This is a genomic window from Methylobacterium sp. WSM2598, from assembly GCF_000379105.1.
Taxonomy (GTDB): Bacteria; Pseudomonadota; Alphaproteobacteria; order Rhizobiales; family Beijerinckiaceae; genus Methylobacterium.
In genome coordinates this window covers 2,752,075-2,802,673 of sequence record NZ_KB900609.1, presented here as the reverse complement: position 1 = coordinate 2,802,673, position 50,599 = coordinate 2,752,075, and the positions used below count along the sequence as shown (strand labels likewise).

At 71.8% G+C, this 50,599-nt stretch carries 61 protein-coding genes and 2 pseudogenes (1 of these 63 cut by a window edge); 32 read left to right on the top strand and 31 right to left on the bottom strand.

All coding sequences use genetic code 11. The annotated features are described in order from the left end of the window. Position 1: 1 nt before the first annotated feature. On the top strand, positions 2–208 hold the full coding sequence (locus MET2598_RS39110) for a DUF3606 domain-containing protein (RefSeq protein WP_084673836.1): 207 nt from the start codon (positions 2–4) through the stop codon (positions 206–208). Positions 209–219: 11 nt separating this feature from the next. Here the strand turns inward: MET2598_RS39110 and MET2598_RS0113100 are convergent. From MET2598_RS0113100 to MET2598_RS0113070, 10 genes and pseudogenes are all read right to left on the bottom strand, one after another. Next, a pseudogene (locus MET2598_RS0113100) lies at positions 220–744 on the bottom strand (IS630 family transposase); the annotation flags it as partial. 29 nt (positions 745–773) lie between these two features. Then, positions 774–950 (bottom strand): helix-turn-helix domain-containing protein, encoded by a 177-nt coding sequence (locus MET2598_RS43740; protein ID WP_442919008.1) that lies wholly within the window; start codon positions 948–950, stop codon positions 774–776. 3 nt (positions 951–953) lie between these two features. Next, positions 954–1,292, bottom strand: a complete 339-nt coding sequence (locus MET2598_RS36420; protein WP_018261126.1) for a helix-turn-helix domain-containing protein — start codon at positions 1,290–1,292, stop codon at positions 954–956. 107 nt (positions 1,293–1,399) lie between these two features. Next, positions 1,400–1,579: pseudogene (locus tag MET2598_RS0113090) on the bottom strand (IS3-like element ISMtsp5 family transposase); the annotation flags it as partial. 2,288 nt (positions 1,580–3,867) lie between these two features. Then, entirely contained in the window at positions 3,868–4,452 is a 585-nt protein-coding gene (locus MET2598_RS36415; protein WP_157182140.1) for a hypothetical protein, read from the bottom strand. Then, positions 4,449–4,703 carry a DUF6074 family protein gene (locus MET2598_RS0113080; protein ID WP_157182139.1) on the bottom strand — a complete coding sequence of 85 codons (255 nt, stop codon included), beginning with the start codon at positions 4,701–4,703 and terminating at the stop codon, positions 4,449–4,451. Before MET2598_RS0113080 ends, MET2598_RS36415 begins: the two co-directional genes overlap by 4 nt. A gap of 176 nt (positions 4,704–4,879) precedes the next feature. Next, positions 4,880–5,674 carry a KilA-N domain-containing protein gene (locus MET2598_RS38110; RefSeq protein ID WP_084673834.1) on the bottom strand — a complete coding sequence of 265 codons (795 nt, stop codon included), beginning with the start codon at positions 5,672–5,674 and terminating at the stop codon, positions 4,880–4,882. Positions 5,675–5,841: 167 nt separating this feature from the next. Further along, positions 5,842–6,189 carry a hypothetical protein gene (locus MET2598_RS41030; protein ID WP_157182138.1) on the bottom strand — a complete coding sequence of 116 codons (348 nt, stop codon included), beginning with the start codon at positions 6,187–6,189 and terminating at the stop codon, positions 5,842–5,844. Positions 6,190–6,238: 49 nt separating this feature from the next. After that, positions 6,239–6,472, bottom strand: a complete 234-nt coding sequence (locus MET2598_RS43555; RefSeq protein ID WP_084673833.1) for a helix-turn-helix transcriptional regulator — start codon at positions 6,470–6,472, stop codon at positions 6,239–6,241. A gap of 243 nt (positions 6,473–6,715) precedes the next feature. Then, positions 6,716–8,011 carry a tyrosine-type recombinase/integrase gene (locus MET2598_RS0113070; RefSeq protein WP_157182137.1) on the bottom strand — a complete coding sequence of 432 codons (1,296 nt, stop codon included), beginning with the start codon at positions 8,009–8,011 and terminating at the stop codon, positions 6,716–6,718. A gap of 287 nt (positions 8,012–8,298) precedes the next feature. Here MET2598_RS0113070 and MET2598_RS42745 point away from each other — a divergent pair, with 287 nt between their 5' ends. From MET2598_RS42745 to MET2598_RS0113055, 3 genes are all read left to right on the top strand, one after another. Then, positions 8,299–9,015 carry a hypothetical protein gene (locus tag MET2598_RS42745; RefSeq protein ID WP_018261120.1) on the top strand — a complete coding sequence of 239 codons (717 nt, stop codon included), beginning with the start codon at positions 8,299–8,301 and terminating at the stop codon, positions 9,013–9,015. 116 nt (positions 9,016–9,131) lie between these two features. Next, positions 9,132–9,317 carry a hypothetical protein gene (locus tag MET2598_RS0113060; RefSeq protein ID WP_012334953.1) on the top strand — a complete coding sequence of 62 codons (186 nt, stop codon included), beginning with the start codon at positions 9,132–9,134 and terminating at the stop codon, positions 9,315–9,317. Further along, positions 9,314–9,667 carry a hypothetical protein gene (locus MET2598_RS0113055; protein WP_012334952.1) on the top strand — a complete coding sequence of 118 codons (354 nt, stop codon included), beginning with the start codon at positions 9,314–9,316 and terminating at the stop codon, positions 9,665–9,667. The genes MET2598_RS0113060 and MET2598_RS0113055 overlap by 4 nt, the downstream gene beginning before the upstream one ends. Before the next feature lie 22 nt (positions 9,668–9,689). On the opposite strand, the gene MET2598_RS0113050 is transcribed toward MET2598_RS0113055, so the two are convergent. Both MET2598_RS0113050 and MET2598_RS0113045 read right to left on the bottom strand, forming a co-directional pair. Then, on the bottom strand, positions 9,690–9,881 hold the full coding sequence (locus tag MET2598_RS0113050) for a hypothetical protein (protein WP_012334951.1): 192 nt from the start codon (positions 9,879–9,881) through the stop codon (positions 9,690–9,692). Positions 9,882–10,012: 131 nt separating this feature from the next. Further along, the gene (locus MET2598_RS0113045) at positions 10,013–10,312 is read right to left on the bottom strand and encodes a hypothetical protein (RefSeq protein WP_012334950.1); all 300 of its coding nucleotides are present in this window, start codon (positions 10,310–10,312) and stop codon (positions 10,013–10,015) included. A gap of 177 nt (positions 10,313–10,489) precedes the next feature. Here MET2598_RS0113045 and MET2598_RS0113040 point away from each other — a divergent pair, with 177 nt between their 5' ends. The 4 genes from MET2598_RS0113040 (at position 10,490) to MET2598_RS0113025 (ending at position 12,924) form a co-directional block, all read left to right on the top strand. Then, positions 10,490–11,149 carry a hypothetical protein gene (locus MET2598_RS0113040; RefSeq protein WP_012334949.1) on the top strand — a complete coding sequence of 220 codons (660 nt, stop codon included), beginning with the start codon at positions 10,490–10,492 and terminating at the stop codon, positions 11,147–11,149. 200 nt (positions 11,150–11,349) lie between these two features. Further along, the gene (locus MET2598_RS0113035; protein ID WP_012334948.1) at positions 11,350–11,721 is read left to right on the top strand and encodes a phasin family protein; all 372 of its coding nucleotides are present in this window, start codon (positions 11,350–11,352) and stop codon (positions 11,719–11,721) included. 304 nt (positions 11,722–12,025) lie between these two features. Next, a complete protein-coding gene (locus MET2598_RS0113030; protein ID WP_026190698.1) occupies positions 12,026–12,652 on the top strand; it encodes a phasin family protein in 627 nt (208 codons plus the stop codon). 11 nt (positions 12,653–12,663) lie between these two features. Continuing rightward, positions 12,664–12,924, top strand: coding sequence for a hypothetical protein (locus tag MET2598_RS0113025; RefSeq protein WP_012334946.1), 261 nt, complete (start codon positions 12,664–12,666; stop codon positions 12,922–12,924). Positions 12,925–13,169: 245 nt separating this feature from the next. Here MET2598_RS0113025 and MET2598_RS0113020 read toward each other — a convergent pair whose 3' ends face one another. Continuing rightward, positions 13,170–13,484: a hypothetical protein gene (locus tag MET2598_RS0113020; protein ID WP_236728715.1), complete on the bottom strand. Its 315-nt coding sequence runs from the start codon at positions 13,482–13,484 to the stop codon at positions 13,170–13,172. 115 nt (positions 13,485–13,599) lie between these two features. Continuing rightward, the gene (locus MET2598_RS0113015) at positions 13,600–15,636 is read right to left on the bottom strand and encodes an elongation factor G (protein ID WP_018261119.1); all 2,037 of its coding nucleotides are present in this window, start codon (positions 15,634–15,636) and stop codon (positions 13,600–13,602) included. A gap of 427 nt (positions 15,637–16,063) precedes the next feature. Between MET2598_RS0113015 and MET2598_RS0113010 the strand changes: the two genes are divergently transcribed. From MET2598_RS0113010 to MET2598_RS0112965, 10 genes are all read left to right on the top strand, one after another. Then, on the top strand, positions 16,064–16,243 hold the full coding sequence (locus MET2598_RS0113010; protein ID WP_018261118.1) for a hypothetical protein: 180 nt from the start codon (positions 16,064–16,066) through the stop codon (positions 16,241–16,243). A 25-nt stretch (positions 16,244–16,268) separates the two neighbouring features. Then, a complete protein-coding gene (locus MET2598_RS0113005) occupies positions 16,269–16,466 on the top strand; it encodes a hypothetical protein (protein WP_012334942.1) in 198 nt (65 codons plus the stop codon). Positions 16,467–16,527: 61 nt separating this feature from the next. Beyond that, the gene (locus MET2598_RS0113000; RefSeq protein WP_036270765.1) at positions 16,528–17,730 is read left to right on the top strand and encodes a CaiB/BaiF CoA transferase family protein; all 1,203 of its coding nucleotides are present in this window, start codon (positions 16,528–16,530) and stop codon (positions 17,728–17,730) included. A gap of 40 nt (positions 17,731–17,770) precedes the next feature. Next, positions 17,771–18,925: an acyl-CoA dehydrogenase family protein gene (locus tag MET2598_RS0112995; RefSeq protein ID WP_012334940.1), complete on the top strand. Its 1,155-nt coding sequence runs from the start codon at positions 17,771–17,773 to the stop codon at positions 18,923–18,925. Further along, on the top strand, positions 18,925–19,764 hold the full coding sequence (locus MET2598_RS0112990; protein WP_018261116.1) for an FAS1-like dehydratase domain-containing protein: 840 nt from the start codon (positions 18,925–18,927) through the stop codon (positions 19,762–19,764). The genes MET2598_RS0112995 and MET2598_RS0112990 overlap by 1 nt, the downstream gene beginning before the upstream one ends. A 102-nt stretch (positions 19,765–19,866) precedes the next feature. After that, on the top strand, positions 19,867–20,907 hold the full coding sequence (locus tag MET2598_RS0112985) for a TRAP transporter substrate-binding protein (protein WP_018261115.1): 1,041 nt from the start codon (positions 19,867–19,869) through the stop codon (positions 20,905–20,907). A gap of 290 nt (positions 20,908–21,197) precedes the next feature. Next, positions 21,198–21,785 carry a TRAP transporter small permease gene (locus tag MET2598_RS0112980; protein ID WP_012334937.1) on the top strand — a complete coding sequence of 196 codons (588 nt, stop codon included), beginning with the start codon at positions 21,198–21,200 and terminating at the stop codon, positions 21,783–21,785. Beyond that, positions 21,782–23,107, top strand: a complete 1,326-nt coding sequence (locus tag MET2598_RS0112975) for a TRAP transporter large permease (RefSeq protein ID WP_012334936.1) — start codon at positions 21,782–21,784, stop codon at positions 23,105–23,107. The genes MET2598_RS0112980 and MET2598_RS0112975 overlap by 4 nt, the downstream gene beginning before the upstream one ends. A 229-nt stretch (positions 23,108–23,336) precedes the next feature. Then, positions 23,337–24,005: a TadE/TadG family type IV pilus assembly protein gene (locus tag MET2598_RS36405; protein WP_236728714.1), complete on the top strand. Its 669-nt coding sequence runs from the start codon at positions 23,337–23,339 to the stop codon at positions 24,003–24,005. 37 nt (positions 24,006–24,042) lie between these two features. Next, complete coding sequence (locus MET2598_RS0112965; protein ID WP_018261114.1) at positions 24,043–25,479, top strand: pilus assembly protein TadG-related protein; 1,437 nt, start codon at positions 24,043–24,045, stop codon at positions 25,477–25,479. A gap of 232 nt (positions 25,480–25,711) precedes the next feature. Here the strand turns inward: MET2598_RS0112965 and MET2598_RS0112960 are convergent, their stop codons facing one another. Continuing rightward, on the bottom strand, positions 25,712–26,260 hold the full coding sequence (locus MET2598_RS0112960) for a VWA domain-containing protein (RefSeq protein ID WP_018261113.1): 549 nt from the start codon (positions 26,258–26,260) through the stop codon (positions 25,712–25,714). Positions 26,261–26,572: 312 nt separating this feature from the next. Between MET2598_RS0112960 and MET2598_RS0112955 the strand changes: the two genes are divergently transcribed. Next, positions 26,573–26,974, top strand: coding sequence for a hypothetical protein (locus MET2598_RS0112955; protein WP_018261112.1), 402 nt, complete (start codon positions 26,573–26,575; stop codon positions 26,972–26,974). Between the two features lie 52 nt (positions 26,975–27,026). Here the strand turns inward: MET2598_RS0112955 and MET2598_RS0112950 are convergent, their stop codons facing one another. From MET2598_RS0112950 to MET2598_RS0112935, 4 genes are all read right to left on the bottom strand, one after another. Further along, positions 27,027–27,374: a hypothetical protein gene (locus tag MET2598_RS0112950; protein WP_012334932.1), complete on the bottom strand. Its 348-nt coding sequence runs from the start codon at positions 27,372–27,374 to the stop codon at positions 27,027–27,029. Positions 27,375–27,501: 127 nt separating this feature from the next. Next, complete coding sequence (locus MET2598_RS0112945; RefSeq protein ID WP_012334931.1) at positions 27,502–28,386, bottom strand: HpcH/HpaI aldolase/citrate lyase family protein; 885 nt, start codon at positions 28,384–28,386, stop codon at positions 27,502–27,504. 129 nt (positions 28,387–28,515) lie between these two features. Next, positions 28,516–29,406, bottom strand: a complete 891-nt coding sequence (locus tag MET2598_RS0112940) for an N-formylglutamate amidohydrolase (RefSeq protein WP_018261111.1) — start codon at positions 29,404–29,406, stop codon at positions 28,516–28,518. A 120-nt stretch (positions 29,407–29,526) separates the two neighbouring features. Continuing rightward, positions 29,527–30,444 carry a rhamnosyltransferase gene (locus MET2598_RS0112935; protein ID WP_018261110.1) on the bottom strand — a complete coding sequence of 306 codons (918 nt, stop codon included), beginning with the start codon at positions 30,442–30,444 and terminating at the stop codon, positions 29,527–29,529. 182 nt (positions 30,445–30,626) lie between these two features. On the opposite strand from MET2598_RS0112935, the gene cpdR reads away from it, so the two are divergent. From cpdR to MET2598_RS0112915, 4 genes are all read left to right on the top strand, one after another. Continuing rightward, positions 30,627–30,983 (top strand): cell cycle two-component system response regulator CpdR, encoded by a 357-nt coding sequence (gene cpdR, locus MET2598_RS0112930; protein WP_012334928.1) that lies wholly within the window; start codon positions 30,627–30,629, stop codon positions 30,981–30,983. Between the two features lie 70 nt (positions 30,984–31,053). Further along, the gene (gene grxC, locus MET2598_RS0112925; RefSeq protein ID WP_012334927.1) at positions 31,054–31,311 is read left to right on the top strand and encodes a glutaredoxin 3; all 258 of its coding nucleotides are present in this window, start codon (positions 31,054–31,056) and stop codon (positions 31,309–31,311) included. Between the two features lie 69 nt (positions 31,312–31,380). Then, entirely contained in the window at positions 31,381–32,229 is an 849-nt protein-coding gene (locus MET2598_RS0112920) for a carbon-nitrogen hydrolase family protein (protein ID WP_018261109.1), read from the top strand. Between the two features lie 94 nt (positions 32,230–32,323). Then, positions 32,324–32,800, top strand: a complete 477-nt coding sequence (locus MET2598_RS0112915; RefSeq protein ID WP_012334925.1) for a DUF1178 family protein — start codon at positions 32,324–32,326, stop codon at positions 32,798–32,800. A 107-nt stretch (positions 32,801–32,907) separates the two neighbouring features. Here MET2598_RS0112915 and MET2598_RS0112910 read toward each other — a convergent pair whose 3' ends face one another. Together MET2598_RS0112910 and MET2598_RS0112905 are read right to left on the bottom strand one after the other, a co-directional pair. Beyond that, positions 32,908–33,444 carry a disulfide bond formation protein B gene (locus MET2598_RS0112910; RefSeq protein ID WP_012334924.1) on the bottom strand — a complete coding sequence of 179 codons (537 nt, stop codon included), beginning with the start codon at positions 33,442–33,444 and terminating at the stop codon, positions 32,908–32,910. Positions 33,445–33,472: 28 nt separating this feature from the next. Next, on the bottom strand, positions 33,473–34,054 hold the full coding sequence (locus tag MET2598_RS0112905) for a YqaA family protein (RefSeq protein WP_012334923.1): 582 nt from the start codon (positions 34,052–34,054) through the stop codon (positions 33,473–33,475). 408 nt (positions 34,055–34,462) lie between these two features. Between MET2598_RS0112905 and MET2598_RS0112900 the strand changes: the two genes are divergently transcribed. From MET2598_RS0112900 to MET2598_RS0112880, 4 genes are all read left to right on the top strand, one after another. Beyond that, complete coding sequence (locus MET2598_RS0112900) at positions 34,463–35,782, top strand: globin-coupled sensor protein (protein WP_018261107.1); 1,320 nt, start codon at positions 34,463–34,465, stop codon at positions 35,780–35,782. Positions 35,783–35,986: 204 nt separating this feature from the next. After that, positions 35,987–36,112 carry a type B 50S ribosomal protein L36 gene (gene ykgO / locus MET2598_RS0112895; protein ID WP_012334921.1) on the top strand — a complete coding sequence of 42 codons (126 nt, stop codon included), beginning with the start codon at positions 35,987–35,989 and terminating at the stop codon, positions 36,110–36,112. A 191-nt stretch (positions 36,113–36,303) separates the two neighbouring features. Further along, complete coding sequence (locus tag MET2598_RS0112885; protein ID WP_012334920.1) at positions 36,304–36,906, top strand: tetratricopeptide repeat protein; 603 nt, start codon at positions 36,304–36,306, stop codon at positions 36,904–36,906. Between the two features lie 78 nt (positions 36,907–36,984). Then, entirely contained in the window at positions 36,985–38,025 is a 1,041-nt protein-coding gene (locus MET2598_RS0112880) for an alpha/beta fold hydrolase (protein WP_018261105.1), read from the top strand. Positions 38,026–38,072: 47 nt separating this feature from the next. Here the strand turns inward: MET2598_RS0112880 and pyk are convergent, their stop codons facing one another. The 5 genes from pyk to MET2598_RS0112855 all read right to left on the bottom strand — a co-directional run bounded on the left by pyk (position 38,073) and on the right by MET2598_RS0112855 (position 43,318). Continuing rightward, positions 38,073–39,509, bottom strand: a complete 1,437-nt coding sequence (gene pyk, locus MET2598_RS0112875) for a pyruvate kinase (protein ID WP_012334918.1) — start codon at positions 39,507–39,509, stop codon at positions 38,073–38,075. A 140-nt stretch (positions 39,510–39,649) separates the two neighbouring features. Continuing rightward, on the bottom strand, positions 39,650–40,102 hold the full coding sequence (locus MET2598_RS0112870) for a DUF1036 domain-containing protein (protein WP_083784733.1): 453 nt from the start codon (positions 40,100–40,102) through the stop codon (positions 39,650–39,652). Continuing rightward, positions 40,074–41,378 (bottom strand): glycerate kinase type-2 family protein, encoded by a 1,305-nt coding sequence (locus MET2598_RS0112865; protein WP_018261104.1) that lies wholly within the window; start codon positions 41,376–41,378, stop codon positions 40,074–40,076. Before MET2598_RS0112865 ends, MET2598_RS0112870 begins: the two co-directional genes overlap by 29 nt. A 25-nt stretch (positions 41,379–41,403) precedes the next feature. Further along, positions 41,404–42,381, bottom strand: coding sequence for a DMT family transporter (locus MET2598_RS0112860; protein ID WP_018261103.1), 978 nt, complete (start codon positions 42,379–42,381; stop codon positions 41,404–41,406). 142 nt (positions 42,382–42,523) lie between these two features. Then, positions 42,524–43,318, bottom strand: a complete 795-nt coding sequence (locus MET2598_RS0112855; protein ID WP_012334914.1) for a fumarylacetoacetate hydrolase family protein — start codon at positions 43,316–43,318, stop codon at positions 42,524–42,526. 219 nt (positions 43,319–43,537) lie between these two features. On the opposite strand from MET2598_RS0112855, the gene MET2598_RS0112850 reads away from it, so the two are divergent. From MET2598_RS0112850 to MET2598_RS0112840, 3 genes are all read left to right on the top strand, one after another. Further along, the gene (locus MET2598_RS0112850; RefSeq protein ID WP_012334913.1) at positions 43,538–44,290 is read left to right on the top strand and encodes an N-formylglutamate amidohydrolase; all 753 of its coding nucleotides are present in this window, start codon (positions 43,538–43,540) and stop codon (positions 44,288–44,290) included. Between the two features lie 206 nt (positions 44,291–44,496). Next, the gene (locus tag MET2598_RS0112845; protein WP_018261102.1) at positions 44,497–44,802 is read left to right on the top strand and encodes a DUF1244 domain-containing protein; all 306 of its coding nucleotides are present in this window, start codon (positions 44,497–44,499) and stop codon (positions 44,800–44,802) included. Between the two features lie 120 nt (positions 44,803–44,922). After that, the gene (locus tag MET2598_RS0112840; protein WP_012334911.1) at positions 44,923–45,189 is read left to right on the top strand and encodes a DUF2312 domain-containing protein; all 267 of its coding nucleotides are present in this window, start codon (positions 44,923–44,925) and stop codon (positions 45,187–45,189) included. A 114-nt stretch (positions 45,190–45,303) separates the two neighbouring features. Here MET2598_RS0112840 and MET2598_RS0112835 read toward each other — a convergent pair whose 3' ends face one another. The 3 genes from MET2598_RS0112835 to crtI all read right to left on the bottom strand — a co-directional run bounded on the left by MET2598_RS0112835 (position 45,304) and on the right by crtI (position 48,100). Next, positions 45,304–46,008: a Uma2 family endonuclease gene (locus MET2598_RS0112835; RefSeq protein WP_018261100.1), complete on the bottom strand. Its 705-nt coding sequence runs from the start codon at positions 46,006–46,008 to the stop codon at positions 45,304–45,306. A 71-nt stretch (positions 46,009–46,079) separates the two neighbouring features. Next, complete coding sequence (locus MET2598_RS0112830) at positions 46,080–46,526, bottom strand: DUF2141 domain-containing protein (protein WP_018261099.1); 447 nt, start codon at positions 46,524–46,526, stop codon at positions 46,080–46,082. Beyond that, positions 46,523–48,100, bottom strand: a complete 1,578-nt coding sequence (gene crtI / locus MET2598_RS0112825; RefSeq protein ID WP_018261098.1) for a phytoene desaturase family protein — start codon at positions 48,098–48,100, stop codon at positions 46,523–46,525. The genes MET2598_RS0112830 and crtI overlap by 4 nt, the downstream gene beginning before the upstream one ends. A 175-nt stretch (positions 48,101–48,275) precedes the next feature. Here crtI and MET2598_RS0112820 point away from each other — a divergent pair, with 175 nt between their 5' ends. Continuing rightward, a complete protein-coding gene (locus MET2598_RS0112820) occupies positions 48,276–48,713 on the top strand; it encodes a hypothetical protein (RefSeq protein WP_018261097.1) in 438 nt (145 codons plus the stop codon). A 111-nt stretch (positions 48,714–48,824) separates the two neighbouring features. On the opposite strand, the gene MET2598_RS0112815 is transcribed toward MET2598_RS0112820, so the two are convergent. Next, complete coding sequence (locus MET2598_RS0112815) at positions 48,825–49,634, bottom strand: TrmH family RNA methyltransferase (protein WP_012334906.1); 810 nt, start codon at positions 49,632–49,634, stop codon at positions 48,825–48,827. Between the two features lie 18 nt (positions 49,635–49,652). Continuing rightward, positions 49,653–50,117: a 3-hydroxybutyryl-CoA dehydratase gene (gene croR, locus MET2598_RS0112810; RefSeq protein ID WP_012334905.1), complete on the bottom strand. Its 465-nt coding sequence runs from the start codon at positions 50,115–50,117 to the stop codon at positions 49,653–49,655. A 179-nt stretch (positions 50,118–50,296) separates the two neighbouring features. Between croR and MET2598_RS0112805 the strand changes: the two genes are divergently transcribed. Further along, positions 50,297–50,599: the 5' portion of a metallophosphoesterase gene (locus MET2598_RS0112805; protein ID WP_018261096.1), read on the top strand. It continues 582 nt past the right edge of the window; 303 of the gene's 885 nt are visible here — the first part of the coding sequence; its start codon is at positions 50,297–50,299; its stop codon lies beyond the right edge, outside the window.

Sequence of the window (50,599 nt, the reverse complement as noted above, 5' to 3'; positions counted from 1 at the left end):
CATGGCAGACGCCAATCACAGCCGGCGTGTTGGTGATCCGGAGGTCGTGCTTCTGGACGCTCCGGGTACGCGAGCGTTCTGGGCCCTGCGCTTCCAGGAGCCTGCCGAGAAGATCGAGCAGGCAGTCGAGGAAGTCGGAAACGATCCGGCTCGCGTCGCCCAGCATCTCGGGAAGCCCTGGCCGTACGAGAAGAGCGGCATCGTCTGATACCGCCGCGCTTATGAACTGATCTGTTTGAGGTACGGGTAGGCGCAGAGGGTCTTGATGCGGCCGGTCTCTGCCGCGAGCGCGGTCCACGCCCGGCAACACGCCTCCACGACGGCCTCATAGTCGGCCAGGAGCCGATGAGAGAGGGAGCGCTCGCGCAGGTAGAGCCAGACACGCTCGACCGGGTTCAGCTCTGGGCTGTAGGGCGGCAGTGGCACGAGGGTGAGGTTGGGCGGGATCGTCACCGAGCGGCGATCGTGCCAGCCAGCGCCGTCCAGCACCATCACAGCGTGGGTGTCGGCCGGGATGCTGGCCGCGAAATCGGCCAGGAAGCGGTCCATGGCCTGAGTGCAGACGCGCGGCAACACGAGGGCGAAATCCTCGCCTGTGGCGGGCCGGACGGCCGCGAAGATGGAGGCCGAGGCGAAGCGCTTGTCGCACAGCCCTGGCGGACGTTGGCCGCGCACCCACCAGCGGTGGCCGGTCCGGCCCTTCTGGCCGACACGAGCCTCGTCCATGAACCAGAGCGCGGTCGTCTTGTCCGGATGAGCGTCGCCCGCCGCCGCTAGGGCCGTGCGAAGCCCCTTTTGGCGAAAGCAGCAGCGGCACGAGCGTCCCGCTTCGGGTGAACGGGCCTGGCCTTCTGCTTCGACAGCCCGAGCCGACGCACGACCCGCGACATGGATTGCGGGCACATGGTCTTGTCGAACCGCTCCTCGATGAAGCGGCAGAGGTCCGGCAGCGTTCAGTTCGACGGCTCCCCTTGCTCGGGATCCGGCCCGACCAGGATGCGCTGCACCAGCACCGCCTGCTCGCCCTCGCTGAGGATCTCCCGCCTGTGGCCGTGCGGACGATCCACCAGCCCGGCCAGCCCCTCGGCATTGAACCGGATCACCGCGTCGCGCAGGGCCTGCCGCTCCATCCCGGCCGCCCGCGCCGCCTCGGCGCGGCTCATGCCTTCCAGCGCGTTGGCCACGGCCAGGAGGCGCTGCATCGTGCGGCGGCGGGGCTCACGCCGGGCCAAGCGACGCAACGCGGCGGCGCTCGCGAGGTCGGTGCGGATCGTCAGGCCCGGTCGTGCCATCGCAGCCTCCAGATGCACAGGCAGCAGGCCAGCACACACGTGCCTCACGACCAACTCACGTTCGAGTCAACGCCAAAGCGCGGCGGTATGAGACACCGATCTGGAGCCTACGCGGCCAGAGCCGCGGGTGAAAGCTGTACGGCGCGAATGGCTGCCGGTGGGCGGAACCCATGTCGCTCGATCAGCCACGTCTCGTTATAGACATCGCGGAACGCCAGCAGCGCGCGGCGGAGATCCTCGACCGTGTCGAAGCGCTCCACCCAGAGCAGGTTCTCCTTGAGCGTGCGAAATATCAAGCAAGCCTATGCTCCCTCCAGCTTGTGATCAAACTCTAATACACGCAGAAATGTTCAGAGTTTTTATCTCACGCTTCCGCTTTTTCGACAGCATGCGCGGTCCCGTTTCCTATCAGCGGCTTCCTTAATCCCGATGCCGTACCCCTTCGGGCTAGATCCTCTATCGGGAGGGGGCCGTGGCTGATCCGAACGAAGAAGGGGCTCCTAACGAGCACCAGGAGTCCCGTGTCGGTACTGCTGTCTGATATCAGGGCAGATTGTGTCGGCTCACGCCGCGCCGTGAAGAACGCAGTGCACGCTACCCTTGCCGATGTCGAGTTGTGCGACGATGGCGCATATTCTGAGACCCTGAGCGCTCAAGCCCCTAATCTCGGTGCCTGGCGCGCGGTGGGCTTACGGCCCTTCGCCGATGGAACTGGAACCGCCTGAGCAATGTCGAGGTTTCGGGCCGCGGCACCCCACGTGTCCTCGCTCTCAGGGGTGTCGCCACCGGGCCGGGATAGGAGCGGTATCTGACTCGGCCCGCTGCTCTCCGTGGCGCGCAAGTAGAAGCCGGCGCGGGATGCTCGGCTGGCTGGTGAGGGGGCATTCGGGAAGAAATTAATGCCCGGATCGATTGCGCCACGCGGGCGGAGGTCCCGAGCTACGCCGCACGCTACGGCTTCAGCGCCCGGCGCACTGACTTGCGGCTGATCCCGAGTTTCTTGGCGGTGGCAGACGGCTCAACGCCCGCAGCGTGCTGCTCACGCGCATGGTCGGCCGGGATCGTGGATGAGCGGAGTCCGCCCTAACAGACGCCTGCAACCTTCGCCTTGGCGATGAACCTCGCGCCGGCCCTCCAGCATCATCTCCCGCTCGAACTATACCATACCGCCGAGCACGTTGTGCATGAGCTTGCCGACAGGCGTCGCGCTGCCCGACGCCGCTCAGCGATAGGAGAGGCTCGATATGTCAGCCGCCCTGGCGATGGCCATCAGCTTCCGGGTGCAACGGGCGTAATAGGTTTTGCGCCCGCGCAGCGGGGCCTGCTGAGCCCGCGCGCGATGGGGTCTGCTGAACCGCCGTCGAGCGCCGCAAACGCGTCCTGGTGGCGCCGCAGATGGGACCGCAGCCAGGGTGCGTGGTCACGGGGCGGGATCCGCTTCAGATGGGCTGCCGTGAGCGCTCTCATGCGGCGATGGCCTCCCGCGGCCGGAACATAGCCAGCACGGCGCCATCGACGTCGGCGAACCGCCCAATCGCGTGAGCGTCTGGCGCACAGGCGAACGCGGATGCTGCACCGGAGCGAATGACTCGGCCGCGTACGGCACCGTCGCTGGTCGCGACGAGGAGTGACATTTGAAAAATCTATTTGTCAGTGCTGTTCTATCGCAGAACGTGATGCGTAAGAGATTGCTGCCCTGTGGGTTGAATCTGGCTGGGGGGCGCCGCGATCGAAGCGTGCCGCTCGCTAGCGCACAGTTGTGCCCCGCCCGCGTGCGAGCCGCCCAATTTTTCGAGCTGCCACTTCCCTGGGGAATCGATCCGTCTCCGAAATTCGCGATGAGGTCCGAATTGCGCGCCTCCCGTGCATGTGTGAAAGGACACTCGCAGCCGACATTTTCATTTCCGGAAAATGCCGCATCGGTCGCCCCGGAATTGCTGTGCTGTCCGATTTCGAATTCGAGCACGTTGCCAGCAACTGCCATGTCGCGTTCTCAGCAGCACTTTGACTGAGTCCGCATCGGCCTTTGAATGAATTCACAAGCTACGGCCTCGATACTCGCTTGGCGAGGTCGGATCCGCCCGGTCACTAGGATGCCCTTTCCGAGCACGACGTTGATCAGTGGCGGTCGTTCGGGGCTGGGCTGGCCGGAGGGGCCGCAGGCGAGACAAGCTGGCCATCCAGATCTGCCCAGCGTGGGAGCCCGCAGACAGCAGAAATCCGATGGGCAAGGTATCGGCCGTAGCTTCCGGAATCAGCGCATCCCGATCCAGGAGAATGAGCTGAAACCCGTCACAGGTTATCCGGGCCGCCGATTTATTCTGCCCCGGACGGTTCGGACGGCAGGAAAGGAAGAGGACGGGATCCCGGTCCGGCCGGTGAGAGCCGATGCTGCGCCGGTGTGCTTCCAACCCCTATACACCCTATACACCCGAGATATATATAGTGCTCCGGTTTCCGGGGTAGAGGAACGCTTTGACCGCTACAGGAAGAAGGCCCGCAATCCGCCCATTGCACTCCGGTTTCCGGGGTAGAAGTACTCCGGTTTCCGGGGCAGGCTAAAATCCGCAGATCCTCATTTGTTTACCGCCGTCCTGAGCGGCTTGGGATCGGTCGGAAGGGACTCGGGCGGAGGCGACTTCGTCTTGGCGCGCTTCTTCTCGTCGGCCTCCTTGGCCCGAGCAACAGCCTCGCGTGCGTCCCCGAGGGTCTTGTGCCGACGCCACTCGTTCGTCGGGGCCGATCCCTCGTGGTCGCCGAGGTAGGTCAAGCGAAAGGTAGCGGGCGCGCCCTTGTACTCGCCCCACGACCGGTGGCCGTTGCTGGTGCGGCGAACGAAACCCAGGACCTCCAACTCGATCAACGCGGGCCGGACGCTATCCTTGTGGAGTCCCACGCCAGTGAAGTTCCGGTGCGTGACGGGGAGCATGCCGTTCTTGAGGCCCTTGTGGCCGACGTGCTCGTGCGCGATGCGCATCAGCGCCTTGAGCGCCGCACCAGACATAGCTGCCCACGCCGGGCTCTCCATCATCTCGGCCGTGATCCAGGCGAAGGGAGCGGGCGGTGAGACGTATTTCTTGAAACGGCTGTTCGCCAGCTTGCCAGCGGAACGGCCCGTTGCGTCCACCTTGTGACCGGTGAGGTGCCCGTTGTCGCTCACGCGGCTCCCCCCGGCCGACATGGCGCGAAGCCCACGAGCTCGCTCCGGATCGCCCGCTCAAGGGCGATCACCTCGTTCTCGACAATATTCGGGTCAATGCCCCGCCGCTCCATGGTCTCCCGCTGTGTCATAAGCTGACGTCGGAGGTAGTTCTCGGCCCTGTTGCTGGTCATAGTGGCCGCATTCCAGGCGTGCTTGCGCACGAAGGCACGGTTCCGCGTGCGCGGGAAGGGGATGACGATTGCGGTCATGCGGCGGCCCTCCATTCGCTCAGGGCACGGATGTCAGCGTCGAAGTTATCAGGATTTGCCGGGTGGCCTGCAGGGCGGTGAACTTGGCCACTGAACAAAGAGCCCCTAACACAACCCGCCTTCTCCCCCGCTAAGTGGTTAAAATTTCAGGAGCGAAGGCGGTTTAGGTAGGTTCTCTAAATAAGGCGTAGCTGTGTGTCCCCACGGCGCTCTCGGACCCACGAGTCGATGATTGCCTTGCCACCTGACGCCAGCCACTCCCGGCTGGCGAACGAATCGAACACATAAGCAGATGAGGGTCCGAGCGAGCCCACTTTCACCGGCATGCCGCGCTGGGCGTGAAAACGCCGAAGCCGGTTTGAGACCCGGCGGGCGAGGCCCCGAGTCCCTTGGCGATCCGTACAGCCAGCCATGCGGAGAACATCTCCGGCGGTCACACCTATGACAGTCGCGAACGGCCCTTCGATCCGCAGTTCGCGCAGCAGCCCCGGGAGCGTTTCCTTGACTGCTCGAACTGCTGCCTCCTCCGCCTGCCGCTCGACCACCCTCATGTCGAATTGAATAGGGCTCGCCCGGGGTACATCGACGATGTGGGAGTGCATCGCCTCCATGTGCCGCCGGACGACCGTGTTGCACCACATATGGAGGTTGGCACTGAGATATTTGGCGTAGGCCATAGCAATTTGCCAGTGCGCCCACGTCCCTTGCTCGTGGCCGCCTTTCTGGGATCGCACTAGCCCGATGTGGGTATTTCCCATATCGATCACGACGTTGAGGGCGTCGATGAACCGCTGCGCATCTACTGACCGGAGCCATTCGGAGGGCCGCCTATCTGATGGAGACCCGGCCGCCCTCCACATGTCCGTGAGCGATAGCATCTCGCCGTGCTCATGGATCATCACGCCGCCATATGCCAGCGGCAGAGGGCTTACTATACTGAAACAGGGCTTGGTAACGAGTTTATCGTTCATCTTGCCACCATTTTGATCGATAGTACCGGTTCTCTACGGATATGGCGACCGCAATGCAGCAGAGAGCCTTGCTCTACGCAGGAAAAATACTATACGCTTGGTTGGCAATGTGCAATTATTGCACATTGCCTCGGCTTAAATGGCAGTGCATCCCCTATCGAATTCTTTTACTTGTATAATATAGCATCACCAAGGATTACATAAGAAATATGATCTTCTGAAGAGATATTATTGCTCGCAAGTCTCAGATCACGCTTTAGTATTTCAAGAGATGATTCTTGCTGTTCAAGTACAAGCTCCATAATAATATTCTTGTTACCGGTGGTTTGCATCAAATTTCTCATACAATATAGAGTTTCTTCAATCATCTCTATGATTTTAATTTTGAGAAGATAGTCCGCAGACTGGTTTTTCATTTTCGATTTCCTTTTCACAGATAGAGCATCTTTACCGCTTTGGCAATTTCTTGAGCAGATTTGTGCGACTAAGAAAATTTGCACAGACTTATCGGTCATCTAGAGCATCAGACAGAGGTCGTTTTTAGTGGTTCTATAATCGTAGAGATCATGAGCGCACTCCGGTATCCGACGTAGATCGGCGCCGACTGCAGGCTAGCCAGCTGTCCAAGGCGGACAGCTCGTACCGGACAGTGCGGCCGAGCTTGATGAACGTTGGACCAGTGCCATAGACGCGCAGCTTTTCGAGGTAATTTGCGCTAACGGAAAGGTATCTTGCAGCTTCTGGCGTCCTTAGCAGCCGACCTGAGGAGGCAATTTCAACGGCATTCACAATCGACATGATTGCATCCTTTCTGCTGAGAGACGCTAGTCGAGACATAATCGATAAGAAAACGGGCGCACCACCCCGGTCAATAAAGCTCGTTTGACCGCAGAGACGCAGCGAGAAATCCCTGAATAGCACGTCCGGGCTGCCTTCGGCCGCCTTCTACAAATTCGGCCTCCGCTTTTTCAGCGTAGCGCGATAGAGTCTTAAGAGTTTCAGCAACCAACATCAAGCAATATAAACGATACAGAATGGTTGTCAAGCCGTATACCGCTTATGCAAAGAGAAATATTCTGCGGGAGCATGCCCATCAAGTGCAGCCGCGATTCTTGTGGCAATCCGTTGTGACGCAATTCTTAGCGGGTCGCTGTCTAAATGTGCGTAGCGAGCCGTTGTGCTGGACTGCGTGTGGCCCAGCAGCTTGCCAACGATCGGCAGGCCCATGCCGCCGCCCGCACCGACGCTGGCGAACGAATGGCGGAGGTCGTGGAGTCGAACGCCGGCCAGACCGGCCACACGCGTGAACGCTGCCCAAGGTTTCGCGAGGTCGGCGCGAGGCTTGGTGGGGTCAGTGCCAGCGATGACGAAGGCTGAAGCGCGCGGTAGGCTGTGCAGAATCGACAGGGCAGGGGCGTTCAGCACGACCGCCCGCCGTCCGGTCTTTGAGGTCGGCAGCAGCAACATACCAAGCTCGAAATCAATATCGGACCAGCGGAGATGCAGGATCTCGCGGAGTCGGCAGCCAGTGAACAGCAGCAGCCGCACAGCGCCGGTCACATGCGGGCTGTAGACGGCCCGCGCGCGGTCGTCGATCGCCCGGTGCTTGGAGAAAGGCTTACTCGGGTCAGCGCTCCAGGGCAGGCCGATCGTCTCGGCCTCACGCAGCACTGCGCCGAGGCGTTGCAGCTCGTCGCTGCTGAGGAAGCGCTCGCGGGCTTCCTCACCGAACTTCAAGATGCCGCGGGTCGGCAGGTCGAACCCCTTGGGCACGAACTGACGGCGGACAGCGAATGAAAAAATGCTGGAGAGGGCTGCCACGACACGGTTGGCGGTGACGGCCTTGCCGCCCTGGCCGATCTTGCGGTGGAGCCGGTCCACATCCGCAAATGTAATCTCGGCCGCTTTGCGCGAGCCCAGTACGGGCGCGATGTGCGTGTCGACGTAGATGCGATATAGCGCTGCGGTGCTGCGCGCGAGCTTCGGCGCTACGGCCTCCGTGAGCCACAGCTCAGCTACGTGAGAAAGCGTCAAAGCCTCGCGTGCTGCCCGGCGCTCGGCCGCAGGATCCTTGCCGCTGCGGGCAGTCGCGAGCTTCTCGCGCGCAAGCCGGCGGGCTTCCTCGGGTGTCAGCACGCCATACGGGCCGAGCGACAGGCGCACGCTGCGGACTCCGCGGCCGCCGGCACCGGGCCGGTACTCTATAAGGAAGGTCTTGCTGCCTGAGGGCGCCACGCGGACACCGAAGCCGGTCAGCTCGGTATCGTAGACCACAAAGGGCCGATCTGCCGGCTTCAGGTCATCGACCACACGCTTGGTGAGCTTCGCCTTTGCCACCTGACCCTCCACAGTAGGCTCCATCTGACGGCACCCGTGACGGCACCGCGACGGCACCAGACTCGGAAGTCAGCGAAACTTCGAGGAAGGACAGTGTGGTCGAATTTTTAGAAATGCAATGCACAGCATGTAATTAGGCAAGCTCAGGGCAGAAACAGGAAAAAGGAGAATTAAGATTGTGGATCTAGAGGTCCCCCGTTCGAGCCGGGGTGGCGGTACCACGGATCTCCCGCAGCACTGATCATCCGACGACTCTTGCGCGTGAACGGTTGGGGCGGTCAGCCGCGATGCTGCCCCACCTGCCTGCTCCGCCCTTCACCGAGGCTGCGCCGGGTAACGACCCTCGCACCCGCGGCGTCGCGTGGCCCGGCTGGGCCCCCGGCCCGATCGCGCGGGCGGGTCGAGCGAGGATCGGCGCAATCCGGGACGCGTCCCGAGAGCCCTTCCCGAGCGCCCTTCCCGAGAGCCCTTCCCGAGCGCCCGCCATCCGAGAGGCCCGCCATGAGCCCAGCCTCCGCGCCCGGCGCATCCTGCTCTTCGTCAACATCGCGCACGCGCTCGACCACTTCGTGCTGCTGATCGACTCCACCGCCGTGACCGGGATCGCGGCCGCCACGGGCCTGAGCTACGGCGCGCTGATCGGGCTCGCCACCGGCAGCGTCGTGGCCTTCGGCCTCTGCGCCCTCACCTCGCCTGCCGCTCCTCGCCGGGCTCGTCCCCGTCCGCGCGACGCTCGACGGGAAGGTGGTCGTCAGCGACGCCATGGTGGCGCGCTCCATCTCGCCGCGGCACCGACGCGGGCCTACAGCCTGCGCGACTTTCTCGGCTTCATCGTCAGCGGCTTCGCCGTGCCGATGACCGCGCTCCTGCATCATCTCGTCGGGCGGCTTCCGGCTGGTGCTGGCCGCGGCCGGCGCCGTCGCAGCCGTGACCTTCGCGACCGCGGTGGCGTTCCGCACCCTCGCGCAGCGCTCCGCCCCGCCCCGGCGGCCGCGGCCGAGTGAGGAAAGCCGGGACTGGCGCCGCCGCGGCCCCTGTGCCACCCCTCGGGCGGACGAACCCGCGCCCCGGGAACGATTCCCCCGCGGCCGCGATTCGCCCAGGCCCCGGGAGAGATGCGATGCCTGAGTCCGAGCCGGCCGACGAGATGACGCAGGAGGAAGCCTTCCAGATCCCCGACGAGGTCGCCGCCGCGCTCACCGAGTTCGCGGCCGTCGAGCAGCTGAGCCGGGGGCAGGCGATCTGCACCATCCTGGCCGATTACCTGCGCCTGAAGGGCTACCTGAAGGGGGCCCCGCGCGGATGAGGCGCGACCGGCCTTGCGCCGCGCTCCGCGCCGCGCTCCTCGGCGCGGGCGCGACGGCCGCGGCGGCGGCCGCCGCCCAGGAGCGCTCCCTCGTGCTGCCCCACCTGGAGGGCGAGCGGCAGGGCACCATCGTGGGCCGGGCCGTCGCCTGCGGGGCGCCGGAGGCGCAGACGCAGCGCGCCGCCCGCCTCGCCGCGGAGCGCATGCGCCGCGCCGTCGGGCAGGGGCCCTGGCAGGACCGGTTCCTGCCCGCCTTCAACGACGCAGCCAGCCTCGCCGCGCAGCTTCCGCCGACCGCCTGCGAGGAGGCGCTCGCCGCCCTCGCCACCCTGACCCGGGACGCGCCCTGAGGGATGCGCCCCCGCGGGCGGCTCACGGTCCGACGCTGCGCAGCTGCATCTCCAGCCGCGCGACGTCCTCGCGCAGACGGTCGAGATCCCGGCGCGCCGCGGCGTCGGCGGGCGCGGCCTCCGCCGCGTCCCGCGCCGCGCGCAGCGAGACCCGCTTCGCCGTCAGGGCGTACTCGATCTGGGCGCGGGCTTCCTCGGGTGTCCGGGAGCGCATGGATTCCCCCTCGTCGGGCCGCGACGATCCGTCCCGGCCGCTGCCGGGAGAACGGCCGACGCGCCCGCTTGCTCCCGCCGGCCCACGCCGCCCCCGCTCCGGGCGCGGGATGCGACGCGACGCCGCGCCGCTCAGGAGGGGAGGGCGGCGGAGGGACGGGATTGGGCGTAGAGGCTCGCCCCGGCATCCGGGCCGACCACCCGCACCAGCGTCGCCTCGTCGCAGGTCCCGGCGATCCGCAGGCCGAGCCGGTGCAGGTGGCCCTTGTCGGAGCAGTAGGCGGCCAGCCGGGCGCGGCCCGTCTCCGGCATCTGCGCCACCAGGGCCTCCACGTCGCGGTCGCTCGCCCGGTGCAGCGCCGCCAGCAATTCCAGCGGGATCGGGTAATGCGCGAAGGCCTTGGGCATAGGCCGGACCTGATTGTGCGCCATGGGCCACCTCCAGCGAATCGGAGATGCCAGCGTCGGCCAATATGGTTACCTGCAGGTTAAGACGAATGCCGTCTTTCCTGACCGCCTCCGTACTTGACCTTGGGTCGCGAAGAGGCCATCAACAACGTAAGTAAATACGGAAGGTTGGCGTCCGGGCCGATACGGTGGCGAGGCGGAATGATTGATGCCGAGACTGTCAACCGGCGCGGCGCGAGCGAGGCGGAGATCCGCCGCGCCCTCGCGGAGTGCCTGCACAGCCAGACCTTCCGGCGCTCCCCCAAGCTCGCCGCCTTCCTGACCTTCATCGTCGAGGAGGAACTGGCCGGGCGGGGCGAGGCGATCAAGGCCTACACGATCGCCACCCGGGCCCTGAACCGCGCGACCAGCTTCGACCCGGCCAACGATCCCAGCGTCAGGGTCGAGGCGGGCCGCCTGCGCCGGGCGCTGGAGGAGGCCCAGGCCGAGGATGGCGGGGAGCGGCCCTTGCGCATCCACGTGCCGGTGGGCGGCTACCGGCCGGTCTTCGAGGTGCGCGAGCGCGCCGCGGGCGCACCGGAGGGGCCGCCCCTGCCGGTGATCCCGATCCCGGCGCCGCCGCTCCCGCCGGCGCACCTCCCGGTGGCGGCGCCGCTCTTCGATTCCCGCGGGCAGGCGATCATCGCCGGGCTCCTCGCGGCCATCGTCGTCCTGCTCGCCGTCGACGTCGCCTTCCACGGCTACATGGCGGTCACGGTGCGCGGCGCCGCGCCGGACCCCGAGCGCGCCGGCTTCACCCGCACCGTCCCGGACGCGCGCGACGCCGCCCGCGCCGCGCTGGACGAGGTCCAGACCCGCTGAGATTGATCGCGCGGGGCGGGACCGGTAGCGTCCCGCCGGGACCATGCCGGTCCCGGCGGGATCCTGCCGGCAGGATCCCGTCCCGGGCGCGCGGCCGGCCACCACCGGCCGGTTGACTCTCGCGCTGCACTGCAACATAGTCCTGCTGCGCTGCGGTAAGCCGCTTCTCGCCGGACGCAGGACCTTTCGGGGAAACGACCATGAGCAACAAGGGCTTCGAGATCCCCAACGAGATGCGGGAAACGGCCGAGAAGGGGCTTCAGCAGGCCAAGACGGCGCTCGGCAACCTGCTCGGGACGGCGCGCAAGGTCGCCGAGTCGGTGCAGACCTCGACCGAGACCGCGCAGACCAAGACCGGCGCCGCGGTGACCAAAGGTTTCGATTACACCGAGCAGCACCTCGCCGCCACCTTCGAACTCGCCGAGAAGCTCGTGCGGTCGAAGAACCTCAAGGAGGCGATGGACCTCCAGGGCGAGTACATGCGCAATCAGATCGCCGCGCTGCAGACGCAGGCGAAGGAATTTACGAATCTGACCGAGGATGCGGCCAAGCCCTCCTCCGAGAAGGCGTAACCGGCCAGCCGGGCCCCGCGGCGCCATGCGCTGGGGTCGGGCGCCGGCCGCCGGTCGGGTGCTCCGGCCGTCGGCCGGGGCAGGGGTGTGAACGAGCGTGAGATCCGCGATGACGACCGGACGCAAGGACCGATCCGCCAGGCCCCCTGGCAAGCCCCTTGGCAAGCTCCTTGGCAAGCCTCCTGGACGGACGCGGAGCAAGGCCGCGGCCACGGGCCTGCAGGGGCACCAGACCGCCCAATCCGCCCCCGCCGACGCGCAGATCGTCGCGCCCTCCGCGTCGGTGGCCGACACGGAGAGCAGGATGACTCCCTTCGAGGAAGTCCCGGCCGCGGATACGCCCGTCGCGGAACCGGCGCCGGTCGCCGAGATGCCCTCGTTGGCCGAGACGACCTCGTTGGCCGAGACGCCTCCGGCGCCCGAGGCGGAGGCCGCGACGGCGCCGCTGGCGCCCGAGGCGGTCGCCGCCGCTCCCGAACCGGCCGCCGAGGATGAGGCCGCCGACCTTCCGGTGATCGAGGCCGCCGCTCCCGGCGTGGGCGCGGAGGAAGAGCCCTTCGCCGAAGAACCCGCCGCGGAAGAACCCGCCGCGGAGGAACCCGTTGCGGCGGTCTCCGCCGCGCTGGCTGAGACCGCCGCGGAGGCGGCGGAGGCCATCGCGGAACCGGGACCGAAAGCCGAACCGGAAGCGGCCGAGCCGGCCGGCTTCGCCGCGTTCGAGGCGGTGAACGCCCGCGTTCTCGTCTTCGTGCGCGGGGAATTGACGGCGACCTTCGCCTTCTGGAACGCGCTCCGCGAGGCCCAGAACCCTGGCGAGGCGGTGCGGCTGCAGATCGACGAGGCCAGCCGCAGCTTCGCGTCGATGCTGGCCTTCTGGAACGACCTCGCCCAGTACGCGGTCCGCAGCGTGCTCGACCGGCGCGCGGCCTGAGGGACCCCGCGATGCTTCCGCCGTGGCACGCGGCCGTGCTGCTCGCCATCGAGTCGCAGACGGTGATCGCCCTGCGCCTCGCCGCCATCGCGGCGGGCGGCCCGGCCGCCCGGGTCGAGGTGGAGCGGATGATTACCGAGAAGATCGGTGCCGCGGTGGAGGCCGCCGACACCCTCCTGGGCGGCGGATCCCCCGACGCGGTGATCGCCCGCTACCGGGAGCACGTCCAGGCCAACGCCGAGCGGCTGCGCGGAGAAGCCACCGCGGGGTGAGCGTCGCCCGGGACGCGCCGGGCCCCGCGGGGCCCGGGCCGCGATCCGCGCGCGCCGGCGCGCCCCTCGCGGCGCCGGCGGCGACGAACGCGGCCCTCCCGAGAGCAGCCCGGCGGAACCGCCCCGGCGGTCCCACCGCCCCGCAGGCGTGAGGCCTCCAGGGCCGTTCCCCGGCGGAGACAGGCGTGCGCAGGGAGGGCGACGCCGCCCGCGAGACGGGATCCCGCCGGGCGTCGCCGCCGCGCTCAGTTGATCTCGCAGAACCCCGTGCCGCTGCCGAACACGCGCCCGCCCGGGCACCAGGGACGGGCGGGCTTGGCGGGGGCGGCGGGGGCAGGCACCGGCACCGTGGTGCCGGTGGTCATCGGAACCGGGCCCCCGTCATCCGCAGCGGCCGTGCGGATCGGCGGCGCCGGGCTCGCCGGCCGCGGCGCCGGCGCGGGGCTCTCCGCCCGGCCGAGGTGATAGATTCCGAAACCGCCGCGCCGCACCTTGGCCTGCGCCGCCGCCGGCAGGCAGCCCGCCGCCACCGCGACCGCGATGAGGAATGCTCCGCGCATCATCCCCTCCTGAACGTCCCCGCCAGGATGCCCCGGAGGTCTTAACGCGGGCTCGCGGAGATCGCGCGATTTCGCGCGATTCCGGGCGCCGCGTGGGCAGGGCCCGCGCCGGCGCTCAGCCCGCCTTGCGCACCGGCTGGGCGGCCAGGACCGCGTCGGCCGGCCGCCCGGTCAGCTCGGCCCGGTGGTCGAACCGGGCCGTGTAGCTGCCGACCCCCGCGGTGATCGAGCGCAGCTCCACGATGAGCCCGCTCATCTCCGCCTCCGGGATCAGCGCCTCGACCTGGTCCCAGCCCGGCCAGCCGGGCCGTGCGTCGAAGCCGAGGATCTGCCCCCGCCGCGCCGTGACGAGCCCGGTTGCCTTCGCGGTCGCGGTGGACGGCACCGCGAGCGCGACCGCGAGGATCGGCTCCAGCAGCACCGGGCCGGCCTTGGGCAGGGCCTCCTCGAGGGCGAGGCGCGTCGCGGCCTGGAAGGCGGCGTCGGAGGAATCGACCGCGTGCGCCGCCCCGTCCGTGAGGGTCACGGCGACGTCGACCACCGGAAAGCCCAGGGGCCCGCGCGCCATGCAGGCCCGGGCCCCCGCCTCGACCGAGCCGATATATTGCCGTGGCACGGCGCCGCCCACGACCTCGTCCTCGAAGAGGAACCCCGCGCCCCGCGGCGTCGGCCGTACCGTGATCGCCACGTCGGCGAACTGGCCGTGGCCGCCGGTCTGCTTCTTGTGGCGCGCCCGGGCCGCGGCCGTGCCCCGGATCGTCTCGCGGTAGCCGACCTTGGCGCGGTCCGTGTCGACCCCGATGCCGAAGCGCGAGGCGAGCCGCTCCACCGCCACCCGCAGGTGCATCTCGCCCTGGCCGGTCAGGCGCATCTCGCCGAGATCGGCGTGCTGCTCCAGCGCCAGGGCCGGATCCTCCTCCAGCACCTTGGCCAGCGCCCCGGCGAGGCGCACGTCGTCCTTGCGGTCGCGGATGCGCAGGGCGACGGCGTGGACCGGCTCGGGCCGCGGCAGCGCCACCAGGGCCGGCGGCACCTCGCCGCCCGCCTGCAGCGTCTCGGCGGTCGCGACGGCGTCGAGCTTGGCGAGGCCCGCCACCTCGCCGTCGCGGGCCTCGGCCACCCGGGCCCCGGCCGCGCCGGTGAGCGCCGTGAGGCCGGCGATGCGCCCGCCCTGGCCCCCGCTCCCGGTGACCGCGTCGCCCTCGCGCAGGCTCCCGCGCAGCACCCGCGCCACCGAGAGCTTGCCGCCGAAGCCCGAATGCAGGGTCTTGATCACCTGGGCGAGGGCCGGCCCCATCTCCGCCACCCCGAGGCGGGCGCGCGTCTCGATCAGCCCCGGCGCCTCGTGGCGCAGGGCCTTGAGCAGGCGCGTGACCCCGTTGCCGTGCTCGGCCGCGCCGAACAGGACCGAGACAACCTGCCCCTCGCGCAACTCCCGCGAGAGGTCGGCGAAGACCCGGTCGCGGGCGGGCTCGATCTCGGAGATCAGGTCCTCCATCAGCGCGTCGTCGTGGTCGGCGAGGCGCTCCAGCATGGTGAAGCGCTCGGCCTTCTCGCGCGGCCACTCGCCCTCGGGCAGGTCGACCACCTCGCTCGGCGCCTGCTCGCGGTAGATGAAGGCCCGCTCCAGGGCGAGGTCGATGAAGCCGACCGCGGTCTCGCCCTGCCAGAGCGGGATCTGGCGCAGGAGCAGGGGCACCCGCGAGGCGGGCTGGAGCAGGGCCAGCGCGTCGCGCAGCGAGCCCGGCGCCGCATCCGCCTTGTTGATGAACAGGAGCCGCGGGATGCCGGCGGCTTCGAGGTCGCGCAGGCACAGTTCCAGGGCCGGGCGCTTGCGCTCGTCCGCCTCGCAGACCACCACCGCCGCGTCGCAGACCGGCAGCACGGCCCGCACGTCGTGGGCGAATTCCACCGAGCCCGGGCAATCCACGAAGGTGAAGCTGTCGCCGAGGAACTCGACGCTGGCGACGGCCGGCTCCACGCTCATGCCGTGCGCCTTGGCCTCCGCGGAGGTGTCGCCGACCCGGTTGCCCGAGGCGGCGCGGCCGGGGCGGTCGATCGCGCCCGTGCGGTGGAGGATGGCTTCCAGGAGCGCGGTCTTGCCGCTCTGGAAGGGTCCGACGATCGCGATGCACCGGGTCTGCCCAGCCACGTGACGCCTCCTCGTCTGAGTGTGCCCTCTCGGCGAGCACTTGGATCGGAGTTAAGCATCATTCGCCGAAGGGGTCACCGGTTCGGCGACGAAATGATGCGGGGGCGCTTCGCTCGGGCATCGGGCGGGCGTTCGGGCGGGGCCGGCGGTGCCCGGACCCGCCCCGCCGGACCCTCCTCCATTCGGAGGATGGAATAGCAGTCACATTTCTCTATAACTCCGCACAACACCGATAAAGACCGCCGAGCGATCGCGCCTGCCACTTCGAATCCCAGTTGAGCTGATCATTCTCGGGTCGATCTGGTCTCTTTCGCAAGTGTATTGCGCAATAGATCTTGCGTTGCGAGGCAAGATTGCAGGTATCGCGGTCGCTCGACGGTTACCAGGGAGGATTCCAGCGACGCCGCCCCGACCGGGAGGAGACGGGATGTCGATGGATGCGGCCCACGGGCCGAGCGAACCGGACCGCCACCCCGCCCCCGACGCCCTGCGGGGCCTCGCGGCGGCGGGCGCTCCCGGCCGCCTGCCCCGGCCCTGCCACGGCCTCGCGCCCGCCCGCCCCGCCCTGCCGCGGGCCGCCGGCGCGACCGCCGTCCCCGCCGAGTAGACCTGTCCCGACCCGGAGACCCGTCATGCCCAACATGATGTTCGTGTTCCGCCTCGGATGGCTCGCCTGCCTGGCGCTGATCGCGCTGGCGATCGGCTTCTCCAGCGCCCGCGGGCTCGGCGCGCCGCATCCCCGCGGCGGCCCCGCCCGGCTCCCGCCCCGGGCGGAGGCGCCCGACCCCTGCGAGATCCTGCCGACCGGCGACATCGCCTCCTGCCGCTGAGGATTGGACAGGCGCCGCGCGCCGTCGCATGGTCCCGCCCCACGACGCGGCGGGAGGCGCGATGACGGAGGACGGAACGGGCGCCCGCCCGCTCACCGGGATCACGGTGCTGGCGCTCGAACAGGCGGTGGCGGCGCCCTACTGCTCGTCGCGGCTGGCGGATGCCGGCGCCCGGGTGATCAAGGTCGAGCGGCCGGAGGGCGACTTCGCCCGCGGCTACGACGACGCCGTGAACGGGCTCTCGACCTACTTCGTCTGGCTCAACCGGGGCAAGGAGAGCCTCGTCGCCGACATCAAGGACCCGGACGACGCCGCGCTCCTGCACGCCATCCTGGCCGAGGCGGACGTGTTCATCCAGAACCTCGCCCCGGGCGCCGCGGCCCGGGCCGGGTTCGGCGCGGGCGCCCTGCGGGCGCGCCATCCCCGCCTGATCACCCTCGACATCACCGGCTACGGCAGCGGCCACGCCTACGCGCAGATGAAGGCCTACGACCTCCTGGTCCAGGCCGAGAGCGGGCTCGCCGCCATCACGGGCCACCCAGCCGGGCCCGGCCGGGTCGGCGTCTCGGTCTGCGACATCGCCTGCGGCATGGCCGCCCACGCCGCCGTGCTGGAGGCGCTGATCGGCCGCGAGCGCAGTGGGCGCGGCGCGGCGCTCGAAGTGAGCCTGTTCGACGGCATGGCCGACTGGATGAACGTGCCGCTCCTCTACTACGAGGGCACCGGCCGGGCGCCGCAGCGGGTCGGCCTCGCCCATCCGTCGATCTGCCCCTACGGGGCGTTCCGCACCGCCGATGACGGCCTGGTGCTGATCTCGATCCAGAACGAGCGCGAGTGGGCCGCCTTCTGCGCCGGCCTGCTCGGGGAGCCGGACCTGCCGGGCCGGGAGGGCTTCCAGTCGAACACGGTCCGGGTCGCGAACCGGCCGGCGGTGGATGCGAGGGTGGCGCGGGCCTTCGCGGCCCTCACCCGCGACGAGGCGGCGGCGCGGCTGCGCGCGAGCGGCACCGCCTACGGCTTCGTCAACGAACTCGCCGACCTCGTCGCCCACCCGGCCCTGCGGCGCGTCGCGGTCGAGACGCCGGCGGGGACGGCCCTGATCGTGGCGCCCCCGGCGCTGATCGACGGCCGCGCCCGGCCCCTCGGGCCGGTGCCGGCGATCGGCGCCCACGGGGCCGCCATCCGGGCCGCGTTCGGCGCCGCCGCCCGCGGCCGTCCCGGCCCCGGCGCGACCGGGATCGGGCGCCCGGAAACTGGCCCATGAACTGGCCCATGAACTGGCCCATCACCCCGCGGGAGTGCCGATGACCGAGGAGACCTATCCGGAGATCCGCGAGGCGGTCGCCAAGCTCTGCGCCCGCTTCCCCGGCGAGTACTGGCGCGCCCTGGACCGGGAGATGGCCTATCCGACCGAGTTCGTGGCCGCGCTGACCGAGGCCGGCTACCTCTCGGTGCTGATCCCCGAGGAGTATGGCGGCGCGGGGCTGCCGCTCTCGGCCGCCGCGGCGGTGCTGGAGGAGATCCAGCGCGCCGGCTGCAACGGCGGCGCCTGCCACGCCCAGATGTACACGATGGGCACGCTGCTGCGGCACGGCTCCGAGGCGCAGAAGCGGCGCACCCTGCCGGGCATCGCCGAGGGCCGCCTGCGGCTGCAGGCCTTCGGCGTCACCGAGCCGACGAGCGGCACCGACACGGCGGCCCTCAAGACCACGGCGCGGCGCGAGGGCGACCACTTCGTCGTCAACGGCCAGAAGATCTGGACGAGCCGGGCCGAGCACTCAGACCTGATGCTGCTCCTTGCCCGCACCGCCCCGGTGCCCGAGGGCGGCAAGCGCACCGAGGGGCTCTCCGTCCTCCTCGTCGACATGCGCGAGGCGCTCGGGCGCGGCCTCACCATCCGGCCCATCCGCACGATGATGAACCACGCCACCACGGAGGTCTTCTTCGACGACCTGCGCGTGCCGGCCGAGAATTTGGTCGGCGAGGAGGGCCGGGGCTTCCGCTACATCCTCTCGGGCATGAACGCGGAGCGGATCCTGATCGCGGCCGAATGCGTCGGCGACGCCAAGTGGTTCATCGCCAAGGCCGGCGCCTACGCGCGGGAGCGGCGGGTGTTCGGCCGGCCGATCGGCCAGAACCAGGGCGTGCAGTTCCCGATCGCCGCCGCCTACGCCCGCATGCGGGCCGCCGAGCTGATGGTGCGCGAGGCCCTGCGGCTCTACGAGGCCGGCGCCAATCCGGGTCCGGAGGCGAACATGGCCAAGATGCTGGCGGCCGACGCCTCCTTCGAGGCCGCGAATGCCTGTATCCAGACCCATGGCGGCTTCGGCTTCGCGGAGGAGTACGACGTCGAGCGCAAGTTCCGCGAGACGCGCCTCTACCAAGTGGCGCCGATCTCCACGAACCTGATCCTGTCCTACCTCGCCGAGCACGTGCTCGGCCTGCCGCGGTCCTACTGATGGACGCCGCCGCCCTCGATCACCTGCGCGGCTGGATCGGCCGCACCCGGGTCGTCGAGGACCTCGTCACGCCCCGCCTCGCGGCGGAGTACCGGGCGACCCTCGCGCCGCACCTCGCCGCGGTGGGGGAGGGGGAGGCACCCCTCGCCCTGCACTGGTGCCTCGCCCCCGAGACGCCGGAGGCCGGCACGCTCGGGCCGGACGGCCACGCCGCCAAGGGCGGCTTCCTGCCCCCGGTGCCGCTGCCGCGCCGGATGTGGGCGGGGGGCGAGGTCGAGACGCTGGCGCCCCTGCGCCTCGGCGACCGCGTGGTCCGCCGCGAGACGGTGGCGGACGTCGCCTTCAAGGAGGGCCGCAGCGGGGGCCTCTGCTTCGTCACCGTGCGGCACGATTACGAGACGCCGAGCGGCGTGGCGATCCGCGAGCGGCAGGACATCGTCTACCGGGAGGCGGCCCGGCCCGGCGAGCCGGCCGCGCCGCCGCCCGCTCCGGCGCTGCCCCCGCCCGACCTCGCCTGGGCGGTCGAGGCCTCGCCGGTGCTGCTGTTCCGCTACTCGGCCATGACCTTCAACGGTCACCGCTTCCACTACGATCACCCCTACGCGACGCGGGTCGAGGGCTATCCGGGCCTCGTCGTGCACGGGCCGCTGCAGGCGAGTCTGCTCCTCAACCTCGCGGCGACGCTGCTCGGGCGGGTGCCGGGCCGCTTCCGCTACCGCGGCGTGGCGCCCCTGATCGCCGGCCGGACCTTCCGGGTGGAGGGGCGCCGCGCGGCGGGGGGCTTCTCCGGCCTCACCGCCGACGCGGACGGCCGCCCCTGCATGGAGGCCTCCGCCTGACGCGGGGGCCTTGAGCGATCGTCGCATTGCGTCGTCGCACCGCCCCTGCCAGGGTCGGGCGCCAGAACAGGCCGGAAATCGGCCGATCGACGAGGAAACGCCATGTCCCGCACCGACGGCCGCCTGCGGCCCCTCTCCCGTCGCGCGCTCTGCGCCGCGGCCGCGCTCGCGCTGCTCGGGGGCCAAACCCTGCTCGGGGGGCAAGCCCTCGCGCAGGGCCCGATCGTCCTCAAGTTCAGCCACGTCACCGCTCCCGACACGCCCAAGGGTCGCGGCGCCGACAAGTTCAAGGAACTGGCCGAGAAATATACCGGCGGAAAGGTCAAGGTCGAAGTCTACCCGAACTCGCAGCTGTTCAAGGACAAGGAGGAGGTCGAGGCGCTGCAGCTCGGCGCCGTGCAGATGCTGGCGCCCTCGCTGGCGAAGTTCGGGCCGCTCGGCGCGAAGGAGTTCGAGGTCTTCGACCTGCCCTACATCCTGCCCGACAAGGCGGCCCTGCGGCGCGTGACCGAGGGGCCGCTCGGCCGGCGCCTGTTCGAGAAGCTCGAGACCAAGGGCATCACCGGCCTCGCCTACTGGGACAACGGCTTCAAGATCATGAGCGCCAACAAGCCGCTGCGGCTCCCCGCGGATTTCCGCGGCCTCAAGATGCGCATCCAGTCCTCCAAGGTGCTGGAGGCGCAGTTCCGCGCGCTCGGGGCGATTCCCCAGGTGATGGCCTTCTCGGAAGTCTATCAGGGCATGCAGACCGGCGTGGTGGACGGGTCCGAGAACACGCCCTCGAACATGTACACGCAGAAGCACCACGAGGTGCAGAAATACGCGACCCTCTCCGACCACGGCTATATCGGCTACGCGGTGATCACGAACAAGAAATTCTGGGACGGCCTGCCGCCGGAGGTGCGCGGCCAGCTCGAGAAGGCGATGGCGGAGGCGACGGCCTACGCCAACGAGGTCGCGGGCCGGGACAATGCCGATGCCCTGGAGGAGATGCGGAAGTCCGGCAAGATCACCTTCCTGACCCTGACCGACGAGGAGAAGGCGGCCTGGCGCAAGGCCCTCGAGCCGGTCACGGCCGAGATGACCAAGCGCGTCGGCAAGGACGTGATCGAGGAGTTCCAGCGCGAGGCGCGCACGCAGTAGAGCATTGTCCGACGAAGCGGATGCCGGTTCGTCGAAGACGGTGCGCCGAAATCAAAGACCGAGAGCCGCGTCCGATGGCACCGTGATCGGGCGCTGCTCCAGAGCATTTCCCGCTGACGTGGATGCCGGTTCAGCCTAGGAAATGCGGCACACGCCAAGACCTGGAGCGGGCTTCCGGTCTCGCTCCGAGCGAAGCCTGCTCTCGCCGCCCTCCGCGCTCCCTCCCGCGCGGCGCGGGGCCTCTCCTCCGGGGAGGTCCCGCGCCGGACGCCCCGCCCCGGTACCCCCGCATGATCCTGCTGCGCGTCCTCGACCGCCTGGAAGAGATCCTGATCGCGAGCCTGATGGCCGCCGCGACGCTGCTCATCTTCGTCGCCGTCGTCCACCGCTACGCCTCCGGAATCCCGGCCCTGTTCCCGCTCACCTCGGCGATCCACCTCTCCTGGGCGCAGGAACTCTGCATCTACATGTTCGTGTGGATGGCGAAGTTCGGCGCCGCCTACGGCGTGCGCACCGGGATCCACGTCGGGGTCGACGTCCTGGTCAACCGGCTCGCCCCGGGCCTGCGCCACCGGGTGATCCTGTTCGGGCTGCTCTGCGGGGCGCTGTTCACCGCGACCATCGGCACGATGGGCCTGAAATTCGTGCTCGGCCTCGTCGACACCGACCAGACCTCGCCCGATCTCGAGATCCCGAGCTGGATCGTCTACCTCGCCATCCCGCTCGGCTCCTACCTGATGTGCTTCCGCTTCCTGCAGGTGGCGTGGCACTTCGGGCGCACGGGCGAATTGCCCCACCACGATCCGGGGCACGTCGAGGGCGTGGTCGAGAGCCCGCAGGCCGCCCGCGACCTCGCCGCCGAGGAGCGCGCGCGATGAACGCCGCCATCATCTTCGGGCTCCTCGTCGCCCTGATGCTCACCGGCATGCCGATCTCGATCGCGCTCGGCCTCTCGGTGCTCACCTTCCTGTTCGTGATGACGAGCGTGCCGATCGAGGCGGTGGCGCTCAAGCTGTTCACCGGGATCGAGAACTTCGAGATCATGGCGATCCCGTTCTTCATCCTGTCGGGCAACTTCCTCACCCATGGCGGCGTCGCCCGGCGGATGATCAACTTCGCCACCGCGATGGTCGGCCACTGGTACGGGGGGCTCGGCCTCGCGGGCGTGATGGCCTGCGCGCTCTTCGCGGCGATCTCGGGATCGAGCCCCGCGACCGTGGTGGCGATCGGCTCGATCATCCTGCCCGCCATGGTGGCGCAGGGATTCCCCAAGAAGTTCGGCGCGGGCGTGATCACCACCTCGGGGGCGCTCGGCATCCTGATCCCGCCCTCGATCGTCATGGTGATGTACTCGGTGGCGACGAGCGGCGCCGTGGTGTTCGGGCCGGACGGCAACCGGGTCTCCTCGGCCTCGATCTCGACGCTGTTCGTGGCCGGCGTGGTGCCGGGGCTGATGCTGGCGGGCCTGCTCGGCCTCACCACGTGGTACCGCGCCCGCCGGAACGACTACCCGCGCCTGCCCCGCGCCTCCTGGCGCGAGCGCTTCGTGGCCTTCCGCAAGTCCCTCTGGGGGCTGCTGCTCATCGTGCTGGTGCTCGGCGGCATCTACACGGGCGCCTTCACGCCCACCGAGGCGGCGGCGGTCAGCGCCGTCTACGCCTTCGTGATCGCGGTCTTCGTCTACCGCGACCTGACCTGGCGCGACGTGCCGCGGGTGCTGCTCGATTCCGCCAACATGAGCGCGATGCTGCTCTACATCATCACCAATGCGGTGCTGTTCTCGTTCCTGATGACGAGCGAGCAGATCCCGCAGGCCATGGCCGGCTGGATCACCCAGGCCGGCCTCGGCTGGGTGGTGTTCCTGCTCATCGTGAACGTGCTGCTGCTCGTCGCCGGGAACGTGATGGAGCCCTCCTCCATCGTGCTGATCATGGCGCCGATCCTGTTCCCCATCGCCGCCAAGCTCGGCATCGACCCGGTCCATTTCGGCATCCTGATCGTGGTCAACATGGAGGTCGGCATGTGCCACCCGCCGGTGGGGCTGAACCTCTACGTGGCCTCGGGCATCACCAAGATGGGCATCACCGAACTCACCGTCGCGGTCTGGCCCTGGCTGCTGACGATGCTGGTCTTCCTCGTCATCGTCACCTACGTGCCGGCCCTGTCGCTGGGGCTGCCGCGGCTGCTCGGGATGCTGTGATCCGGGATCCGGAATGCGAGCCAGAGCGGACTGGCGCTGCCGGCGCTGGCCCCGGGGTCCGGCCAGTACAACCTCGGCGGCAGGGGCGATTATCAGTACCTTCAGGTGATCTACCCGTTCACCCCGATGCCGTCCGTGTTCGCCGCGCTGCTGAGCGGGGGCGTCTCCTACAACGGGGCCCCCGCCTCCGCGGCCGTGGCGACGGCCGCGTTCCGCAACGAGCAGTACGATGCGGCGGGGTCGCGCAGGCGCGGGGCGCCCCGGCGCCCGCCTCTGGGGCGACGCGGCCGGCGTCGCGGCGATCGAGTTCGCCGCGGCGCTGCCCGTCCTGCTCGTCGTCATGGCGGTCGGGCTGCAGGTCGCGCTCTACGTCAACGCCAAGCGGAGCGTCGAGCGCCTCGCGCGCACGATCAGCCAGATGATCTCGCAGGCGGTGCCGCCCGCCGGCGCCGCCACGGCGACCGTGAACGCGGCGGACATCCGCTTCGGCTTCGACGCGGCCATCGTCCTGTTCCCCTACGTCCTGGCGGACGCCGCGCGGCAGGGCATTCCCTGGCAGAGCAACATCGCGATCAACGCCGCCGGCATCGCCTTCACCAAAGTGGCGTCGGGCTGCAGCGACCCCACCGACCAGAGCGCCTGCTACGTGGCCAACGTGGTCTGGACGAGCAGCGGGACGGGGGGATCGACCTACCGGCCCTGCCTGGTGGCGCAGCAGCCCGCCGGCAACGCGGCGCCGCCGAGCCCGACGACCCTGCCGCGCTCCGTCTTCGGCCCGGCCTCGCTGGTCGTCGTCGACGTGGTGTTCACGTTCCGGCCGACCTTCGGGGCGACCTACGTCCGTCCGCGCGGATCGCCCACTCGGTCTACGTCCAGCCCCGCTACGCCGCGCTGGTGAGCTACGACCCCACCAACACCGACGGGATCGCCGAGACATGTCCCGGCTACTGAGCGCGCTGCGCCGCCTCGGGCGCTGGGCCGCCCGCGCCCGGCGGCCGGACGGCAGCGTCAACATCCTGTTCGCGCTGAGCCTGATTCCCGTGCTGGGCCTCGTCGGCCTCGCCGTCGATTACGGGCTGGCGGCGGCGGACAAGACCACCCTCGACCACGCGGCCGACACGGCCGCCCTCGCGGCCGTGGTCACCGCCAAGAGCTACATCGCCGCCAATCAGGGGCAGGCGAACCTGACCGCCAACGCGATCGCGGCCGGCCTCGCCCAGGCCGCCAACGTCTTCGCGGTGAATGCCGGCAGCGTGCCGTTCGCGCAGGTCACGCTCCAGCCCCCGCAGCTCGTCCGCTCCGGCCAGACCCTGACCGCGACACTCAGCTACGGCGCGACCATCCAGAACAGCTTCGGCAAGCTGCTCGGCACCCCGACCACGCTGCTCGGCAATTCCGTGACCGCCTCGGCGGATCTGCCGAGCTACCTCGACTTCTACCTGCTCGTGGACGTGTCGGGCTCGATGGGCCTGCCCGCGACGCCGGGCGGCATGACCCAGCTGGCGAGCGTCAACAAGGACATGTGGTCGGACTATCAGCAGGGATGCCAGTTCGCCTGCCACTTCCCGGGCTTCACCGGATGGGGCTTGGCCGCGGGCAAGATCCAGCTGCGCTCGGACGCCGTCAACGCGGCCGTCTGCTCGCTGATCCAGCGCGCCTCCACCCCCGCGGTGCCGAACCAGTACCGGGTCGGGATCTACCCGTTCATCAACCAGATGGCGACGCTCGTGGGGATCACCGGCAGCGTCGCCAGCCTCAACGCCGCCGCCCAGTGCGCCCTGTCCTGGCCGCTCGCCTTCACCAACCTGCTCGATACGGGCACGACGCAGCTGTTCGCCTACGGCGATCCGACCACCGGCACCGGCAGCGGCGGCACCCATTTCGAGGTGGTGATGCCGCAGCTGCAGGCGGCCATCAAGGCCTTCGGGGACGGCTCGTCCTCGACCTCGCCGAAGCCCTTCGTGTTCCTGATCACCGACGGCATGCAGAACGGCCAGCACTACGGCGCGCCGGCGAACGGGACATACGCCTATCCGGGCAATCCCTCGTCGTTCTGGGGCTACGCGGATGCTTGGTGGGACGGGTCGCAGCCCTCCCAGATCGACCCGACCGTGTGCGCCGGACTCAAGAGCGCCGGCGCCACCATCTCCATCCTCTCCATCCCGTACAACCCCATCACCTTCGTCAACAACGGGGGCGGCGTCGCCTGGGAGAACAACCGCGTCAACGGCTTCAGCCCGACGCTGGCGACGCCCCTGAAGGCCTGCGCCTCGCCGGGCTTCTTCGCCACGACCAACACGCCGGCCGACATCACGGCGTCGCTCAACGCGATGTTCGACCAGGCGCTGCGGGTCGCCCGCCTGACGCGGTGATCCGGCCCGCGCCCCACGGCGCGGTCGGGCGGGGGCGGGCGCGGGCCGCCATGCCGCCGCGCGCGATGCCGGCGAAGCGCGGCACGCCGCGCATCCCCTCGCTCCCGCCGCTCCCGGAGGTGCAAGAACCTCGACCCCGAGGACCGCTTCCTCCCGGCCCGACGCGGCCGCCGGGCGCTGCCGCCACGAAGCTCGCCTCGGCCGCCGAGGCCCCGGCGACGCGCCCTCCCGATTACTGCGTCAGCCGGAACTTGGAGAGCGAGTTGCCGATCGCCTGGAAGGCCGGCTTGAGGTCGTCGGCGGTCAGGACGTTGTAGAAGAAGCGCCCGTCCGTCGCGCAGGATTTCAGCATGTCGGCGTTCCCGTCGATCACCCGCACCGTGTAGACGATGATCCCGGCCGCCTTGGCGGCGCTGCAGGCGGCCAGCGTGCGCGCATCGATGGTGGCGACGTTGGCCGCGGTGGTGGTGCAGCTGGTGACGGGGAAGAAGAAGAACCAGGTCGTGGTGCAGGACTGGCCGCTCTTCTCCCAGCGGTTCTCGGTGTTGAGCCCGTCCGTCAGCACGATCAGGACCTTCTGGACGCGGCTGTCCGTGAGGGAGACGGCCGAGGAGAGCGGACCGGCGGGCGTCAGCGCCTCCATGCCCCAGGCCACCCCGATGCCCACGTTGGTGTTGCCGCCCGCCGTCATGCCGTCGATCGCCGTGTTGAGGGCGGCGTAGTCGGTGGTCAGCGGGACGATCGGCGACAGGGACGACGTCTCATCGCACCCGCCACGCATTACCCTAAGTCAGACAAGTATATTGTATAACTCAGACGTTAATGATCCAGTTCAACGGCAATCGACTAGGACAGGATCTGAATTAACTAATCATCAGCTATGAAGCATTGATGGATCCCGATCTCCCGCCGGACGCGAGGGCGGAGGCGCCGGGCGCAAGCGAATCATGGTGAGCGGGGTTCGGCGGCTCCGACGCCTCGTCAAGGGCGCGTTAAGGAAACTTTGCCATCGTTGCCGCCGTGCCCGACCGCCCGATCGGGACGCTCCGGGCTCCCGGCCCCGGCCCGAGCCCCGCTTCCTGACGAGGATCCGATGCCCCTCCTGCGCTTCCGCCCGTCCCCCGCCGGCCTGCTCGCCGTGGCCCTCGGCGGCCTCGCCCTGTTCGGCTGGGGGGCCTTCGGGCTCACCGCGTCGCGCCAGCGCGGCCTCGAGGCCCAGCTCGCAGAGGTGCAGGGCGAGCGCGACGCCCTCCAGGCGTGGCAGAGGCAGTTCCGGGACGCCGAGGCGGAGCTGCGCGAGGTGCAGGGCAAGGTCGCCGCCACCCGCGAGGAGATCGCCCAGGTCGCCGCCGCCCGCGACAAGGCCAAGGCGCAGTTCGCGGCGACGCAGCGGGACCTCGCGGCCCTCACCAAGCGCCTGGATCAGGCCCGCGACAAAGTGTCGCAGACGGGGAGCATCCCGGCGGCGGAGCCGGCGAAGAAGCCGAGCCGCTGATCCGGCGCCGCGGCCGGCCGGGGCGGCGCGCCGATGGGGCGCCGCGGGCCGGTCACGCCGGCGCGGCCAGTTCCGCCACGGGACCCTGGAGGGCGGCCTCGGCCGCGCCGCGCGACGCGGCGGAGGCGACGAGGGCGGCCCAGCGCATCGCGACCTCGTGGAAGAGCGTCAGCCGGCCCTCGCTGTCGTAGCGGCGCCAGCCGCAGCGCGGCCCGCCCTCGGCCCCGACCTCGTCGTAGGTCTCGTAGCGCGCCACGAGCCGGTCGTCCCGGTCGTACTCGCAGTGGAACCAGCACTGGCCGTAGACGCGGCCGCCGCGGCTCAGCGCCCCGGCAGATTCGAGCCGGTGATCCGCCGGGATCCGGAAGATGCTCGGGAAATCGGGCAGCCCACGATCCATGGTGATGCGCCCTCCATTGCTGCGGGCCGAGCCCGACCGACCGAACGCGGCCGGACGAGTTGTGCACCGCAGCAGAACCGAGTCAAGCGGCCGCTCCCGGCGGACTTTGCGCAGCCTCGGGAGCGCCTCAGCGGCCCCGGGACGCGATGGCGTCGGCCCAGGCGACGGCGCGGCGGGCCATGCCGATGTGCTGGCGCTCGAACATGCGGCCGTTGATCTGGATCGCGCCGCGCTTGGCGTTCTCCGGCCGCTCGAAGGCCGCGATCACGCTGCGGGCGATCTCCACCTCGGGGTCGGTCGGCGTGAAGGCGAGGTTGGCCGGCTCGACCTGGTTCGGGTGGATCAGCGTCTTGCCGTCGAAGCCGAGGATGCGGGCCTGGCGGCACTCCTCGCGCAGCCCCTCGACATCCGCGAAGTCGTTGAACACCCCGTCCAGGATCGAGAGGCCTTCGGCGCGGGCGGCGGCGAGGGCCATCATCAGCCAGGGCATCATCGGGGCGCGGCCGGGGACGATCTGGGTCCAGGTGTCCTTGGCGAGGTCGTTGGTGCCGAGCACGAAGCAGGCGAGCCGCGTGCCGGGATTGCGCCGGGCCGCCGCGATCGCCTGGATGTTCAGGATGGCGGCGGGCGTCTCGATCATCGCCCAGACCTTGATGTGGGCCGGCGCGTCGAGGGCTTCGAGCCGGTCGGCGATGCTCTCCAGCACGGCCGGCGAGGACACTTTCGGCATCAGGATGGCGTCGGGGCCCGCCTCGATCGCGGCCTTCAGGTCGGCCTCGCCCCAGGGCGTCTGGGGGGCGTTCACCCGGATGATCAGCTCGCGCTCGCCGTAGGACCGGCCGCGCACGGCGGCGCAGACCTGCTCGCGGGCGACGTCCTTGGCGTCCGGCGCCACCGCGTCCTCCAGGTCGAGGATCAGCGCGTCCGCCGGCAGGGTCCTGGCCTTCTCCAGGGCCCGGGGATTCGAGCCCGGCATGTAGAGCACGCTGCGGCGCAGGCGGAGATCGGTCATGGCGTGAATCCTCCTCGGTTGCGCGCTACCTAGCGGAAAAATTGTGCGCTGCACACCGGCCGCCCTCGCCCGGGCCCCGCCCGGCGGGATCCGTCCCGGCAGCCCTCCGCCGACCGGGTGCGCCCGGCCCTACTCGGCGGCGATCCGGGCGGGCGCGAGGTCGAGGGGGAGCGCCGCGACGCCGCCGAACACGGCGGCGAGGCTGGCCACCAGGGCCTCGAAGCCCGGCCGCGGGGTCAGCGTGCGCTCGTCCATGTAGAGGGCGCGGTTGATCTCGACCTGGAGGGCGTGGCGGCCGAGCGCCGGCTCGCCGTAATGCTCGGTGATGAAGCCGCCCGCGTAGGGCTTGTTGCGCACCACCCGGAAGCCCTGCGCGCGGAAGGCCGCCTCGACGCAATCGGTCAGGACGTGGGCGCAGGCGGTGCCGAAGCGGTCGCCCAGCACCACGTCGACCCGCGGCCCCTCCTCGCGCCCCAGGCTCGTCGAGGGCATCGAGTGGCAGTCGATCAGCACGACGTGGCCGAAGCGGGCCGCCGTGCGGGCGAGGAGGCCGCGCAGGGTGCGGTGATAGGGCTTGTAGAGGGTCTCGATCCGGGCGGTCGCCTCCTCGACCGGCAGGCGGGCGCGGTAGATCTCCTGGCCGTCCGCCACGACCCGCGGCACCGTGCCGAGCCCGCCCGCGACGCGCATTGAGCGCACGTTCGCGAAGGGCGGCAGGCGCCCGTCGAACATGCGCGGGTCGAGCTCGTAGGGCTCGCGGTTCACGTCCAGGTAGGCGCGCGGGAAGCAGGCCCGCATCAGCGGCGCCCCGAGCGCGACCACCGGCGCGAACAGGCGGTCGACGAAGGCGTCCTCCGAGCGGCGCAGCGAGACCGCGTCCAGGCGCGAGGCGGCCAGGAAGGAGGGCGGGTAGACCGCTCCCGAATGCCCCGTGTTGAACACGTAGGGCAGGCTGTGCCGCTCCGGCTCGTCGACGACGAAGGGCGGCGCGAAGAGGCTCTCGGGACCCGGGCCGCTCATCCGGCCGCCCGGGCCCGCGCAACGGGGAGGGAAGGGGGGCACAACCTCATCCGGCTAATGTGACGCTCAGGGTCCGGCCTGTCCACTGGTGCGGCGGGCCGCGCGCCGGGTCCGGGGCGCTCAGGGCGCCCGGGGCGGAAACACCCGCTCGGGCGAGCCGAGCCGGTGCCGCAGCCCGTCGAGCAGGCCGCGGGCGACCGCGCGGCGCACCTCCGGCGCGAGGCGGTGATGCGCGAGGTAGATGCCGATCCGGGCAGGCAGCAGCAGCAGGGTCCTGGCCTTGTGGGCGCGCGGCACGTGCGGCAGGCGCAGCATGGCGAGCTGGTTGCGCAGGAAGGTGTAGAGCCGCAGCGGCGGCTGGTCCGTGAGGGTGAGGCCGAGGGGCAGCCGGATCACGCCCCGGCCGAGGGCGTGCTGCATCGGCACGTCGGAGGCCACCCAGACCGAGAAGCCGCCGGCCCGCGCCCGCATGCCCCACTCGACGTCGATCGCGTCGATGAAGAAGTCCGCCCGGAACGGACCGACGGCCCGCGCCGCCGCGCAGGCCACCAGGGAGCCCGACGAGAAGGCGAAGCCGGCCCGCCGCAGCGGCGTGTCGGGGAAGCGCGGATCGGGCGCGGCGGCGGTCCCGAGGGGGCGCCCTCCCGGCGCGACCGGCTGGGCCGCCACGATGGCGGGCCGCTCGCCCGCCTCGGCGAGGCACCGCCAGCGCGCCGCCAGGGCCGCGACCGCCCCGGGCGCGGGCAGGCTGTCCTGGTCGAGCAGGAAGACGAAGGCGCAGGCCCTCGCCTCGGCCTCGGCGAGGAGCCGGTTATAGGCCGCCCCGACCCCCTCGTTGCCCGCCGGCCGCAGGACCAGGAGGGGCGTGCCGCCCGCCTCCCGGCGCAGGGAGGCCTCCTCCTCCGGGGCCAGGGGGGAGTTCGCCACCACGGCCAGCGCCCCGAGGCCGGGCGCCACGGCCGCGACGAGGCGGCGCAGCTGCGCCGGATCGGGATGGAAGGCCACGATCCCGGCCAGCACCGTCGGCGTCGCGTCCACTGTCCTCTCCGCCCCTCCAGTGGCGCCCGGGGGGCGCGGTCGTGGCGCCCCGGGGGGCGCGTCGCGGCGCCCGGGACGCCGCGGGCGGCCTGGCACGGCCGGTCCCGCGCATCAACCCCGTGTTTACCAAGGCGCCTCTTTATGGAAAGAAACCCTCGAATCGGCAGCCGGGACCAAGCTCGATGAAGATCCTCCTCGCGGAAGACGACAACGACATGCGTCGCTTCCTCGCCAAGGCCCTGCAGAATGCCGGGTACGACGTCGCGTCCTTCGACAATGGCCTGTCCGCCTACAACCGGCTGCGCGAGGAGCCGTTCGAACTCCTCCTGACCGACATTGTCATGCCCGAGATGGACGGCATCGAGCTCGCCCGCCGCGCCACGGAACTCGACCCGGACATCAAGGTGATGTTCATCACCGGCTTCGCCGCGGTGGCGCTCAACCCCGATTCCAAGGCGCCCAAGGACGCCAAGGTGCTCTCGAAGCCCTTCCACCTGCGCGAACTCGTCAACGAAGTCGAGAAACTGATGGCCGCCTGAGGCGGGCGGCTTCCGCCGGCGCGGGAAATCTCTATATCCGGCCGCTGAGGAAGAGCCCGAGAGCCGCCGGATGCAGCCCGTCACGATCTACACGACCAGCTGGTGCCCCTACTGCGCGGCGGCGAAGTCCCTCCTGCGCGAGAAGGGCGCCGCCTTCACGGAGATCGACGTGGAGGCGAGGGCCGGGGCGCGGCGCGAGATGATCGACCGGGCCGGCGGGCGCACCAGCGTGCCGCAGATCTTCGTCGGCGCGACCCATGTGGGCGGCTGCGACGACCTCTACGCCCTCGACCGGGCCGGCCGCCTGGAGCCGCTCCTCGCCGGCTGAGCGCGGTTGAGCCGACCGGGCGCGCGGGTCTAGGGTGGGGGCCCGATCCCCCCTCCGCGCGAGCCCCCCATGACCGCTCCCCGCTTCGTCGCCGCCTGCGTCCAGATGCGCTCGGGCCGCGACCCGGCGCGGAACCGCGACGCGGCCGTGGCGGGATTGCGCGAGGCGGCCTCGCGCGGCGCGCACTTCGTCCAGACGCCCGAGATGACCTCGCTGCTGGAGCGCGGCCGCGAGAACCTCTTCGCCAAGATCACGGCGCCCGAGGAGGACGTCACCCTGGCGGCGCTGCGCGAGACGGCGTGGGCGCACGGGATCGTGGTCCAGGTCGGGTCGCTCGCCGTGCGCAGCGGCGACAAGGTGGCCAACCGCGCCTTCCTGATCGGGCCCGAGGGCGAAATCCTGGCGGCCTACGACAAGCTCCACCTCTACGACGTCGACCTGCCGAACGGCGAGAGCTGGCGGGAATCGGCGACCTACACGGGGGGGAGCTGCGCCGTCGTCGCCGACCTGCCCTGGGCGCGGCTCGGCATCGCGATCTGCTACGACCTGCGCTTCCCCGCCCTCTACCGGGCGCTCGCCGAGGCGGGGGCCGAGATCCTGACCGCCCCCGCGGCCTTCACGCGCCAGACCGGCGAGGCGCATTGGCACGTGCTCCAGCGCGCCCGCGCGATCGAGACCGGCTCCTTCATGATCTCGGCCGCCCAGGGCGGACGCCACGAGGACGGCCGCGAGACCTACGGCCACTCGCTCATCGTCGATCCCTGGGGCCGCATCCTGGCGGAGGCCGAGGGGGCGGAGCCGGGCGTGATCCTGGCGGAGATCGACCTCGCCCTGGTGGCGGAGGCCCGCGCCCGCATCCCGGCCCTGCGGCACGCCAAGCCCTTCACGGTCGAGGTCGCGGCGCCGCGCCGCGGTTGACGCGCCGAAAATTCGACCCAGTCTCGCGCGAATGGCCGGCGATTTCCGGGCGCGGCCCCTCGCGCGCGCGGGCCCTCATCCCGATATTGTGGTCATGATCCGTTACGCCCTCTCCTGCGAGACCGGCCACGCCTTCGAGAGCTGGTTCCCCTCCGGCGATTCCTACGACGAGCAGGTCGCCCGCGGCCTCGTGACCTGCCCGGTCTGCGGCAGCCCCAGGGTGGCCAAGCAGCTGATGGCCCCGGCCCTCGGCCGGCGCGGCAACCGCGACGCGGCGGGTGTCCCGGCGGTCCTCCCGGCGGAGCGCGCCCCCGCCGCCCCGGAGCCGGTCCGGCTGACGTCCGAGCCCGAGGCGCAGCTGCGCGCCATGATCCGGGCGCTGCACGAGCACGTCGCCCGCACCTCCGACCATGTCGGGCCCCGCTTCGCCGAGGAGGCGAGGCGGATGCATTACGGCGAGGTCGAGCACCGGGCGATCCACGGCGAGGCGAGCCTCGCCGAGGCCCGCGCCCTCCTGGAGGAGGGCATCGCGGTCCAGCCGCTGCCGCCGCTGCCGGACGAGCGGAACTGAGCCTCATTCGGCCGGCCGGGACCGGCCGGTGCCGAGGCGGTCACCGGTTCGGCGGCGAAGACGATGCAGGAACGGGAATCGGGCGGAGTGGCCCCCCGCGACCCTGCTCAGCCCCCTGAGGGGCGCCCCGCCCGCACGGCCCGCAGGGCCGCCGCCCCGGCGAGCGCCGCGAGGCCGACCGAGATCAGGGCGTTCCAGCCCGCGAAGGAGAGGCCGAGGAAGCGCCACGCCGCCTCCGTGCAGCTGACCACCCGGATCCCGTCGAGGCTCTTGAGAAAGTCCTTGACGTCGGCGGGGCCCGGGCCGCTGCCGCCGCCGCAATCGCTCGGACCCGGCCAGAAGCCCCACTCGGCGCCGGCGTGGTAGGCGCCGAGGCCGGCGCTCACCAGGAACAGCAGCGCGAGCCCGCCGAGGAGCCAGCGGGCGAGGCGCGCGGGCACGAGGAGCGCCGCCGCCGCGAGCGGGAGCGCGAGGTAGTAGGGCTGGCGCTCGATCAGGCAGAGCTTGCAGGGCACGTAGCCGAAGCCGTGCTGGAAGAGCAGCGCGCCCCCGACCGCTGCCGCCGCCCCGGCCAGGACGAGGAGCGCCGCCGGCCGCGGTGCGGTGAGCCTCGCGGCGAGCGCCGCCGCGCCGTCCCCGGACATGGATCCTCCTTCGGACATGGATTCGTCCTCAGAACAGGTAGCGGAAGCCGACGAAGCCGATCACGCCGACCGCCACGACCGTGGCGGCCACCGCGTTCAGGTGCCGGTCGAGCACCGCGCGGATCCCGACGCCGTAGCGGCTCACCAGCCCGGCCAGGATGAAGAACCGTGCGCCCCGGGTCAGCAGGGACAGGAGCGTGAACCAGAACAGGTCGTAGCCCGCGAAGCCCGACGTGATGGTGACGAGCTTGTAGGGGATCGGGGTGAGGCCCTTGAGCAGGATCACCCAGTGGCCGTGCCGGGCATAGGCCTCGCGGAAGGCCTCGGCACCCTGGGACAGCCCGTAGAGCTTGAACAGCCACTGGCCGAGGGAATCGTACAGGAGCGCCCCGATGGCGTAGCCCGCGAGCCCCCCCACCACCGAGGTCAGCGTCGCGACGAGCGCGTAGGTCCAGGCCCGGTCCGGCCGGCTCACCACCATCGGCACCAGCATCACGTCCGGCGGGATCGGGAAGAAGGAACTCTCCGCGAAGGAGACCGCCCCGAGCGCGTAGGGCGCGGAGGGGCGCGCGGCGAGCGCGAGGATCCACTCGTAGAGGCGGCGGAGCATCGATCGGTGAGCCTGCTGAGGGTGCGGGAGCGCCCTTTCAGCACAGGATTGCGGCGCTGGCGAGGGCGCCCGCGCGGCGCTGGCGAGGACGCCCGCGCGGCGCTGGCGACGGCGCCCGCGCGGCGCTGGCGAGGACGCCTGCGCGTCGGCCCCCCGGCTCCTCCCGCACCCGCCCGCCATCCCGATGGAGCAGATCGCACCTCTATTCCGAAGGGTCAGATTTTGCACTTGCTGACAAAGACAATCTACTAGACTGTTCTCCGTTGCCGCCTTCTGGCTGCGCTGCCAACACATCCAGTCCATCCCGGCCCTACCGGCGCGGCAGATATGGATCGTTAATGAACCGGTGGCAGGTTCGTTCAAGTTGAGCGGAAAGGGGAGGGTTTCGCTGTGCGGAGCGATGCCGATTTGGACGGTCGCCTGACGTTTCTCGAGATCGACGCCGCCACGGCGGCGATGCTGCCGCGACTGTGGCCGGCGATCGCCCCCGAATTGCCGCGGATCATGGCGCGTTTCTACGACAAGATGCTGCGGACGCCGCACCTCGCCGGGATGATCGGGACGCAGCAGACGCGCCTCGTCGCGGCCCAGTCGGCGCATTGGGAGCAGCTGTTCAGCGGACGCTTCGACGCCGGCTACGTGGACAGCATCCGGCGGATCGGGCGCGTCCACCACAAGATCGGCCTGGAGCCGCGCTGGTACATCGGCGGCTACGCCTTCGTGCTGAACGCCCTGGTGCAAGTCCTGGTCGAGCGGGCCGGGCTCCTGGGGCGCGGCGGCCTGCCGGCGCGGATCGCCGCCCTCAACAAGGCGGTGATGCTCGACATGGACTTCGCCATCTCGGTCTATCAGGACGTGCTCCTGGAGGAGCGGCAGCGCAAGGGCGAGGCGCTGGCCGGGGCGATCGCGCATTTCTCGGGGGCGGTGACGTCGAGCCTCTCCGTCTCGGCCGAGGCTGGCGCCGCGCTGGCGCGCAACGCCGACACCCTGACGACGACCGCCGCGGAGGCCAGCAGCCTCGCCGACGAGATGACGGGCGCCGCGAGCCAGACCGCGTCGAACATGCAGTCGGGCGCGGCGGCGGCCGAGGAGCTCGCCGCCTCGATCCGGGAGATCGGCGAGCAGGCCGGCCGCTCCGCGGAGGTGGCCCGCCGGGCGGTCGACAGCGCCCGCTCCACCGAGGAGACCGTGTCGGGCCTCGCCGAGCAGGCCCACGCCATCGGGCAGGTGATCGACCTGATCAGCCAGATCGCCGAGCAGACGAACCTGCTGGCGCTCAACGCCACGATCGAGGCGGCGCGGGCCGGCGAGGCGGGCCGCGGCTTCGCGGTCGTCGCCGCCGAGGTGAAGAGCCTCGCCGGGCAGACCGCCAAGGCGACGACCGATATCGGGACGCGCATCGGCGCCATCCAGGAGGCGACGCGGCGCAGCGCGTCGACCATCGAGGACGTCGTGCGCATCATCGGCGAGGTGAGCACCATCGCCACCGCCATCGCCTCCGCGGTCGAGGAGCAGACGGCGGTGACCTCCGAAATCGCCCAGAACGTCCACCAGACCGCCTCGCACGCGCAGGTCGCGGTCGGCAGCACCGCCACGCTGCGCGACCGCACGGCCCGCGCCGCGGCGGCGGCCCTGGAGGTCGAGCAGGCGCGCGACACCCTCGACCGCCAGCTCTCCCGGCTGCGCAGCGACATCGCGAGCTTCCTGGAGACCGCCCGCGCGGCCTGAACGCGCCGCGACGCTGGCCGAAAATGCCGCTGCGGCGGCCGGGGCGGATTGACTTTCCGCCCCCTGCCGGTACACAGGCAGCCCTCGCCGGACGGCGCCACGCGTCGCCCGGCCTTGGCGCTTGGTCTCGGGCCGCGCCGCGAATCCGTCACCCCTCGATACCGCGGCCGGCCGGAGCCGGCGCGTCACCGTGAGACCAGACCGATGAAGATCCGCAATTCGCTGAAGTCGCTGCGCGGCCGGCATCGCGACAACCAGCTCGTGCGCCGCAAGGGCCGCGTCTACGTCATCAACAAGACCCAGAAGCGCTACAAGGCCCGCCAGGGCTGAGCGTCCTGCCGGCCCCGCCTCCGGGCGGGGCCGCACGGCCCGGAGAGCGGCCGCACGGCCTGGAGAGCGCCGGCCTCGGAGAGGCGCACGGCCTCGGAGAGGCGCACGGCCTCGGAGAGGCGCACGGCCTCGGAGAGGCCGCGGCAAGCCATCGCGTTGACCATCCGGCCCCGGCGCCGGAGCATGGCGTCATGCAGCGCCCCGTTCTCGCGACTTGCCTCTCGGCCTTCCTCCTCTGCGGGCTCGCGCCGGCCGGCGCAGTGGCTGCGGCTCCGCCCGAGCCCGGCGCCCCGGCCAAGGAGGCGCCCCGCCCGCCCGCCACCCTCGACGATCTCTTCGCCCGGCTGAAGGCCGCCAAGGACGACGCGGAGGCGCGCGGCGTCGCGCAGCTCATCGAGCGCCGCCTCGACCGCTCCGGCAGCGACACGGTCGACCTGCTGGCCAGCCGCGCCGGGCAGGCCCTGAAGGACAAGGACGCCGCGCTCGCGGTCGAACTCCTCGACCGCGTCGTGACCCTCGAACCCGGCTGGGCCGAGGGCTGGAGCCGGCGCGCGACCGCCTTCTACCTCCTCGACGATCAGGCGAGCGCGCTCGCCGACCTGCACCGGGCGCTGCAGCTGGAGCCGCGGCACTTCGAGGCGTGGTCGGCGCTCGCCCACCTCTACATGGCGAGCGACGACAAGGAGCGGGCGCTCGCGGCCTTCCGGAGGGCCGAGGCGATCTATCCCCGGATGGGCAAGCTGCGCGAGGCGATCGAGCACCTCGCCCCCGCCATCGACGGCCGCGACTTGTGATCCGAGCATCGGTCGACCGCGTCGCGACGCGACGTGCGGCGTCGCGCGGGCGTGCGGGGCGCCGATGGGTCGCGCCGCATGCGTCCCGGCGATGACGGGCGGCGCCGGACGCGGGTGCGCCGCGTGCTGATCGGGCTGGTCGGTGCGCTGCTGGCCATCGTCGCAGCCCTGCTCGCCGCCGGCTTCGCCGCGACCTGGTTCATCACCCGGCAGGTGGAGGCGCGCTACCCGCCCGCCGGCCGGCGCGTCGCCCTGGCCGGCGGCGCGCTCGCGGTGCTGGAGGCCGGCCCGGGGGAGGGGCGCCCGAGCCGCGGCACCGTGGTGCTCCTGCACGGCGCCTCCGCCAACGGCATGGACCCGATGCAGGCCTTCGGCCGGCGGCTCGCCGGGGACGGGTTCCGGGTGCTCGCCTTCGACCGGCCGGGCTTCGGCTGGAGCGACCGCATCGCCGGGAGCGCCGCCGCCTCGCAGGCCGTGCAGGCCCGGCTGATCGCCGAGGCGCTCGGGGCGCTGGCGGTGGGCCCGGCCACGATCGTCGGCCATTCCTGGTCCGGCGCGCTCGCGGCGACGCTCGCCCTCGACCATCCGGAGCGGGTCTCCGGCCTCGTCCTCCTCGCCCCCGCCCTCTATCCCTGGCCGGGCGGCGCGGTGCCGGGCTACGCGGGCTGGTACCGGTCGGTGCCGGGCCGGGCGCTCCTGGCGCTCGCCACCCACACGGTCGCGGCGCCCCTCGGGCTGAGCTATCTCGACCGCTTCGCCGCGGCGGTGTTCCGCCCGGACCCGCTGCCGCCGGGCTACGTCGACGAGGCGCGCGTGCCGCTGGTGCTGCGGCCCGCCACCTTCCTGGCGAACCTGCAGGATCTCGACGGCCTGTACGGCTTCCTGGCGGCCCAGAGCCCGCGCTACCCGGAGATCGCGGTGCCGACCACGATCGTGGCCGGCGACGCCGACCCGGTCGTGCGCACCCCGGTCCATGCCGAGCCGATGGCGCGCGCGGTGCCCGGGGCGCGGCTGGTGGTGCTGCCGGGCATCGGCCACATGCTCCACTACACGGCGACCGACGCGGTGGTCGCCGAGATCGAGGCGGTGGCGGCGCGCGGCCGGGTCGCGGCGGATTAGGCGGGCGCCCGGAGGGGCGGGGTTCCCCCGCCCGGGGCGGCCCCTGCTCAGGCCTTGGCCGCGTGCTCGCGGGTCACCTGCGCGATGCGGATCAGGTTGGTGGCGCCGGGCGTGCCGAAGGGCAGGCCCGCCACGACGATGACCCGGTCGCCGACCTTGGCGAAGCGCTCGCGCACGGCGAATTTGCAGGCGCGGAACGACATGTCGTCGATGTCGCTGGCGTCGTTGGTGACGATCGGGTGGGTGCCCCAGGCCATGGCGAGGCGCCGCGCGGTCTCGCGCTTGGGGGTGAGCGCGATCACCGAGGCGTTGGGGCGGGCGCGGGCGAGGCGCAGAGCCGTCGAGCCGGAGGCGGTCCAGGCCATGATGGCGTCGAGGCCGAGCGTGTCGACGATCTGGTGGGCGGCGAGCGCGATGGCGTCGGAGGCGGTGGCCTCCGGCACGGAGCGCTGCGCGGCGATGATCGACCAGTAGATCGCGTCCCGCTCCACCTGCTCGGCGATGCGGTTCATGGTGGCGACGGACTCGACCGGGAAACTGCCCGAGGCGCTCTCGGCGGAGAGCATCACGGCATCGGCCCCCTCGTAGACCGCGGTGGCGACGTCCGAGACCTCGGCGCGGGTCGGGACCGGGGCGCTGATCATCGATTCGAGCATCTGGGTCGCGACCACGACGGGCTTGCCGAGGCGGCGCGCCCCGCGGGTGATGCGCTTCTGCACGCCCGGCACCTGTTCCAGGGGCATCTCGACGCCGAGGTCGCCGCGGGCGACCATCAGCCCGTCCGAGACCTCCATGATCCCGTCGAGATGGGCGAGCGCCTGGGGCTTCTCGATCTTGGCCATCACCAGGGCGCGGTGTCCGGCGATCTCCTTCACCTCGGCCACGTCCTCGGGCCGCTGCACGAAGGAGACGGCGATCCAGTCGATGTTGGCGGCGAGCCCGGCTTCCAGGTCGAGGTGGTCCTTCTCGGTCATGGCGGCGACCGGGATGGTGGTGTCGGGCAGCGAGACGCCCTTGCGGTTCGAGATGCGCCCGCCGACGAGGACGCGGGTGACGGCCCGCCGGGGCGCCACCTCGACGACCTGGAGGCGCAGCTTGCCGTCGTCGATGAGGACCGTGTGGCCGGGCTCCAGGGAGGAGAGGATCTCGGGATGCGGCAGGTGGACCCGGGTCGCGTCGCCCAGCGCCTCCTCGCCGTCCAGCACGAAGCTCTGGCCCTTCTCCAGGATCGCGGCGTCGCCCGCGAACTTGCCGACCCGGAGCTTGGGCCCCTGCAGGTCGAGCAGGATGGCGATGGGGCGGCGCAGGCGCTGCTCGATCGAGCGGATGACGGCGACGCGCTCGGCCAGCCGCTCGCGGGGCAGGTGGCTCATGTTGAGGCGGAAGACGTCGGCCCCGGCCTCGAACAGCTTCTCGATCACCTCCGGATCCTCGGAGGCCGGGCCGAGGGTGGCGACGATCTTGGTGCGGCGGGCGCGCTTCATGGCAGGTCCGGAGAAGGTGCGGGCGGGGCGGCGGGGAGTGTCCCCTGGGCGCCGGCGGGCGCGACGCGGCCGGCCCGGCGAGGCGCAAGTATACCAGTTCCGCGCCGGGCGCCTCCCCGGCCGTTATGGGGAGGCGCCGCTCACGGCCCCGCCCCGGGCCGCCCCGGATCGGTGAGCTGGATGGTCCAGCTCTTCTGCTCGCCCGTGTCGACCTCGAAGAAGCCGTTGCGGTCGAAGCCGCGGGCGAGGCAATCCTCGACGCCCCGGATGGTGAATTCGCGGTCGCGGGTGCACATCAGGGAGCGGCCGCTCCACTCGCCGCCGCGGTCGTAATCGACCGCGAAGACGTAGTAGTAGCGGGCGGCGAGCGCCCCCTTGAGCAGGGTCTCGCAGGCCTTGCCGGAGAGGTTCCACCAGCCCTCCGTGACCCAGCCCCCGGCATCCCGGTAGCCGAGGGCGACGCCGACGCGGCTGCCGGTCATGTTGCACATGCGCAGGTCCGCGCGGGCGGGCGCCGCGCCGAGAAGCAGCGCGGCGGCCCCCAGGGCCGTCGTGCGGGTCGTCCTATCCCACCAGGATGATGCGGCAATCATTGACGTTGGTGCGCGTCGGCCCGGGCCGGACGAGGTCGCCGAGCCGGTCGAAGAACGGGGTCGAGTCGTTCTCGGCCAGACTGGCCCGCGGGTCCAGCCCCAGCGCGGCCGCACGGGCGAGGGTCGTCTCGTCCACGATGGCGCCCGCCGGGTCGGTGGCCTCGCCGCGCCCGCCATCGGTGCCGTCGGTATCGGCCGAGAGGCCGGCGATGCCGGGCGCCCCGTCGAGGGCGACCGCCATGGCCAGCATGTATTCCTGGTTCGGCCCGCCCTGGCCCTCGCCGCGGATCGTCACGGTGAGTTCGCCGCCGGAGATCAGCGCGACCCTGCGCCCCTCCGCGGCCATCCGGCGGGCGAGCGCCGCGTGCTCGGCCGCGACCTCGCGCGCCTCGCCCTCCAGGTCGGCGCCCAGCATCACGGGTTCGTAGCCCGCCTCCTGCGCGGCGGCCGCGGCGGCCCGCAGGGCGTCGATCGGCCGGGCGATGATGCGGTACTCGGTGCGGGCGAAGAGCGGGTCCCCGGGCTTGGGGCTCTCGTTGGCCGGATCGGCGAGGAGCGCCGCCGCGGCAGGCGGCAGCGGGATGCCGCGCCGCTCGCAGATCGCGCGGGCCTCGGCCAGGGTCGAGGGATCGGGCACGGTCGGGCCGGAGGCGATCACCGCGGGGTCGTCCCGGGGCACGTCGGAGATCGCCAGCGTCAGCAGCTTGCCGGCCTTGCGGGCCGCCAGGGCGAGGCGCCCGCCCTTGATGCGCGAGAGGTGCTTGCGGACGCAGTTGATCTCGTCGATCGCGGCGCCCGAGCGCAGGAGCGCCTTGGTGATCCCCTGCTTCTCGGCGAGCGTCAGGTCGCCCGCGGGCGCGATCCAGTTCGCCGAGCCGCCGCCGGAGAGCAGCACCAGCACGAGGTCGTCCGGGCCCGCGGAGGCCGCGAGGGCGAGGCTGCGGCGGGTGGCGTCGATCCCCGCCTGGTCCGGCACCGGGTGGCCGGCCTCCACCACCGCGATCAGGCCGGCGGGCTCGCCGTAGCCGTGGCGCGCCACGGCCTGGCCGAGGAGCCGGTCGGGGCCGAGGCCGTGGGCCTCGCGGTAATGCCGCTCGGCCACCGCCGCCATGCTGGCCCCCGCCTTGCCGGCGCCCAGGATGATCAGGCGGCCGGCGGGCGGCGGCGGCAGCTCGGGCACCAGGCAGCCGCGGGGATGGGCCGCCGTGACGGCGTCGTCGAGGAGACGCAGCAGCAGCGCGCGGCGCGCGTCGGCGGGGGAGGGGGAGGCGGTCACGGGGCGGATCCTCGCTCGTTCTGCGTCATCGTGGCGGAGGCGGTCGGCGGTCCCGGGGGCGGGCGACCGCGATGCCGATGAGGATGAGGCCGCCGCCCAGCACTTGCGGCCCGCTCAGGGCCTCGCCGAGGACGACCCAGCCGAGGGCCGCCGCCGCCACCGCCTCGAGGAAGATCACCAGCGAGGAGAAGGCGGAGGACAGCCGCCCGAGGGCGACGGAGAGCAGCCCCTGGCCGGCGGCGTGGCTGAGCAGCGCCAGGGCGACGAGGCCGGCGGCGGCGCCCGGCGAGCGGGGCAGGATGGGCCGCGTCTCGGCGAGGAGCACGACGCCGAGGAGCAGCGCGGCGGTGACCGCGGAGGCCACGAAGGTGACGCGGGCGGCGCCGAGCCCCCGCGCCCGGGCGCGCTCGACGGCGAGGAAGTAGAGGCCGAAGAAGACGGCCGTCAGCGCGCCGTCCCGGTCTCCGGCGAGTCGCCCGGGATCGATCCGGATCGATTGCCCGACGAGGGCGGCGCCCCCGGCGAGGCAGAGGGCGAGGCCCGCCAGGGTCGCCCGCGCCGGGCGGCGGCCGAGGCCGAGCCAGGCGAAGAGCAGGACGAAGACCGGGGCGGTGGTGGCGAAGAAGGTGGCGTTCGCCACCGTGGTGCCGAGGATCGCCCGGTGCCAGAAGACGAGATCGCCCGTGAAGGCGAGGCCGGCCAGGAGGGCGGCCGGGGCGAGGGCCTGGCGGCGCAGGCGCGGGCTGCCCGCCTCCTCGGCGCGCATCCAGCCGTAGAGGGCGGGCAGCGCCAGGGCGACGCGCCAGAAGGCGCTGGCGAAGGGCCCGACCTCGGGGCTGACGAGCCGCACCAGGATCGGCGACACGCCCATGGCGAGGGCGCCGAGGAACAGGGCCGCGACCGCCAGGCCCGCGCCCTCCGCCGCGCCCTCCGCCGCGCCCGGCCCGGCGCCCGGGGGCGCCGTCCGCGCGGCCGCGGCGAGATCGGGGGAGGGGCAGGTCATCGGGCGAGGGGCTCCGGCCGGAACGGGGTCCGCGAAGCACTATGGCATGTCGGCGCGCCCGTCACCCTGGCGGCGGGGCCGCGGGCGACGAAGGGGGCTCGGCTCTTTTGGGGGAGGGGGTCCGCCGTCCGCTCCCGGCGCCTCAGCGCGCGCCGTCGACGATGCGGATCGAGAGCTCGGGCAGGCCCGCGACGCGGCCGACCAGCAGGTCGCCCGGCACCACCGGCCCGACATTCTCCGGTGTGCCGGAATAGATCAGGTCCCCGGCCTTGAGCTCGAACGCCTCCGACAGGTGGGCGATCTGCTCGGCGACCGACCAGATCATCTGCGACAGGTCGGCCTCCTGCCTGACCTGTCCGTTGACCGTGAGCCGGATCGCGCCGCGCGTGAGGTGCCCGACCGCGGCGACCGGGTGGAGCGGCCCGATCGGCGCCGAGCGATCGAAGCTCTTGCCGATCTCCCACGGTTTCTTCTGGTCGCCCATGCCGCGCTGGAGGTCGCGCCGGGTCATGTCGAGCCCGACCGCGTAGCCGAAGACGTGGTCGAGGGCGCTCTCCTTCGACAGGTTGCGCCCGCCCGATCGCAGCGCGGCGACGAGTTCGATCTCGTGGTGGTAGTTCCGGGTCAGGGACGGGTAGGGGTGATCGACGACCGCCCCGGCGGGCACGATCTGGACCGCGTCGGCCGGCTTCTGGAAGAAGAAGGGCGGCTCGCGGGCCGGATCCGAGCCCATCTCGCGGGCATGGGCGGCGTAGTTGCGGCCGATGCAGTAGACCCGGCGCACCGGGAACACCTCGGCCATGCCGGCGATCGGCAGGCGCGCCTGCGGCAGGGGAAACAGCGGCGCGGCGGAATCCTGCGCGGCAGCCGATCCCGACGCCGCGCCGAGCGCCGCGGCGGCCGTGACCCGGAGAGCGTCCCGCCGGTTGTGCGTCATCGTCCGTCTCCCCGAGGCCGATCCGGCCCGATCGCGGCCAACCCCGCGCGCCCTCCGCGCGTTCCGGTCCGGGCATCGCCCGAAACGGGCCGCGGCTCAACCCCGCCGCGCTCCGCGCGCATTCCCCCCGGCGGACACGCGAGAGGATGGAGGTCGGGCCCGAGGGGTGGTACCGGTCGCGGCAGCGCGCGCGCCTTCCCGCCACCGCCCCGAGCCGCCATGCCCGATCCCGTCCCGAGCCAGCCCGTCGAGAGCCTTGCGGGGGATGCCGCCTGCGGGCTCATCCTCCTCTGCGACCACGCCTCGAACGCCGTGCCGGAGGATCTCGGCTCCCTCGGGCTCGACGCCCCGCATTTCGAGCGGCACATCGGCTACGACATCGGCGCCGCCGCGGTGACGCGCGCGCTCAGCCGCCGCCTCGGGGCGCCGGCGCTGCTCACCACCTTCTCGCGCCTGATCATCGATCCGAACCGGGGCCGCGACGACCCGACCCTGGTCATGCGCCTCTCCGACGGCACCGTGGTGCCGGGCAACGCCCGGATCACGCCGGAGGGCGTCGCCGCCCGGATCGCCCGCTTCTACGACCCCTACGACCGGGCCATCGCGGCGGCGGTGGCGGCCGGGCGCGATGCGGGGCGCCCACCCGCCCTGGTCGCGGTGCACAGCTTCACGCCGGCCTGGCGCGGGGTGCCGCGCCCCTGGCAGGTCGGAATCCTGTGGGACGGGCGCGACGGGCGCGTCGCGCGGCCGCTCCTCGACGGCCTGCGGGCGGACCCGGCCGGGCTGACGGTCGGCGACAACGAGCCCTACGCGGGGGGCCTGCCGGGCGACACGCTCGACCGCCACGCCGGCGCGCGGGGCCTGCCGAACGCCCTCATCGAGATCCGCCAGGACCTGATCGCCGACGAGGCGGGCCAGGCGGAATGGGCCGGGCGCTTCGCCCGGCTGCTGGCGCCGCTGATCGCCCGGTGAGGCGATGCGGGGCGCGGCGACGGCCCGGCGGCCCGCGCCCCGGACGCCTCCCGCGATCCCGGCACGGCCTTCGACGGCGCCTCGGAGCCCGCCGCGACGCCGCGGGACGTTCCCTGCGCCGATGGCGGATCGCCGGATGGGCTTGGGCGGCGGGCCCGGCGCGCCTACATCCCGCCGCGAGGGCCACGCCGCCAGGGATCCGGGACATGACGCAGATCGACGAGACCGCCCGCACCGAACTCGAAGCCGCGGTGTTCCGCCGGCTCGTGGCGCACCTGCGGGGGCGCACCGACGTGCAGAACATCGACCTGATGAACCTCGCCGGCTTCTGCCGCAACTGCCTGTCGAACTGGATGAAGGAGGAGGCGGATGCCCGCGGCCTGCCCCTCAGCAAGGACGAGAGCCGGGAGCAGGTCTACGGCATGCCCTACGAGGAATGGAAGGCCAAGCACCAGAAGGAGGCGAGCGCCGAGCAGCAGGCCGCCTACTCGGCGCGCAACCCGGGGCATTGAGGCGCCTCGCCCGGCCCCGGCCGGGCGAGTCCGCGGCAAGAACTCGGTAAGGTTGAGAGACTATCAACCCTGGCGAGGGCGCGCCTCGCGGAGCGCCGATCCGGCAGAGGAATTCGAGCCATGGCTGCATCCCCCGTGCTCGCGGTCGACAACTCGTCGGTCGCCGCCGACCAGCTCAAGAGCATCATCGAGCGCATCGAGCGCCTGGAGGAAGAGAAGGCCGGGCTGGCGGGCGACATCAAGGACGTCTACGCCGAGGCCAAGGCGAACGGCTTCGACACCAAGGTCCTGCGCAAGATCATCTCGATCCGCAAGCGCGACCACGAGGAGCGCCAGGAGGAGGAGGCGATCCTCGAACTCTACATGCAGGCCCTCGGCATGGTCTAGAAAGGTCCGGGAGGCGCGAGCGCCGGTTCTCCGGACGGATGGACGGCCCGGCAACGGCGTCGGGTTCGCCAGCCGCGTCCCGCACGGCGCGGGCGACCCGGAGCTGCGGCGCGGTCACCCCTCGCCGGACACGCCCGCGGCCATTCCACCGAGGGGTCGTCCCGGCGTTGCGTCCGGCGCCGAAGCGGTCTGCGCGTCGGCGCGTGCGGCTCGGAGATCCGGCCCGCTCCGGGCGAGCGGCCGCGACACTGGCACGCCGAAATAGATCCGGTCGAGGTCGATCTCGAAATCGACCGCGTCGAAGCGCAGCACGTCCTGCGGCGTGATCAGCACCTCCAGGCGCCAACCCTCCTCGGTGCGCTGATAATGTTCGACGCGCATCTGGTCCTGGTAGACCAGCGCGAGGTGCCGCAGGGTGGGCAGCGACTTGTGGAACGCGAGCTTGCCGCCGCAGTCGTGGTCCATCGTCGAGGGCGACAGCACCTCCACCACGACGAGGGGATCGGTCACGTAGGTCTGGTTCTGGCGCGGCCCCAATCGGACGACGATGTCGGGCCTGGTCTTGTCGCGGCCGCGTCCATCGTCGGAGCGCTGCACGCGCATGCCGCCCTGATAGCTGCGGCATCCTGCGGCATCCATGGCGAGCTTGAGAGGGGCCCCGATATTCCCGGCGATCTGCTCGTGATCCTCCGTCGGGTTGCTCATCATCACGAATTCGCCGGCGACGAGTTCCCACTCGCGCTCGTCGCGTTGCGCCGCCACGAACGCGTCGCAGTCGGCGATCGTCAGCGCCGGGAATCGGTGAGCCGCGTCGGCCATGGTGCCCTCCACGGGTCCAGGCTACCCCATTCCGCGGCCATGCCCCAAGGCGGGCGCTGCCCCCCCGACGATCACCGCGCCGCCGGCAGCGCCCGCTGCAGCCGCACGCGGATGGCCGCCCCCGGCTCGGCCAGCGGGAAGGCCGCCGCGGCGAAATCCGGCCGGCCACCGCGGCCCGCCCCGTTCGAGAAGCCGTAGGGCTCGCGCGGCAGGCCGAGCGGGGTGCGGGCGAGCCGCCCGTCGCCGTCGAGGTCCTGGAACACCGCGACCGCGTAGGTCCCGGGCGGCACCTGCGTGAAGGCGAAGCGCAGGGCGGGCGCCCGCGCCGGAGCGTTCTGGCCGATGCGGCACGAGCCCTCCGAGAGCCCGCCGGTGCACAGGGCGACGTAGACCTCCCCGGCCCCCGGCTGCACCCCCTCGACGTCCACCGTGAGCTCGGCCGCGACCGCGCCCCCCGACGGCAGGACGAGGGCCGCGAGCAGGGCGGCGAGGGCCGCGCGCGGCGCGCCCGCCCTCACGTCGCCTTCCCGCTCGGCGCGACTTCGAGCGGCGGCGCGAGGTCGGGCAGGGAGCGCCGGCCCTGCCGGGCGAGGTCCTCCAGCAGGAGCCGGGCGGTGATGCGCGCGCCCTCGTAGATCACCGGCAGGCCCGAGCCCGGATGGGTGCCGCCGCCGACCAGGTACAGGCCGCGGCCGAAGCGGTTGTGCGGCCGGAAATACAGCATCTGCCCGAGATCGTGCGACAGGTTGAACGTCGCCCCCTCGTTGACCGCGAACGCGTCGCGCCAGTCGGTCGGATCGACGATGCGCTCGTAGCGGATGCGCCGCTCGATGTCGGTCAGGCCGAGCAGCTTCAGCCGGTCGAGGACGAGGCGGCGATACTGGGGCCGCACCGTCGCCCAGTCGATGTCGGCGCGCAGGTTCGGCACCGGGACCAGCACGTAGAGGCTGGTATGGCCGGGCGGCGCCATGCCGCCATCCGTGAAGCCGGCATGCTGCACGTAGAGCGAGGGCTGGCGCGGCAGGATTCCGGTCGAGATCTCCGCGATGTTGCGCCGGTACTCCTCGGCGAGCAGGATCGTGTGGTGGCCGAGGCCCTCCGGCATCCGCCCCTCCAGGCCCAGATAGAGCATGAAGGTCGAGCAGGAGAGGCGCGCCCGGTCGAGCTTGGCGTCGCGCCAGCGCGGCCGGTGCCGCTCGGGCACCAGGGCGCGCACCACCTTGGCGAAATCGCCGTTCACCACCACCGAATCGGCCGGCAGGCGCTCGCCCCCGGCCTCGACCCCGACCGCGCGGTCTCCCTCGAACAGCACCCGGTCGACGGCGGTGCCCAGGCGGATGTCGACGCCGAGCCGCCGGGCGAGCCCCGCCATCGCCTCCGAGACCGCCCCGCAGCCGCCCACGGGATGGAAGACCCCGTGCTCGTATTCGAGGAAGCTCAGGATGGTGAACAGGCTCGGGCAGCGGAACGGCGACATCCCGAGGTACTTGGTCTGGAACGAGAAGGCGAGGCGCACCCGCGGGTCGGCGAAGTAGCGCTTTAGGTCGCGGTCCACGGTGGCGTGCGGGCGCAGGAGCGGCAGCGCCCTCAGCATCGGCGCCGAGACCAGGCTGCGCAGGCTGTCGAAGGGCTGTTCCAGCACCGGCCGGAAGGCCTCGAGCTTGGCGCGGTTGTCCGCGAGGTAGCGCGGCACGTTGGCGGCGTCGGCCGGCGCCATGCGGGCGATCTCGGCCTGGAGCCGGGTTACGTCCGAGGTGGCGCGGATCTCGCCGCCGCCCTCGAAGACGAGGTGGTAGAGCGGATCGAGCCGCTCCAGCCGGACGTGGTCCTCCAGCCGCTCGCCGCAGGAGGCGAAGATGTCGGCGAGGATGCGCGGGTAGAGGAAGAAGGTCGGCCCGATGTCGAATCGGTAGCCGCCCGGCGCCGTCACGGTGCGGGTGCGCCCGCCGACGCAGTCGTCCTTCTCCACGACGGTGACGTGGACGCCCTCCCGGGCGAGGAGCAGCGCCACCGCGAGTCCGCCCGGCCCCGCCCCCACCACCACCGCACGCCGCCCGGACAGGGTGCGGTAGCCTTCACGCGGCTGAAGCAATCCTTCGCTCCTGAGCGTCTGGTCCGGATGCACCGGCCGTTTCCCCTACGGCCTAGTTTGGCGCGCCGGACGAGCGCGGCAATTGCCGCTCTTTGTCGCGCATGCTGGGGGCGTGACAGGATTGCGCGCCAGTGGCCGGGGCGCATCATCGCCTCCGGGGTCCGGCGGGGCGGCGATGGACATCGAGGAGAGGCTGCGCGAGCGGCTGCGCAAGGCCGAGAGCCTGTTCGCGGGGGCGGCCACCTCCGGCGAGCGGGATGCCGCCGAGGCGGCGGTGCGGCGGCTGCGGGCGCGGCTCGCCGAGACCGCGCGGGCGGAGCCGCCCATCGAGCTGAAGCTCACGGTGCCGGACGCGTGGTCGGCCCGGCTGCTCATCGCCCTGTGCCGGCGCTACGGCCTGCGCCCCTACCGCTATCCGCGCCAGCGCCGCACCACCGTGATGGTGCGGGCCCCGCGCTCCGTCTTCGACGCGGTGGTCTGGGCGCAGTTCACCGCCCTGCACGAGGAGATGCTGGCCTTCTTCGAGGAGACCACCGAGCGGCTGATCCGCGAGGCGGTCTACGGCGACGCCGCCGACGCCGAGACCGTCCCGGAGGCGCTGCCGGGGCGGTGATCCGCTGTCCGGACAATCACGTCCGGACAGCGGATGCCAAGCCCGCGCGGCGCGTGAGCGCGGCCGACATCCGCACGGCGACGCAATCCGTCGGATGTCGTGTGAGGCGCGTCAGGGACCGGAGAGGCGCGGCGCCGCGATCCGGTGCAGCGCCACCGCCCCCGCCGCCGCCACGTTGAGCGAATCGACGCCCGGCGCCATCGCGATCCGCACCCGCCGGGCCCGCGCCATCAGGGCGTCCGGGAGCCCGGTCCCCTCGGTGCCGAGCAGGAGCATCGCGCGGGGGAGGGGCGGCAGCTGCGCGATCTCCTCCCCGCCGCCGGGGGTGAGGGCCAGCGGCACGATCCCGTGCCGCTCGCAGAGGGCGAGCAGGGCCTCGCCGTCCGGCAGCCGGGCGAAGGGAAGGGTCAGGCAGGTGCCGGCCGAGACCCGGATCGCCTTGCGGTAGAGAGGGTCGCAGGTGGCCGCGTCGAGCAGCACCGCGTCGGCCCCGAAGGCGGCGGCGTTGCGGAACAGCCCCCCGACATTGTCGTGGTTGGCGAGGCCCACCAGCCCGAGCAGCAGGGCGGGCCCCGGCGGCACCAGCGACTCGGCCGGCGGGGTCTCGCCCGATCGCCCGATCGCCAGCACGCCGCGGTGGATCGGGAAGCCGGCGAGCGCGCTCATCACCGCGCGCGGCGCGAGGTAGACCGGGGCGTCGGTCAAGGCGGCGAGGGCCGGCCGCAGGGAGGCCAGGCGCTCGGGCGAGAGCAGGACCGACTCGATCCGGAACCGGGCGCGGCCCGAGAGCAGGACCCGCAGCACCACCTCGCCCTCGGCGACGAAGCGGCCCCGGCGCCCGACGAGGTCGCGCTCGCGGATCGCCGCGAAGGCGCTGAGCCGCGGGTCGGCCGGATCCTCGATCGGGATGGGCTCGGGCACGCGGTCGGCTCGCGCCGGTCAGCCCTTGGCGCGGGCCGCGAGCGGATCGGCCTCGGCCCGGGTCGGCACCTTCACGAGCGCCTCGCCGTCCAGCACGGTCTCGCCGCCGACGCTGCAGGTGCAGGTGAGCCGGGCGCGGCGGCGCTCGGGGACGAGCTCGGCCACCTCGACCGTGACCTCGACCGTGTCGCCGATGCGCACGGGCGCGCGAAAGTTCAGGCTCTGGCTGATGTAGACCGCCCCCGGCCCGGGGAGGCGCGTGCCGAGCACGGCCGAGATCAACCCGGCCGTGTAGAGGCCGTGGGCGATGCGGGTGCCGAACGGCGTGCGGGCGGCGAAGTGCTCGGAGAGGTGGATCGGGTTGCGATCGCCGGTGATCTCCGCGAAGCCGACCACGTCGGAGGACGAGATCGTCTTCGACAGCGTCTCGGACATCCCGACGGCGAGATCCTCGAAGTACAGAACGCGCAGTTCGGGCAGCATCGGCGTCTCTCCCACTCGCGCAAGGTTTGCGCCCGCTGCGGCCTCGCACAGGATCCGACCCGAATCCAGTGCCCGAAGGTCGGGGCCGGGCCCGCCGCCGCGGGCTTGGTGCGGCGGGCTTGGCGCGGCGGCCGGGCGCGGGGCATAGACGCGGCCCGATCCCGCGACGGAGCCACGCGATGCCGCGCCACGCCACCGCCGACGACGCGCCCGGGCCGCTGCGCCTGTTCGTGCTCTCCGACCTGCACCTGGAGCGGCGCGACCCCGCCGCCATCCCGCCCCCGGCGGAGCCCTTCGACGTGCTCGTCTGCGCGGGGGACGTCTGGGAGGGTCAGCCGGAGCGGGGGCTCGCGGTGCTGCTCGGCCTCGCGGGGGAGCGCCCCGCGGTGCTGGTGCCCGGCAACCATGAGCACTACGCCCCGGCGGGCGATCCGCGCACCGCCCCGGCGCTCCTCGCCGCCCTCGCCGCCGAGGTGGAGCGG

Excerpts from the sequence above, each read along its gene's own strand:
- MET2598_RS39110 (WP_084673836.1), top strand. The coding sequence starts at position 2 with ATGGCAGACGCCAATCACAGCCGGCGTGTTGGTGATCCGGAGGTCGTG.
- MET2598_RS36420 (WP_018261126.1), bottom strand. The coding sequence starts at position 1,292 with ATGGCACGACCGGGCCTGACGATCCGCACCGACCTCGCGAGCGCCGCC.
- MET2598_RS0113080 (WP_157182139.1), bottom strand. The coding sequence starts at position 4,703 with ATGACCGCAATCGTCATCCCCTTCCCGCGCACGCGGAACCGTGCCTTC.
- MET2598_RS38110 (WP_084673834.1), bottom strand. The coding sequence starts at position 5,674 with ATGAACGATAAACTCGTTACCAAGCCCTGTTTCAGTATAGTAAGCCCT.
- MET2598_RS41030 (WP_157182138.1), bottom strand. The coding sequence starts at position 6,189 with ATGACCGATAAGTCTGTGCAAATTTTCTTAGTCGCACAAATCTGCTCA.
- MET2598_RS43555 (WP_084673833.1), bottom strand. The coding sequence starts at position 6,472 with ATGTCGATTGTGAATGCCGTTGAAATTGCCTCCTCAGGTCGGCTGCTA.
- MET2598_RS42745 (WP_018261120.1), top strand. The coding sequence starts at position 8,299 with ATGCTGCCCCACCTGCCTGCTCCGCCCTTCACCGAGGCTGCGCCGGGT.
- MET2598_RS0113060 (WP_012334953.1), top strand. The coding sequence starts at position 9,132 with ATGCCTGAGTCCGAGCCGGCCGACGAGATGACGCAGGAGGAAGCCTTC.
- MET2598_RS0113055 (WP_012334952.1), top strand. The coding sequence starts at position 9,314 with ATGAGGCGCGACCGGCCTTGCGCCGCGCTCCGCGCCGCGCTCCTCGGC.
- MET2598_RS0113050 (WP_012334951.1), bottom strand. The coding sequence starts at position 9,881 with ATGCGCTCCCGGACACCCGAGGAAGCCCGCGCCCAGATCGAGTACGCC.
- MET2598_RS0113045 (WP_012334950.1), bottom strand. The coding sequence starts at position 10,312 with ATGGCGCACAATCAGGTCCGGCCTATGCCCAAGGCCTTCGCGCATTAC.
- MET2598_RS0113040 (WP_012334949.1), top strand. The coding sequence starts at position 10,490 with ATGATTGATGCCGAGACTGTCAACCGGCGCGGCGCGAGCGAGGCGGAG.
- MET2598_RS0113035 (WP_012334948.1), top strand. The coding sequence starts at position 11,350 with ATGAGCAACAAGGGCTTCGAGATCCCCAACGAGATGCGGGAAACGGCC.
- MET2598_RS0113030 (WP_026190698.1), top strand. The coding sequence starts at position 12,026 with ATGACTCCCTTCGAGGAAGTCCCGGCCGCGGATACGCCCGTCGCGGAA.
- MET2598_RS0113025 (WP_012334946.1), top strand. The coding sequence starts at position 12,664 with ATGCTTCCGCCGTGGCACGCGGCCGTGCTGCTCGCCATCGAGTCGCAG.
- MET2598_RS0113020 (WP_236728715.1), bottom strand. The coding sequence starts at position 13,484 with ATGCGCGGAGCATTCCTCATCGCGGTCGCGGTGGCGGCGGGCTGCCTG.
- MET2598_RS0113010 (WP_018261118.1), top strand. The coding sequence starts at position 16,064 with ATGTCGATGGATGCGGCCCACGGGCCGAGCGAACCGGACCGCCACCCC.
- MET2598_RS0113005 (WP_012334942.1), top strand. The coding sequence starts at position 16,269 with ATGCCCAACATGATGTTCGTGTTCCGCCTCGGATGGCTCGCCTGCCTG.
- MET2598_RS0113000 (WP_036270765.1), top strand. The coding sequence starts at position 16,528 with ATGACGGAGGACGGAACGGGCGCCCGCCCGCTCACCGGGATCACGGTG.
- MET2598_RS0112995 (WP_012334940.1), top strand. The coding sequence starts at position 17,771 with ATGACCGAGGAGACCTATCCGGAGATCCGCGAGGCGGTCGCCAAGCTC.
- MET2598_RS0112990 (WP_018261116.1), top strand. The coding sequence starts at position 18,925 with ATGGACGCCGCCGCCCTCGATCACCTGCGCGGCTGGATCGGCCGCACC.
- MET2598_RS0112985 (WP_018261115.1), top strand. The coding sequence starts at position 19,867 with ATGTCCCGCACCGACGGCCGCCTGCGGCCCCTCTCCCGTCGCGCGCTC.
- MET2598_RS0112980 (WP_012334937.1), top strand. The coding sequence starts at position 21,198 with ATGATCCTGCTGCGCGTCCTCGACCGCCTGGAAGAGATCCTGATCGCG.
- MET2598_RS0112975 (WP_012334936.1), top strand. The coding sequence starts at position 21,782 with ATGAACGCCGCCATCATCTTCGGGCTCCTCGTCGCCCTGATGCTCACC.
- MET2598_RS36405 (WP_236728714.1), top strand. The coding sequence starts at position 23,337 with ATGCGGCGGGGTCGCGCAGGCGCGGGGCGCCCCGGCGCCCGCCTCTGG.
- MET2598_RS0112965 (WP_018261114.1), top strand. The coding sequence starts at position 24,043 with ATGTCCCGGCTACTGAGCGCGCTGCGCCGCCTCGGGCGCTGGGCCGCC.
- MET2598_RS0112960 (WP_018261113.1), bottom strand. The coding sequence starts at position 26,260 with ATGCGTGGCGGGTGCGATGAGACGTCGTCCCTGTCGCCGATCGTCCCG.
- MET2598_RS0112955 (WP_018261112.1), top strand. The coding sequence starts at position 26,573 with ATGCCCCTCCTGCGCTTCCGCCCGTCCCCCGCCGGCCTGCTCGCCGTG.
- MET2598_RS0112950 (WP_012334932.1), bottom strand. The coding sequence starts at position 27,374 with ATGGATCGTGGGCTGCCCGATTTCCCGAGCATCTTCCGGATCCCGGCG.
- MET2598_RS0112945 (WP_012334931.1), bottom strand. The coding sequence starts at position 28,386 with ATGACCGATCTCCGCCTGCGCCGCAGCGTGCTCTACATGCCGGGCTCG.
- MET2598_RS0112940 (WP_018261111.1), bottom strand. The coding sequence starts at position 29,406 with ATGAGCGGCCCGGGTCCCGAGAGCCTCTTCGCGCCGCCCTTCGTCGTC.
- cpdR (WP_012334928.1), top strand. The coding sequence starts at position 30,627 with ATGAAGATCCTCCTCGCGGAAGACGACAACGACATGCGTCGCTTCCTC.
- grxC (WP_012334927.1), top strand. The coding sequence starts at position 31,054 with ATGCAGCCCGTCACGATCTACACGACCAGCTGGTGCCCCTACTGCGCG.
- MET2598_RS0112920 (WP_018261109.1), top strand. The coding sequence starts at position 31,381 with ATGACCGCTCCCCGCTTCGTCGCCGCCTGCGTCCAGATGCGCTCGGGC.
- MET2598_RS0112915 (WP_012334925.1), top strand. The coding sequence starts at position 32,324 with ATGATCCGTTACGCCCTCTCCTGCGAGACCGGCCACGCCTTCGAGAGC.
- MET2598_RS0112910 (WP_012334924.1), bottom strand. The coding sequence starts at position 33,444 with ATGTCCGGGGACGGCGCGGCGGCGCTCGCCGCGAGGCTCACCGCACCG.
- MET2598_RS0112905 (WP_012334923.1), bottom strand. The coding sequence starts at position 34,054 with ATGCTCCGCCGCCTCTACGAGTGGATCCTCGCGCTCGCCGCGCGCCCC.
- ykgO (WP_012334921.1), top strand. The coding sequence starts at position 35,987 with ATGAAGATCCGCAATTCGCTGAAGTCGCTGCGCGGCCGGCATCGCGAC.
- MET2598_RS0112885 (WP_012334920.1), top strand. The coding sequence starts at position 36,304 with ATGCAGCGCCCCGTTCTCGCGACTTGCCTCTCGGCCTTCCTCCTCTGC.
- MET2598_RS0112880 (WP_018261105.1), top strand. The coding sequence starts at position 36,985 with ATGCGTCCCGGCGATGACGGGCGGCGCCGGACGCGGGTGCGCCGCGTG.
- pyk (WP_012334918.1), bottom strand. The coding sequence starts at position 39,509 with ATGAAGCGCGCCCGCCGCACCAAGATCGTCGCCACCCTCGGCCCGGCC.
- MET2598_RS0112870 (WP_083784733.1), bottom strand. The coding sequence starts at position 40,102 with ATGATTGCCGCATCATCCTGGTGGGATAGGACGACCCGCACGACGGCC.
- MET2598_RS0112860 (WP_018261103.1), bottom strand. The coding sequence starts at position 42,381 with ATGACCTGCCCCTCCCCCGATCTCGCCGCGGCCGCGCGGACGGCGCCC.
- MET2598_RS0112855 (WP_012334914.1), bottom strand. The coding sequence starts at position 43,318 with ATGACGCACAACCGGCGGGACGCTCTCCGGGTCACGGCCGCCGCGGCG.
- MET2598_RS0112850 (WP_012334913.1), top strand. The coding sequence starts at position 43,538 with ATGCCCGATCCCGTCCCGAGCCAGCCCGTCGAGAGCCTTGCGGGGGAT.
- MET2598_RS0112845 (WP_018261102.1), top strand. The coding sequence starts at position 44,497 with ATGACGCAGATCGACGAGACCGCCCGCACCGAACTCGAAGCCGCGGTG.
- MET2598_RS0112840 (WP_012334911.1), top strand. The coding sequence starts at position 44,923 with ATGGCTGCATCCCCCGTGCTCGCGGTCGACAACTCGTCGGTCGCCGCC.
- MET2598_RS0112835 (WP_018261100.1), bottom strand. The coding sequence starts at position 46,008 with ATGGCCGACGCGGCTCACCGATTCCCGGCGCTGACGATCGCCGACTGC.
- MET2598_RS0112820 (WP_018261097.1), top strand. The coding sequence starts at position 48,276 with ATGGACATCGAGGAGAGGCTGCGCGAGCGGCTGCGCAAGGCCGAGAGC.
- croR (WP_012334905.1), bottom strand. The coding sequence starts at position 50,117 with ATGCTGCCCGAACTGCGCGTTCTGTACTTCGAGGATCTCGCCGTCGGG.